Genomic DNA, 56,616 nt, shown 5'->3' on the forward strand with positions numbered 1-56,616 from the left:
AGCCCTCTGACTTAAAGGAAACCTCCGCGATTCCGGTTCCTTTCATAGTTATGGTAGTTTTCTTATATACTCCATTTTCATAGTCATTGCTCTTTCCATCGTCGTCGTAATAAACATAGGTTGAAGTATGCTCTCTTCCATCTGTGTAAGGAATAAAGGTAAGTCCCAGTGTGGTTACAGGGTCCTTTTCCGCATTCATAAGCTGATTCATAGCTGCAGGAAGGATAGCTCCCTCCCTTAAGAACCTTGGAATAGAGTTTATATTTACAGGGATAGAGATCATCTGTCCGCCTTCATGGCAGTTAAAGTTGTTCTCTACGTCGTACCACTTGGTTCCAGCTGGAAGATATACATCTTTTACAATCTGGCCCTTATCAAGTACATTGGAAACCAATAGGTCTTTTCCCAGCATGAACTCATAGTTCTCTTCATAGACATTAGGGTCGTTCTGGAACTCATAAACCAGAGGCCTCATAATCGGAGCTCCTGTCTCGTGAGCCAGAGCTTCAAGAGAATACAGATGAGGAAGCATGCGGTAACGAAGAAGTATCGCCTCACGGATCCTGTCAGTCTGTCTTGAGTACATCCAGGGCTCAGTTACAGTATTGTCGCTACTTGCTGAGTGTATTGAAAATCTTGGCATGAAGATTCCATGCTGAACCCAACGTACAAACAACTCTTCCTCAGGAGCAGGACCTGCAAAACCTCCAACATCGCAGCCGATATTAGGCTGTCCTGAAAGGCTCTCTCCCAGCATCGTAGGAATATTGTGCTTAAGACTGTTCCAGGAAGTGAAGTTGTCTCCAACCCAGTTCTGGGCGTATTTCTGAATACCTGAACTTCCACTTCTGCAGACCACATATGGTCTCGCCTTAGGATCATGCTCTTTTACCGCGTCGCAGGCAAGCTTACTCATGATGGTACACATAACTGGCTTAAACTCGCCAATTGTTCCGCCCTCTCCATCATAATCACAGATGCAGTCGTGATCTAAGAGACTGTCATACTCGCAGTTATCGTCCCAGATAGAATCGGTGCCAATATCAATGACGGCTTCTGTGAGATATTTTTTCCATAATTCTCTGCCCTTCTTACTGGTGAAATCCCAAAAAGACCCAGGACCGCCCCACCATGCACCTACAGCAGGCTCCTTATCATTCTCACTATCTTTTACAAAGACGCCATCTTCTTTGAATTTCTCATAATCAGGATGCACTAAAAGAACTCCAGGCTTAACGTTAGGTACATTCTGGGCTCCAAGCTCGTTCATCCTTGCAAAGTAGGCCTTAGGATCAGGGAATCTGTCCTTATTCCAGGTAAATACGCATCTCTTGTTGCCAACTGATGTATATCCTGATGATAAGTGGAAGCCATCAATTGGAAAGCCCTTTCTGCGCACTGTTTCAACGAATTCAATAAGGGCCTTGTCAGAATCCTTTTCAAGCTCTGAGTAGTACATGGATGATCCCTGATAGCCAAGAGCTCTTTTTGGAAGAAGGGCTGGACGGCCAGTCAGGCGTGTATAATCGTCAAGAATACTCTCAATTGAAGGGCCTGCGAAGATAAACAGGTCAAGATCTCCTCCATCAGCCTGGAAGTAGGTATATCTTGGCCAGTAGTTACTCTTCTCCTTACCCATGTTAAATACTGACTCAAAGAAGTTGTTGTAATAGAAACCTGCAGCCTTCTTGGTATCCCTGTCAAGTCTTAAATAGAAAGGCATGTGCTTATACATGGTATCGCACTTCTCTGGATCATAGGCCCAGGAATCTGTAGCTCTTTCTCTAAGGAACTCCTTATTCTTGTTAAGAGGCCCTGTCTTCTCACCAAAGCCGTAGAAAACATCGTCCTCCTTCATGCGAGAGTAGGAAGTGACGCGGCTGTTAGAGTCCTTAACAAAAGGATTCCCCGAAATCCCTTCATAAAGCACATCTCCATCGCCGTCCACCAGCTTGATATTAAGCGGATTCTTGGTAATAAAGAGCTTCTTATCTGCAGCAGAAAGAACTATCTCTTCTTCCCTTTCTTCGCACTTACAGTCAAGAGCCTTTACATGCTCTCTTTCACCTTCAAACAAAAAGTCCAGTCTGTCTTCCCAGGCCGTAAGCTGAAGGACATAGGATCCTTCCGGCTTTTGAAGGCTCTTTTCATCAAAGGACACCTTAAGCCTAATGATGCTGTCAGTTACAAAGCACACCTTCATATAGGCCTTGTCGAATTTAACAAGGAATCCTTCATTTATCTTTTCTATAGATTCAAATTTCTTGCAAATATCCATATCTGCTCTTCCCCCCTTTAGTTGGAATCAGCTATTTACAGGTAACATCCAGTCAAGAATAAGCTTAATCTCGCTATCCCAGAAATCCCAGTTGTGCATGTGACCAGGAACCTCTCTGTATACTGTGGATACACCCATTTCTTCCAATCTCTTGTGAACGTTCTGGTTAAGGACATACAGGAAATCCTCTGTTCCGCAGGACTGATAAAGCTCAGGGATAAGGCCATCTTTTTTATCCTTTTCAATAAGGGCGAAAAGATCTCTATCGCTTCCTCTAAGATTCTTGGCTGCTTCACCAAAGGCATCCTCCCAGGAGAATGGATTGTCAATGTTGCCCTTTTCAGCCTCATCGTGTAAAAGAGCTATATCAAGGGCTCCGGACATTGAAGCGGATTTACAGTACAGATCAGGCCTTGAAAGAGCCAGGAACCATGCGCCGTATCCACCCATAGAAAGACCAGCGATGTAAGTGTCCTCTCTTTTCTTAGAGGCTGGGAATATCCTTGTTATGTACTCCGGCAGCTCTTTTGTCATAAAGCTGTAGTACTGGCCGCCATGGGCCATATCCTGATAAAAGCTGTTCTCTACGCCAGCCATTACTGCTATGCAATTGTGATCCTGAGCATATCTCTCGATACGGGAAAATCTCATCCAGGAGCTGTTGTCGCCGTAGGCGCCGTGCAAAAGATATACCACTGGCAGTCCCTTTTCATAATCGTAGCGAAGGTTATTGCCACTGGCTGTTATCTGTTCGTTTCCTTCGGGAGTTGGCACGACCACGTTTATTTCAACGTTATGTGCAAGAGTTAGACTAAAATAATGACATGTGCAAAGCATATGTAGCCTCCTTAAGTAAGAAAATAAAACCCTAAATCTATTTTAAGCACTCATTAAAAACAACGTCTATTGTGAAATACTGATAATTTGCTCAGGTGATTTTTATGAAAATTTATTAACCACATCGTGCTATCATGTATTTATGCGGGTTTGCAAAATGGCCCAATTCATTTTTGTCATGATTTTAGTCACTATTTGCTAATAATTCGGGGGATTACGAAATGGAAAACTCATTAAAGAACAAAACATTGAGAGAGTTGATAGATTCTGGAGAATACGGCGTTTTCGCCGACTATTTCTGGTCCTATATAACAGAAGATCATTTGAATCGGCCCCTTGATTCCTACGGATTTGAAGCTACAGAAATGGAACTGGGTCTTAAGCGTTGTAAAGAGCTGGCACCTGATGGAAGCAAATACCTTAACTACATTTACAGCAAACAGGAAATCTATGCTTGTCACGAGCTTCAGGAAGCAAAGCTTTTCTTTTTCCCAAGAAAAGAGGAAACGGATATTACAAAGAAAACTGGGAAGGCATTTGCTCTTGTTATCCCTGGGGGAGGCTTTGCAAGACAGTGGACCTTGATAGAGGGCTTTTCTATTGCAGCAAAGCTTAACGAAATGGGCATCTCTGCCTTTGTTATGTTGTACAGAACTGCCCAGGAAGGCGTAGTTAATAAGGCGCTTAAGGATATGTACCGGGCTGTATCTTACATTTTTGATAATGCAGATCGTTTCGACGTAAGTGATAGTTCTTTTATCATGGGAGGATTCTCAGCCGGAGCTACCCTTGCAGGGGAAATGGCGTCAGACAATCTGGGCTGGAAGGCCATGGGACTTCCAAAGCCTGAGCTTATCTTCCTTGGTTACCCAGCCCACAAAATGGATATGTTCTATAAGATCTGGAGCGAAGCACCAGCTGGCTCACCAGTAAAAAGCGGCATTGGAGACTTCCTGCACCGCCTGGTGGAGGGTGAGATAACCATGGATAAGGTAATGCCTTATGTCTTAGAGGACCATCTGTCAAAAGAGATCTGCCCTCCCCTTTTCATTACCGCCAATGAGGACGATCCTACGGTTCCATTTATAAACAGTAAGTCCCTTTATGAGGCCTGTCTTAATAAAAAAATACCAGTACGGTCCAAATTGGGCCGTACTGGCGGTCATAGTTATGGTCTTGGCAAAAGTTTAGAAGTAGATGGTTGGCTTGATGAAGCAATCAGCTTCTGGCTCTCAATTACTTATTGAGCTTAAACTGACTTACGATTTCTCCAAGTGTTCCGGCAACATCCTTCTGTTTGCCGGACATTTCATTTACATTGTCCACAACGTCTGCAGCTGCCATTACAGAATCATTAACCCTGCTGGACAGATCTGCTGTATCCTGTGTAGACTCTGCGATGTTCTGGATAGCCTTTGATACTTCTTCCATGGATGCTCTGATATTTTCAACCATGGTAGCGATCTTCTCACTGGAATCACCAAATGCTCCAGCATCGTCACCGTACTGCTGTGCAAGTCCTACGAACTTGTCATAGTCAGGTGTAACTGTATCCTTGATGAAGTCAAGGAGCTCACCAGATGAGCTTGAAAGTGTTCCGAAGGCACCCTGTACGCCGTCGATGGTCTCTCTGATCTGTTCAACCGCTTCTGAAGTGCTGCTTGCAAGCTTATTGATCTCAGAAGCAACAACTGCGAAGCCCTTACCTGCATCGCCTGCTCTTGCAGCCTCGATAGATGCGTTAAGTGAAAGGAGGTTGATCTGATCAGCAATCTCAGCGATTGTATCTGCAAGAGTTCCAATCTGCTCAACAACCTTAGCCTTTTCATTGGCCTCAGCAAGATCCTGTTCTCTCTGCTCTGCGATAGAAATCGCATAGTCATGAGCTTCCTTGGACTGTCTCTCAATCTCTCTTGCTCTTTCCTTAATCTCTGCAGCATCTGAACTTGTCTTTTCTGTTTCCGCAGCAAGCTGATGAACAGATGCATTAACTTCCTCAACAGAAGCATTAACCTGCTCTGTAGCTGCTCCAGAAGACATCATAGCATCGTTCACGCCGGAGATATTGCCCTGAATATCTGTGAACTGGGTTGAAAGCTCGCTTGCCATATTTGCAAGTCCTGAAGATGTCTCACTAACAAGAACAGATCCATCAGAAATCTTGCTGATAACATCTCTGTTACTCTCATACATGTTATTGAGGGAATCGCTCATCTGTCCGAGCTCATCACCTCTCTTATTCTTGATCTTATCAACAGTAAAGTCTCCGCTTGCAAGAACTTTAGCGAATTCCTTAACGCTGTTGATACTCTTTGCGATACTCATTACGAATATCAGTATGATAACTGCACTTACTACTAATGCAATGATCATAACTGTAATAAGGGCTGTTGTAGCTTTCTTTACAGGTGCTTCCAGCTCTGCAATATCTTTTCTTACGATAATCTTCCAGTTAACATCTGGAACATTCATGTATGTAATAATGATTCTCTGGCCATTTTCCATGAATGCTGCCATTGAAGGAGAATCTCCTGCATTTGCCACGATATTTGCACCAAGGGCTGCAAGATCTGCATTCTCATCATCAACAATGTTTACGCCATCCTGAACCTTAGCCTCATCATCTGTGTAGATATAAACACCAGTTGATGATAAAAGCATAGCCCTTCCTGTTTCACCTGATTTAATCTCTGAAACAAGGGTTTCAACATTTGATAATTCCATATCTACGGTTACGCAACCGATATATTTATCACCATCATAGATAGGTGCTGAACATGTAGACATTACAAGTCCAGAAGTAGGATCATAATATGGATCTGTAATTGATGCCGTTCCCTTTGCAAGAGCTTTGGCATTTGTATAATACTCCTGGCTGAAATAATCATACTCAGCATTACTATAATCCCAAGTCTCAACGATGGTTCCATTGTCCTTATACCAATATGGACCCATGTACTTTTCAGCAGGGTCAAAGGCATTTGGCTCAAACCAAAGTCCAGCTCCCAAAATAGTATCACTATTAGTTACTATCTTAGTAAGGGTATCACCATAATTATTAATATCTACAAATTTGTAGGATGAAGATACCATGTCAGCAATATTGGTTGCTGTAGTCTCGATTACAGCAAGCTTGGAATCAACAGCCTCAGAACTTTCCTGACACTGCAGGAACATTGCTGAAGTATTGATGTCCTGAATGTTTGATGACAACTCCTTAGATGCTATATATGTAAGCAGAATCATGGCTGCTGCCATGATAGGAAGAATACATAAAAGCATCTTTGCCTTAAGACTCATTTTTTTCATTTTCGCACCCTCTCTACATTTTTAATTATTGCAGATACAATTGTTTGAATTGTATCGTGACCCTACAATAATTTTATTACATTTCGTAAATTTATAGTCTAAAAAAACTATTAATATACTTATAAAAAACATTAAACTTACGTTATTTCGATTATGAATATGTTAGAATCATTATGTGATTTTATATATTTTCATCCTGTTTTATTCAATGCACATTGTTGCAGAAAGGGTCTTTTATGAACGCTGAACAATATCGTCGTGCCAATAACAACAGCTTCTATGTAACTGTAGTTATCATCCTCTGTGGTATTATCCTAACGTTTATAAGCATTGCAAAAGGCGGTGGATCTTTAGGTAAGTATTGCATTCTTATTTCCTCTGCAATTGCCTTTGCCATGGTTTCTATAGGTAATTTCAAATTTACCACCGTCAAGCTTGGATCAGTACTTATTATGGGCGGATCTACGGTTTTCTACTTTGTTCTTCTTATCGCAGAGGACAACATGGTATACTTTGCCTTCGGTCTTCCAATACTTATCTGTAGTATCATTTACCTTAATGTAAAGCTTTGTAAGGCAGGTATTGGAGCCATTATTCTTTCCTATGTAATCACTTTGATAAAAGTCTATGTAACAAATGGATCCCTGGGTCTTGAATATCTTGTTGCAGCTATTACATTAGGTCTTGCCTTTATTGCTTGTCTTTGCACTGTTACTCTTCTTACCAACTTCAATACAGAGAACAACGCAGTTATTAAGGCTAACGCAGATAAAGCTCTGGAAACAGGAAACACCATGGCTGATATTGCCAACTCCATTACAGATCTGTTTAATTCCTCCCAGGAGAACATGGTGTCATTGCAGAACATCATTGAATCACAGCAGAGCGGCATGAGAGATATTGCAAGCAGCATGGAAAGCACAGCCCAGGCCATCACAGGTCAGGCTCAGAGAGTTCAGCAGATTCAGGAAAAGACATCTGAAACAGAGCAAAGCAGTAAAGATATGCAGGTTGCATCTGAAAATGCTCAGAACACAGTCTCAGAAGGCGTAAGAGTAATTGGCGAATTAAAGACTAAATCACAGGATGTTGCAAAGGCCAGCCAGGTAACAGTTGATGCTACTCAGGCGGTTATAAATAAAGTTGAAGAAGTTACCAAGATTGTTGGATCCATCATGTCTATCGCAAAGCAGACTAATCTTCTTGCTCTTAATGCCAGCATTGAGGCTGCAAGAGCCGGAGAAGCAGGTAAGGGCTTCGCAGTTGTTGCTAATGATGTACGAGAACTGGCTGAAGAGACCAATAACGCTTCAACTCAGATCACCAACATTATAAATGAGCTTAACGATGATGTTCAGAAGGCTATGGCCAGCATAGATGATACAGTTGCTTCTGTATCAGAGCAGAATGATATGATTGAGACTGTTGGTGATAACTTCAACAGTATCAATGAGAATGTTAACGAGATGCTTAATCGCTTCCAGGAAATTGGCGAGGGCATGAAGTATATTGCTGATTCCACAGTTGAGATCAACGATAGCATTTCTAATCTGTCCGCCACCAGTGAAGAGGTTGCTTCACTTTCCAACGAAGGAGCTACTGCTTCTGACAAGGCTGTTGAAGAATTCGATGGATTTAAGGAAATCCTGCTTCAGATTTTCCAGCAGGCCAACAAGCTTAAAGATATGCAAAGCTGATGACTATATGAGAAATGCCGGTGCATTAGCACCGGCATCTTTTTTATTGTTGATTATTGTTTGTGAAATTCTGAACTGGTGGCTGGCCCTGCACATATGGCTGATTCTGTACTGGTACCTGTCCCTGAACATATACTGGATTCTGCATTGGAGCTTGATACTGAACACCTGCTGGCATCTGACCCTGAATTGGCATCTGGTTCTGTACATATACTGGTATTGGCATGATTGGTTCATGTCCAGGAAGGTATGTGCCATCTGATGTCAAGATCACGCCATACTTAAGATCCTTGATAGTAAGCTTCTTAGCAAGTAAAAGAGCTGCCACACCACTTACCACGAGAAGGATTGCGCAGAATATCAAATATGGTGGCTCTTCTGGAAACAGGTTTGGAACAAATAATGACATTGTATTATCTATCATATGGATAATAATTCCTGGAATAACTGAGTCGTATTTATAGCATATATAACCAGCAATAGCTCCCATTGGAATTACATATATTCCCTGGATGATATTCAAATGCATTACGCCAAAAAGAATTCCGCTTATAAGTGCGCAGAACACAACTGTAAAGTGCTTTCTTGTCATCTTTAGACCAACGCCTCTGATGGCAAGATCTTCGCAGATAGGAGCAAGAATGGCTGCAGACATAACTCCAAAGAAGTTCAGTTCATTACCAAGAGCCAGCTCCATTGTTTCTGAAAACTTATCAGCTGCATCTGGGAAAAGAGCTATAGTTCCATATCCTAAAAGATTAGTGATTGAAAAAGTAAAGAACGCTACCAGTGCCAAAAGAACAACGCTTAATGGATTCATCTTCTTAGTTATTGGAATATATCTGTTAAACTTCTTGTCCTTATTAACAAAAGCAAGAACATACCAAAGCACAAATACAGCAACACAGACAATCTCTGCCACAAATGTGATCATGGTAAGCTTATCTTTAATGATAGCCATATACTCTTCCATGTATTTTTCTGTGTCACCACCATATTTCATTGCAGGTTCAATAGCATAATAAATCTGAAAAACCAGAGATACCACGAGCTGAACCCCTAATAAAGCTCCCATAGAAAGGGTCGCTAGTATAAGTGTTCCTATTTTATTTCCAATTCCAACTTTTTTCTGATTCATACAACTCTCCCCGATATTTAATTAGCTGATGTGCCTGAAACTGCATCGGAAGCTGCTCCTGTAGTTGCAGTCTCCTGGGCTGCCTCTGTTGCTGCAGCAGTGCCATCTTCATTATCTCTATACATTGTAACGTCTGATACAAGCCATTTTCCCTGAATGTCGTCCTTCTGAAGATCAAGACTGATTCTGTAGGTCTCACCCTGGCTTGAAGTAATTGCCTCTGTATATGAATCAATAAGAATGATAAGAACATCACTTAAAATCGCATTGGAAGCAGCTTCCTCACCCTGCTCCGCTATAAGAGCATTGATAGTCTCCGCATTCTGAGTATTGTACTCTTCTACAGCAGCTGAGATCTTATCCTGAACCGCTTGAGATTTCTGAATATCCACAGGGAATGTAGTAGTAATGGTTGCCTCAGCTGTGGCTGTCTTCTTGCCCTTATTGATAGTAACATCGGTAATCTCGTAGCTGTCTATCATGCCTCCAAGGAGTGCATAGAACTCATCCAGCTTAGTCTTTGCTTCGTCACTGATCTCTCCATCGCCTTTCTTGGCATTAAGGAGCTCCTCCATATAGGAAGAATCAAACAATCTTACAAACTCGCCTTCAGCCACACCCTTGGTGGAATACTGAGCAATCTGCTCAAGGTTGTTGTCCTTAAGTGAATCAAGAAATCCTGTTGCACTTTCCTTTATTGCTGCCTTATCTTTAGATGAGCAGCCTGTAAGAGCCATAACACACATCATTGTAGAAAGAGCTATGGCACAAATTCTCTTCATTGTCTTAGTCATTTTCGTAGCCTCTCAAAATATTACAAATTTATTACGCAACGCTAAGTATACCACAAATCCGCTATTTAGCCAAAATATATCGCAATTTAGCGTATAAAGTGATAAAATAAAGTATGTAGCTTGAACATCTATTAAAGGAGGTTTTTGCATGAGAGTTCTTTTTGGTGAAGGCATCGTAAAAGAGGTTAATGCCGTAGAAGTTAAACCGCTGGACTTTGGTGATGGACAGATAAGTGGAACACAGATCGACTTCATTCTCTCAACAGGTGATGAGGTGAAATATATTTACAGTCAGAATGTACCTATTGAGGAATCAGGACAAAGAGCTATCGACTTTGTAAAGAAGCTCTACACAGACGGTTTCAATGACTTTACTCATGAGCCAGTAGAAATGTTGTAAGTAATCTCAAAAATCAAATATAGATACATAAAAAGGACCTATGCCATCACGCACAGGTCCTTTAATATTGCTGCTCTTCCATGGTATTCTCCATTTTCTATAAAAGAATCATCTCTTTCCAAGACAACCCTGGTGTTTAAGTTCAATCAAAAGATCAAAAACTACCCCCAAAGGTAAGCCGGTAATATGAGCAACTTTTTCAGGGTCTGGATAATATTCATTTTCACAGTCCCTTCTAATGCAGTCCATTACTTCCATTTTGGCATCACATGTCGCTGTCATACACTTATTTCCTCCTTTCCAAAATATTCTAATAATTCGGTAGCAGATATTATCTGCTACCTATTATTATATCGGAAAAAGAGGCTAAAAGTTAACACTTTTGTGCCAATTATTTAGAAAATTTCTATAAACTGAGCCTTTTCTAAGGAAACTTAGTCTAAAACCTTAGATTCCATCTCTTTTACAAGGAATTCAATTGTTCCATCCTTGAATGGGCTCTTAAGTGAAACAGCCTCAAGCTCGTTCTCATAGAAGTCCTTAACAGACATCTTGCAGAGCTCAAGATAGTGATTCCATGCATCCTTGTAGTCTTTGTCCATCCAAACCTTAAACTGCATAGCAACTACGCTGGCAAGAACATAATCGATGTAGTAGAAAGGATTCCAGAAGATGTGACCCTGTTTCTGCCAGAAACCGCCCTCAGAGAAGAACTCATCTCCATCAAAGTCAAGCCAAGGTCTATAGGTCTTTTCAAGATCCTTCCAAACCTGCTTTCTCTCTGCTGGAGTCATCTCTGGTTTGTCATATACGATGTGCTGGAATTCATCAACCATACATCCGTAAGGGATAAATGTGATTGAATCCTGAAGGTGCATCTTAAGATAATCATCTGATCTGTCACCAAAGAACTTATCCATCCAGCCATAAGTAAAGTATTCCATAGACATGGAGTGGATCTCAGCTGTTTCCATGGTAAGGTCGTTGTGCTCCATGATCTCTTCATTTCTTGTCACATAGCCCTGGAAAGCGTGTCCACACTCATGAGTGATAACGTCAACATCACCACTTGTTCCATTGAAGTTAGCAAAGATAAATGGCGCTTTGTACTTAGGAAGGAAGTCCATATATCCACCCTGCTTCTTGGTCTTTCTGCCAAGAACGTCAAAGAGCTCTCTCTCCATCATGAAATCAAAGAACTCTGCTGTTTCTGGAGACAGTTCTTTATACATCTCAAGTCCAGACTTCATGATCTCTTCTGGTGTTCCGATAGGAGCTGGATTACCGTTCTTGAAGAATACGTCGTTATCGTAGTATTTAAGCTCATCTACGCCGATGTTAGCCTTACGCTGCTCCTGAATCTTAACAACGAAAGGAACAAAGCTCTCCTTAACCTGCTTTCTGAAATTCTCAACCTCAGCTCTTCTGTAAGAGTTACGCATCATACGGTTGTAGCCAAGCTCAACGTAGTTGTCATATCCAAGCTCTTTAGCCTGCTTGGTTCTGTTCTTAACAAGCTGATCGTAGATATCGTCAATCTCATCAGTTACTGACAGGAAATACTCGCTAAGAGCCTTCCATGCGCGCTTTCTGGTGTCACGATCCTGGCTTGTAAGGAACTTACGAAGAAGTGAGATATTGTACTCCTCTCCGTCGAATGGAATCTTGGCAGAAGCGATGAGCTTGTCGTACCTGCTGACAAGGGCATTCTCCTCCTGCATAAGAGGAAGGATCTTCTCATCGATTGCCTTGAAAGAAAGCTCCATGTTCTTAAAGGCAACCTTGCCGATCTTCTCCTCAAGATAGTCTCTGTATGGTGAATTGTAGATCACCTTGGTGTAATCATTGGAATACTGCTGAATCTGAGGCCAGATCTCATCGATGTACTCCTTTTCTTTTGCATAGAATTCTTCTGTTGTATCTACAGAATGGCGGAACTCAGCGATCTTGGCATTAGTCAAAAGATCTCCATAGAACTCGTAGTACTTCTTGTGAAGTGCAAACTGTTCTTCACCACTCTTAGCATTCTTGGAATCCTCGATAAGCTGGGAAAAGAACTGTCCCACCTTGTCCATATCAATTCTCTCGTAAGGAAATTCTGAAAACTTCATGTGCATTACCTCTCTAATTTAAAAATCTATTTGAGTATAACATATATTTATTTAGGAAAAATGGGCAATCGGAGGATTGTTAAAATATAAACATTATTTTATAATAGAATTAGTTACTAGTTAATGCCATCCGCATGGATTGGCTCTACGAAAGGAGAAGGTATGGGAAAAACAGCAATTATTACTGGTGGCTCAAGAGGTATCGGAGAAGCTATGAGCATGAAGCTGGGGGAACTTGGCTACAACGTTGTTATCAACTACAGAAGTGAGAGCTCTAAAGCTCTTTCTGACAATATTGCAGATAAGCTTGTTAAGGAGTACGGCGTAGAAGCTCTGGTAGTAAGAGCTGATGTAAGTAAATACGAGGACTGCGAAGCCCTGGTAAAGGCTGCTGTTGATAAGTTTGGCGACAATATCGATGTTCTTGTTAACAATGCCGGAATCACCAACAACAGCAATTGGATAGATATTAAGCGCGAGGATTATGAGCGGGTAATCAATACTAACCTTATGAGTTTCCTTCATATGACTCATCTCGTTTTGCCATATATGGTCAATCACAGTAGTAAGGATAATCAATGCAGTATTATTAATACATCCTCTATCGGTGGCCTCATTGGTGTTATCAACCAGGCTGACTACTGCGCTTCCAAGGCAGGTATTATCGGTCTTACAAGAGCTCTTGCCCTTGAATTTGCAGGTAGAGGAGTACGAGTAAATGCCATAGCTCCCGGAATGATCATGACCGATATGCTAAGAGGCGTTAATCAGGATGAACTTAAGGCTCTTGCCGGAACTATTCCTCAGGGTTATATTGGAGATGTATCTGATATTGCAGGCGCTCTTGAATATCTTCTTGGTGCTCCTTACGTTACAGGTCAGGTGCTATCCCCTAACGGAGGAATTGTTCAGCAGTAAAAATGAAACACGGCGGCGAAATATATTCACAGGAATTAAAAAATAAAATAAAGCAGGACTTTTCAGTCAATATAAATCCGTATCCATGCCCAGGATCTGTCTATACTGCGCTTAAGGATAGCTTTGATCATATCGCAGAATACCCAGATGCTGGGCAGACTGCGTTTAGGGAGTCTGTGGCTGAACGCATCTCCAATTCAATCAACGCTGATAATATAGTAGGAGGAAATGGCGCTTCTGAGCTGTTTTCAGCAATTGTATCTGCCATAAAGCCTCAAAGGGCATTACTTCTTGCACCCTCTTTTTACGGGTATACACATGCTCTTTTAAGGGAGCCAGATTGCAAGGTAACTACATATCCCCTTAGAGAGTACAACGACTTCAAGCTCGCTGAGGATTTCCTTGATGCTATCACTCCTGATACAGACATCATCTTCCTTGCTAATCCCAATAACCCTACAGGCCAGTCTGTTGATCCAGCCCTGATGCTTAGAATTGTCAAAAGAACTAACGACCTAGGCGCCACTTTAGTCGTAGACGAATGCTTTCTTAACTTGTCTTCAAAGGGAGAATCCGTAAAGGACCTTGTAAATGAATTTAAGAATCTCTTCGTAGTCGACGCCTATACTAAGCTCTTTTCCATTCCCGGAGTAAGAGTAGGCCTCTGCATTTCCTGCAAAGAGAATATAGATAGGCTTAAGACTGTTCTTCCTGAGTGGAACATGTCAGTCTTTGCCCAGAACGTAGGCGTAGCCTGTGCAAAAGAGCTAGCCCATTCTGATTTTAAGAAGAAGTCAGTGGAAATAATAGAAAGAGAACGTGCTTTCCTGATCAATAGCTTGTTAGAGCTATTCCCAGAAAAAGTCACTATCTACCCTTCCGACACTAATTTCATTCTGATAAGGTCTGACCTTGATCTCTATGAAATATGCCTATCCCAGGGAATCTTAATTAGAGACTGTAGCAATTTCGAAGGGCTGGGTAAAGGCTACTATCGAATTGCCATTAAAAGTCACGAAGATAATAAGCATCTGATTACCGCAATATCTCATCAATAGTAGACACAGTACTAAAACTTCCTGAATGGAAAGAAATAACGCCCTGTCCCTTTTTCATGTATTCACCCCTGTTTCTGTATTCTCAATAATTTCACGCAAGCAACTAATCTACTATCAATAGCTAATCAAGCTATAAACAATACCCCCACAATCAGTAACACCACAAGACAGATGGACTCCGCTCCATACATCAGTGTGCAGGCTCTTGCTATGTCTTTATTCTCAATAGGTCTTACCGCATCTCCTATAAAAGGCTTCTTAACAACCTTCCCAAAGTACACCGCATCTCCAGCAAGTCTAAGTCCAAGCGCACCAGCGCAGGCACTTTCGCACTGGGCAGAATTTGGGCTCTTGTGGTTGTAACGGTCCCTTATGAATATCTTGAAAGCTCGTCTGCCACTATAATCTCTTCCAAGAACAAAAGCTGCCAGTACAATCAAAAGACCGCTGATCCTGGCTGGAATAAAATTAAAAACATCATCAAGTCTTGCCGGCACCTTGCCCAAATACTCATACTTATCATTGTGGTAGCCAGTCATAGAATCCATGGTATTAATAGCCTTGTAGACAAAGCCTCCCACCGGACCAAAAAGAAATGTATAGATCATAGGCGCGATAACGCCATCAGAGGTATTCTCTGCCACAGTCTCCACCGCAGCCTTGATGATCCCCTCCTCGGTAAGGCAATCTGTGTCTCGACCAACAATCATGGACACTGCCCGTCTGGCCTCTTCCACATCGCCATTATTAAAGGCGTGGTACACCTTCATGCTCTCCACCTGAAGGCTTCTGGCCGCCATGATATAGCAAGTCATTACGGCTTCTACTATCACACCAAGGGCCACATGAACCCTGTAAGCCAACACCAGGATTCCCAGTGTAACGCCTCCTGTTAAAAGAACTGTCATAACACTCATGACAATGCCCCAAAGTAGCTCTTTTACCCTGCCCCTGGGCCTGTGTCTATCAAAAAAAGCTATTAAGCTTCCAATAAGTCTTATAGGATGAGGGAAACCATGAGGATCCCCTATAACAAGATCCAGAGCAATTCCCAAAACAAACGCAAGTAGATGATACAACATAAAAACACCCAAACAATCAACTATTAAGTAAATCAAGATATTAATTACATCCCCAGTATCTTAACCGCCACTGCGATAGCCACCAGCATAATCACTTCGCACATACAAACGTAGTAGCCTGCAGTATCTCCGGTAACTCCGCCAAAGTTCTTTTCACATAATCTCTGATAAAAAACAGTAAACAAAATCGCTGAAACAACAGCTATTCCGCCTATATAAGGGGTTAGATAGGCCATAAATACTGCTGCCCCGATTCCCATTATGGCAAGGATGATCACGTCAAGCTTTTTGGCCTTTCCTGCCTCCTTACTTAACATGCCTCCTTCTTTAGCTCTTTTTAAACAGATGCTGGTAATGCCGCAGAAGCACCTGGAAACAAAAAAGCTAATGGCAAAAACATAAATAGCCATGATTGAACCAGTTCCAATCATGGTCTCTAGTGACAAAAACCACACCATGCAATAGGTAAGGAGTCCGATCACCGCAAAGGCTCCAATGTGAGGATCCTTCATAATAGACAGCTTTTTATCCTTGTCGGCAAAAGAACTAAGGGCGTCCGTAACATCCATGAAACCGTCAAGGTGAAATCCTCCCGTCACCAGAACTGGCACAAGAGAAAGGGCTATAGCCCTGGAAACGCCCGAAAAATCAAACATTACAAGGAAATGATCCACAAGTAATACTAGTCCTCCAATAACCGTGCCAACAAAGGGAAGGAACACAAGAACATGCTCCATGTCCTCCTCTTCCCAGTTAAACTGTGGCATTGGAATTCTGGAATACAACGAAAAAGAAACAATTAGATTTCTTAAGAATTTCATTTATCAGTCTCCACAAAACTGCCGTCCTCGCTAAGCTCATAGACCTTGTCACAGCTATCTTTAAGAAGATCATTGACCTTGCCTATAAGCTCAATATACTTCCTGGTCTCAAGATCGTAGTCTTCCTTGATCTCATAGTTATTGGACACGATCACCAGGTTCTTAAAGACCTTGGTAAGGGCAGATACGTCACTGGCAATATACTCAGCTAGATCGTCCTTAAGAAGGCTCTCCCCAAATAACACATTGCTTGTAAGATTGGCAATACACTCCACAATAGCTGTAGAATCGGCATATTCATTACCGCTAAAGCGTCTTTGCAGATTACGTGGGCACTCGATAGTTTCGAACCCCTTGCCCTCACGCATCTTACGGTGTCTTTCGATTCTTTCCTGGCCTTCCTTCCCGTAGGGAATCATAGTGGCAATGTAGACCTTTCTGTTGCCACCAGAGAGCGAAACAGCCATGTCTTCTGCCATTCTGGACTTACCACTGTCAGGCTTACCAATTATCATTGAGACCATAATACCCCCAATCCTTGACAAACATTGTCAACAAAGAACATCACAACAGTTACAACAATATCTGCTAAACTCTAGCTATCTATATCACATCAGGAAAATCTGTGATAATCCTCAACTGCAATATCGGAAAAAGAGCTGCCACCCATATAATAATCATACACCATGTCAATTAGTGGCATCAGCATTATTGCGCCAGTTCCTTCTCCAAGAGCCATATTTCCAAGAATATATGGCTTAAGTCCTAAATAATTAAGAGCCTTTTCGTTGCCTGCTTCTCTTCCAAGGTGTGAGGCGATCATGTAGTCTCTACAGCCTGGGACAAGCTCCCCCGCTATAACCGCAGCGCTGGCGCTGATGACACCGTCTAAAACTGCCGGTACGTGGCAGATTGCACATCCGATAAACACTCCAACAAGGCCTGCAATATCAAGGCCTCCCACAGACTCAAGAACGGCTAGTGCCTTTTCCTTAGGCTCTGTTATCTTTTGAAAATCATACATGGAAAGGGCCTTTTTAATTACTTCCTTTTTCCTTGATAGTCCCTCATCTGAAAGGCCGGCACCTCTACCTGTAAGCTGATCGCTATCCTCTGTTAAAAGAGCTGACAAAACAGCTGCAGAGGTGGTGGTGTTCCCAATTCCCATCTCTCCGGTAATTATGATTCTATAGCCTTTTGAAGTAAGCTCATTTACCAGATTGATGCCAGTCTCTATAGCATCAAGAGCCTGTTGCCTTGTCATGGCCTTTTCCTTAAAAAAGTTCCTGGTGCCCTTGGAAATCTTGTGACCACGAAGCCCCGGGATTATCTCGTCTGAATCAATTCCGATGTCCACAGGTACAATATCCACACCGGCGCTTTTACCAAGGGTACTGGCAGAGCTGATGCCTGCAGAAAGGGCCTTGGCTACAGATAACGTAACCTCCTTGCCGCACTGGGATACGCCCTCTTCTATGATTCCGTTGTCTGCGCACATGATAACGGCGCATCGCTTGTCTATGGCAAATCTTTCATTTTCATAGATGGCACCCAGCCTGCAGATCAGGTCTTCGAAATCCCCCAGGCCGTCGATGGGCTTGGCGATGGAATCGAAGTTCTTTTTACAGGCGGTATAAACTTCCGTATTTGGCTTATCAATACTTATTCCTAGCAATTCATTGATAGTCATTTTATTTCTCCAATGATCCGATAGACCATATCCATATCAAGGCTCTGTCTTAGCACATCCGCCAGCTTATCCAGCTCTTTATTCTGAAGGGATAGAGAACTGTCTAGAGACTGCTTAGTGGGTTCAATCCCCCTATTAATACAAGCAATCTCATAAAGAGCACTGGTAAATTCAGGGCTGTCAAAGATTCCATGAACATAGGTGCCAAGGACATTGCCAGATGCAGCAAACACTGAGTCTGGTGATAGCCCAGTGGTCTTTCCCATGTGGATCTCGTAACCTCTAATAGATATGTCAGAAAGGCTCTTGAATGGCTCATCAAGACTTTCTATCTTCTTCTCAACCTGTTTAAGGGTCTTATCACTTTGGAAGCTTGTGGAAATTGGAAGTAAGTAAAGCCCTGCTTCTGTTCCGCCGCCCTCAAGGCATTCCGGATCACATATTTCTTTTCCCAGGATCTGCATTCCGCCGCAGATTCCCATAACTATCCTGCCCTTACGATGCGCATCAAGAACCCCCTTATCAAGGCCCTTTTTCCGGAGCCACTTAAGATCTCCCAAGGTGTTCTTGGTTCCTGGGATTATAACAAGGTCGGACGATGCCACAACCTCCGGGTCATCTGTATAGGTAAAAAGAACTTTTTCAAGGTTCTCCAAGTTGTCGAAATCAGTGTAGTTACTGATATATGGAAGGCGGATTACGCAGATGCGCAGTACATCACCGTTTGTGTGATCATCCATTCTAGTAGCAAGCTCTCCACTGGATAATCCATCTCTTCCAGCGCCTCCGCGAAGCCTCTTGGAGATGCTATCCTCTTCATCAATGTTTAGTGGCACATAGGGAACAATTCCAGCAAAGGGAATGTCACAGTGCTCTCCAAACATGGATAGTCCCGGCTCAAGGAGCTTAACATCGCCTCTGAATTTGTTGATGACAAGAGCTTTAATCCTGTCCACCTCATCTTCTGGCAGTAGCTTAACTGTTCCAAGGAGCTGAGCAAACACTCCGCCTGGGTCAATATCTCCCACCAAAAGAACTGGAGCATCCAGCATCTTTGCAAGCCCCATGTTTACTATGTCATTTTCTTTTAGATTAATCTCTGCCGGGCTTCCTGCCCCTTCAATAACCACCACGTCGTTTTCAGCTGAGAGTCTTTCAAAGGCTTTTTTTATGTCAGGAATCAGCTCTCTTTTCATCCTGAAATAGTCTGCTGCCTTCATGTTGCCGATGGATTTGCCATTTACTATTACCTGAGATGTGGAATCACCCAAAGGTTTAAGCAAGATGGGATTCATATCGCTTGAGGGCTCCTTGAAGGAGGCATAGGCCTGAACCACCTGGGCTCTTCCCATCTCCTTCCCATCCCTTGTAACAAAGGAATTAAGGGCCATATTCTGCGATTTAAAGGGTGCCACCCGGTATCCATCCTGAGCAAGCACCCTTAATAATCCTGCGGTTAATATACTCTTTCCAACTCCGGACATGGTGCCTTGAATCATAAGTTTCTTAGCAGCCATAGTTCTTTTCACCACATGTAAATATTGTTGTATCTATTCACATCACTCTACTGAGTTGATCAGGGCAAAGATCTCGTCCTTAACCTTCTTGTTGGTCTCAAGGGCATTCTCTCTGCTATCTCTATTTGAGTAGAAGTAGAACTTGATCTTAGGCTCTGTGCCTGAAGGTCTGATGGCAAACCAGGAGCCGTTATCAAGGAACAGTCTGATGGCGTTCTGAGGTGGAATATCCTCATAGCCGTTAATGTAGTCGATAACCTTCTCCACCCTAGCTCCAGCCACCTCTGTAGGGATATTCTCTCTAAACCACTTCATCATACGCTGGATTCTCTGAGCTCCAGGAATTCCCTCAAGAACGATGTTAGGTTCATCCTCAGCAAAGAAGCCATACTTAGCGTAGATTTCCTGAAGTACATCCCAAAGGGTCTTGCCCTGCTTACGATAGTAAGCTGCTGCCTCTGCAACCAGCATACCAGCTGAGATTCCGTCCTTATCACGGATATCCTCACAAACAGCGTATCCAACTGACTCTTCATAGCCAAAGAGATATGTGTATCCGTTTTCGTGAAGGTAAGGAATCTTACCACAAATGTTCTTAAAGCCTGTAAGTGTCTCAAACATCTCTACACCATAAGCCTTAGCCATGATTGTAGAAAGTGTTGAAGTAACGATGGACTTAACAATGGCTCCCTTAGCTGGAAGTGTGCCAGCGTCCTTTCTACCCTCAAGAACATAGTTAACAAGAAGATATCCTGTCTGGTTACCATTAAGTGGAATGTAATTGCCGTTGTCATCTCTGATCTCAATGGCAAATCTGTCAGAGTCAGGGTCTGTTGCCATAAGGAGCTCAGCGCCAAACTCTCTTCCGTACTGCTCAGAAAGCTTAAATGCCTTAGGATCCTCAGGGTTAGGGTAACCAACCGTAGTAAAGTCTGGGTCTGGATTCTCCTGCTCTGGAACTATCTTCCAGTTGTTAAAGCCTCTGTCTGTGAGCATCTGTCTAAATGGGATAGATCCACAGCCGTTAAGAGGTGTGTAAACAAGAGGAATAGAAAGATCCAGTTCATCCCCTTCATGAATAGCCATTCCCTCGATTTTATCAAGGTATTCTCTATCATATTCAGGTCCAAGAATAGTGATCATTCCACTCTTAACACCCTCGTCAAAATCTGATGTCTTAATGCCATTCCAGATATCAACAGCATTGATCTTGTCTGTCATGCCATCAGCAACCTCTGATGAAACCTGACATCCATCGTCCCAGTAAGCCTTGTAGCCGTTGTATTCTCTTGGATTGTGTGAAGCTGTGATATTGATACCAGAAACTGTTCCAAGACGTCTTATCATGAAGGCCAGCTCTGGTGTTGGTCTTAAATCTGGGAAGGTATAAACCTTGATTCCATTAGCTGCAAAGATACCTGCAGCAAGCTTTGAGAACTCTTTTGAAAAATGTCTTGGATCATGGGCAATTATAATACCCTTGTCGCAAGCCTCTTTACCCTTAGATACGATGTAATCAGCAACTCCCTGGGATGCCTTTCCAACTGTTAAGAAATTCATTCTATTAGTACCTGCGCCAACCTTACCGCGAAGACCAGCTGTACCAAATGAAAGATCCTGATAGAATCTGTCCTCGATCTCCTTATCATCATCCTTTATGTTTATAAGCTCAGCCTTAAGTGGGTCATTGTCTGAAAGATTGTTAAGCCACTCGTTGTATCTCTCCTTATAATCCATAAATTACCTCCATTTATAACAAATTTATGTCTACCGACATATACAGTTATTATAGCACATAGAAACTATCATCACTTGACCAGTTTTCAAAAGAGCTATCTTACTTATTTTTCTTTGATTTCTTGCTCTTACCCTTTGAGCCTTCATCGGAAGCGTTTTCATCAGAAGATTTTCTGAATCCGCTTCGGCCATCTAAAAAGCGCATATTGTCGGTTCTGTACTGATTGATGCCTGTTCCGATACTTGTAGCCGGTGCTGGGAAATAAACCGTTCCTACGGCTGTTCCCTCTATCTTAACGAAAGGATCCTTCATACACTTAGGAGAAACCTTTCTGGCCATGAGATTTCCATCAATCTTAAGTCCCTTAGGGTCTGAGATTCTGTCAAGCCAAAGGTCTGTACACTCGTGGAGCCAATAGCCTCCTCTTGTAAGAGACCCTGTAACTGTATAGCTTCCACCCTCAAGAACCTGCTCCTTAAGCGCCTTCATGATTCCTGCAAACAGGATCATCCCTGGAATGTAATCAAGTGGCACGCCGTTAAGGTTAACAGGATGCTTTAAAGAGCCATTTCGTACGCTAAGTCCTGTGATATCCTCAGCACATGGCGCCCAGCCTGGTCTTTCCTTCCAAACTGAATCTGAGAAGCACACCATGTTGGCATAGATAACGTTCTGATTGATTCTGTGAATATCCTCTTCTGATAATCCAAATTTATCCAGAGCTCCGTTCTGATAGGAGCAAACCACAACGTCCGCTTCCTTAATCAGCTCTTTTGCCCTCTCAAGCTGTTCTGGCACGTTGAAATCAAGCTGAATGCTGTTCTTACCAGCCCATCCATCAAGCTCAAGCATAGCCTGCTCCTGATGTACGAAATCTCCTCTTCTTACCATAAGAACATCGGCACCGCCCTCTGCAAGAAGTCTTGTGCAGGCAGGACCAGCGATGATGTGGGTAAGGTCAAGAACCTTAACGCCGGAAAGTGGGCCCTGTCTCTTATCGAACTTACCGAATTTCTTCTTAAGGCCGTCAGAAACCTTCTTAACGCGAACCAGTGGCATGTCGCACACTGCCTTACCAACTTCTGATGCCTCCCACTCTTCTCTTGTGCGAAGCATGCATCCGCAGGCGCCGTTCTTAAAGGTCTCCTCCTCCAGTGCAAGGGCATCCCACTTCTTAACTGCCTTCTTAGTGGTAATCTTATCGAATGGCAGAGATGTGAATACGAATTTATCTGGATCCTTGGTAATTCCAAGGGTATCCATCATTATCTTTTTCTGAGATTCATAGTAGACGTGGGCAGAGAACTTCCTGCCATCCTGGGTTTTATATTTGTAAAAAGAGCCGTTTAGCGCATTATCAACACGCATAGCGGAGGTATATCTTGACTTGATAAACTCCTTGTTACCCTCGTAGGCACTCATATAAAGGCGGATTACCTGAAGGCCCGCAAGGTCCACATCACAATAAAGAGTCTTCTCAGACTTCTTATTGCCTCTTAAATTTCCAAATTCATGAATAAGTGCTCCATCCAGAGCAAGGATCGCTGCCGCAGGCCCTGTCTGAAGGACTTTCTCATCCTTGTAGAGCTTTTTGACAGCTTTTTTACGAAGTGATAAAAGAACTGGCTTTAATAGGCCAGGAAATGGATTATGGCTTTGACATGCCTTTTTAAGCTGCTGCTTGCGATCTTCATCCATGCAAAAGCTCATTGCGACATCTGGATGAATATCCAGCCTGTTAGTCAGATCCTCGTAGCAGATTGCAGCCTGCAAGGCCTTTTTTTCCATAATTTTGTCCATAAAATCCCCCTGTGGTGTGATGTGTTTTAATGCAATCGGATAATTATATAAAAACTATATTTCGCAAATTGTGTAGCTAATATTCATTATACCATGAGACGTGGCTATATTTTTATTTATATTGTCCACTGTCCAAATTGTACTTTTTCTGGAGTATTACTGTGCTCGCCAAGCATCTTCTCCATCCAGATCATATCGTACCAGGTACCGAACTTAAAGCCGCTGTCATGGAAGGTTCCCACCAGCTTGTAACCTCTTTTATCGTGGAAATAGAAGCTGTCATCTGTAAGATGCTCATCTGTCTTTCCCTCCCCAAGGAAAGCTATGCAGGCGTTGGCATTAAGGATTCCCATGTTCTTAAGAGACTCCTCAAGAGCGTCATAAAGAGCCGTTCCCACACCCGTTTGCCTCTTGTCCTTAGCAACATAAACAGTCATCTCCACGGACCAGTCGTAGGCTGCTCTTCCCTTAAAGCTTGAAGCATAGGCATAGCCTAAGATAGTGCCGTTATCATCCACTGCTTTGATATATGGAAATTTGCTGGAAATATTGATGATCCTGCCTGTGAACTCTTCGAGACTTGGAACCTCGTACTCGAAAGTGATTGCGGTATCTGTAACGTAAGGAGCATAGATTGAAAGGAGCTCTTTGGCGTCGTTTGTAGTTACTTTTTCAATTCTCATAGTGTGCCTTCTTTCGCTTAGGTTAATCTATTTCAATACTGTATCATACTAAAGACGCAAGTTCTATGGGAATTGAATAAAAAAGAATGCCCATGCATAAGCACAGGCATTCCGATAATAGTTCTTTTATCATTTATTCTTCTTGCCAAAGGTCTTAACAAAGAATCCAAATACATTTCTCACAAGTGGGCCTGCGAAAAAGATCTGCCAGCAAAGGGCCATTGGGAAGTTAAATACTGTAGTCTGAAGCCACACTGCTACAAACTCTAATCCAGCATTCTTAAAAAGGATAGTAGCAACAAGGCTCATAAGTGGGCACATAAGGCATACTGACATAGCTGAGATTGCAAGGACTATCATGATCATAGGATCCTTACCTGGTGTGACAAATCTAAAAGCCAGCTTCTGTGCAAGCTTTCCAACAAACAAAAGCTCAAGCACGATGGCTATAGGCCACATGATCAGCATCTCCTTAAATGCAGCAACAAACACAAAGTTCTGCATTCCACCAACATTAAGTGAAATATTGTAGCAGATCATTGCATAGACCATGACAAATGCCATGAAAATAGTAAAAATAACATCCTGAAATTTATTCTGTGGTAACACGCTTTCTTCTCCTTTCATGATACCGGGGAAGATCCTAAGCGTGTTGTTCGTTATCACCAAATGGTGTGCGTTTCCAATGTTACCAGCTTTACATCTTCAATATAAATGTTTGCAACAAGGGATGATTATAGCAGAAAAAATATGAACGTGTAATACCTTTTTCAATTTATTTCGTTGAAGCTATACCAAGGAACAAGACATCCTTGAGTGTATTGAATTTAATCATTGCTGCCCTATCCCAAGGGCCCGGTATCCTCAATGGTTCCTGTCATCAATTTCCTTACAGATTCTCTTGTACTCTTCCTCGTCCAGAGTGTATTTCTTTTTATAAATAAAGTAGGAAACCGCCATTAAAATCAGTGATAAGATAACCATTACCAGCAATATTCCTGTAGACTTGCCTCCATCCACTGTTGCCAGGACTTTATCGATCTCCTCAAGCTTCTGATCCTCTGTTATTGCCCCCTTTGAAGCCAGGTTCTCAAAGTATGAGATCTTGTTGGTGAACTGAGTGATTCCAAAAAGCATGTAGGATCCTGATGTGATCATTACTATAAGAGCCGATGAAAGCTTGGTTAAAAAGGGCCTTAAGCTGGCAATTATTGCTTCATCTCTGGTTCCAAATTTGTATTCGTTGTACTCCACGGTATTGATAATGGAGATCATCATAATAAGGTAGTAGCCGTACTGGCCAAAGCTTGCACACATAAAGCCAATTACCAGAAGCCAGAATCCAATCTTAGGGGATACCAGCATCATGGCGTATCCTGCCACAGACAGGATCAGCAGCCATCCCATAAGCTTCTTTCTGCCGAGCTTACCTGCAATTACCGGGTAAAAGATCATGAGAAATGCCGTAGCTGACATGCCTACAAGAGTAAATGTAGAATAAAGGCCGCCTTTATATCCATAGGTAAAATAGATGTAAGTTGAGCCCAGGCCTCCGGCAATTATCATGCTGCCTGTCTCCTGAATAAGGAAGCATACGGATATCCACACCAGCTGGTCATTGCCGGTGATGGTCTTAAGAATTTTCTTAAGAGAAACCGGCGCCGGCTTAGTCTTCATGTCATCTCTGTTCTCTTTTACAAAAAGAACTGTAAATAAAAGGAACAACGGTGACAGTATGCCAATAATGATGGCCATTATGCCGTAGCTTGACTGGGTGTTGCCTCCAATTGCCATGGCTCCTGTGGTAAATACCGGTATAACCACGCTGGCAAGGCCGTTTCCTATTCCGGCAAACAGTGTAGCTCTTGATGTAATGGCATCCCTGGCTCCACTATCCCTTGAAAGAGCAGGGATCATGCCCCAATATGAAATGTCGTTCATGGTATAGGTTATGGAAAATGCAAAGTACGCAATTCCAAAAGCTGTTATAAAGGCCCATCCCTGAAGCTTTGTATTAAATAAAAATGCTATAACAAGGGATGTGGATATGGCACCTGCCACCAGCCAGGGCTTAAATTTACCCCACTTTGTTCTGGTGCACTCTATGATATTACCCATAATCGGGTCATTTAACGCATCAAATATTCTGGCAGCCACCATTATTGCTGTGATTGCTCCAAGCTGTCCATTAGTAAGCTCCCTTGTAAACATGATATACGTCAAAAGAAAGTTGGAAACAATGACATAAACCATGTCCCTTCCCACTGTACCCAGTGGAAAGCACCAGATATTGCGCCTGTCAGTACTACTTTTCCCCATTTGTAATTCCCCCCTTATGCTTAAACTTAGATGTAAGTCTTCACTACTATTGTACCTAACAAATGGGCAGAAAAAAAGCTCACGAAGTACGTGAGCTTTGGAAAAAATATATCAATTTTCTTTTGAAGATTCGTCTTCGAAGCTAGCTAAATAATCATCTATAGCGTCTCGAAAATCTTCTTTAAGTTCCTTTATTGTCTCCCCTTCATAAGAAACAATATCATTAGGATTCTTCAAGTTCTGCACATGGCCATATAAAATATCTGCTTCAGTATCAGCTTCAATACTCCCTATAAAACCTTTGTATTCAAGGACATTAGTAATCGTATTGCTCAAATCAGCCCCTCCTTTCTCAGAAAAGCAATTATATCTTTTACTGCATACTCCTGAAAGTAACGATAATTGTGAGGTTTATGAAATGCAAGTCTGTTCCCACTTGGTGCAATAAGCAAACATCTCGACCCATTGCCTTTCTGCGAAATAGTGCACTTACACTTTGATGCCAGTCCCCTTAATTCAAAATAGGTATAGCTTAACGCTAGTCTCTTTACTCTTCACTCATTTTGTTATTTTAAGACAGCTATCACAGGCAGGAAGCATATGCCTTCTTAGCGCCCTCTGTGCGGATAAGCTTAAGATCTTTTACCACCTTGTCAGTAAGGCCTTCGATCTTGTTAAGGTCCTGATCCCACATGTTCTCGTTGCCAAGAACAGCCTTTACTAGCTCCTCTTCAGAGTCAGCCTTGTGGTCATTGAAGAACTCAAGAGCCCATCTGTCATCGCTTACAGTATAGGTGTTGCCTGCTGGTCTCTTACATACAAGGCCTGCATCTGTAAGTTCCTGAATATCATTAGAATAGAAGGCGATGTAAGCAGCCAGAGACATTGTAAGGCATTCTGGAAGCCTGCCGTTCTTATCAATATACTGAAGGAAGGATGGCATATTTCTAGCCTTCCACTTACTTGTTGAGTTAAGTGAAATGGACATAAGCTCGTGGTTAACGAATGGGTTATTGAAACGGTCCTTAACTGCAGCTGCGAACTCGTTAAGGTCGTTCTCATCAAGGTGATCAACAAGAGTTGGGATAACCTCTTCGCTAAGCATCTTGTTCATGAAGCCAGCAACTGTCTCATCGTGCATGCAGTCGCGAACAATATCAAAGCCTGCAAGATATGCGCCAAGCACAAAGCCTGTGTGGGCGCCGTTAAGGATGCGGACCTTACGGTGTTTGTAAGGCATAACATCAGGAACAACGTGAACGTTAACACCAGCCTTCTTAAATGGAAGTCTGTCCTCCAGCTCCTTAGGTCCCTCAATGATCCAAACACCAAAGATCTCGCCTACGTCGATAAGCTCATCGTGGTATCCGTTCTCCTCTTCAAGCTTCTCAACTTCCTTGGCATCACGGATTCTACCAGGAACAATTCTATCTACAAGAGTAGAGCAAAAGATATTGTCGTTATTCACCCAAGTCTTGAAATCCTCTCCAAGATTCCACTGGTCGATGTACTGGTTGACACACTTAAGAAGCTCTTTTCCATTATTATCAATAAGCTCGCAGGAAAGAACTACAACGCCCTTCTTACCTGCCTTAAATCTTGTATAAAGAACCTGTGTAAGCTTACCAGGGAAGGAATTTGCTGGAACATCTTCAAACTTGCACTCTGGATCATAGGCAATTCCTGCCTCTGTGGTGTTAGATGCGATGATATCCAGATCGTCGCTTGCTGCAATCTCCATCATTCTGTCAAAGCCTGCCTTATCATATGGGTTAAGGCACTCGTTAACTGCAGAGATAACGCGCTTAGCATCTACCTTCTGTCCATTCTCGCTTCCGCGAAGATAAAGTGTATAGAGACCTTCCTGCTTGTTGATAAGCTCAGTAAGTCCCATGGAAATAGGCTGAACCAAAGCTACCTTGCCGTTAAAGCCAGCCTTTTCATTGCTGATATCAAAAAAGTAATCAACGAATGCACGAAGGAAATTACCCTCTCCAAACTGAAGAACCTTCACTGGCGCATCCTTAAGTATGTACCCCTCATACCCTGATTTCTCAAGTACTTCATAGTTTAATGCTTCCATTACCTTCCTCCTACTGAAACCGCTTACAAAAATAAACGGTATTATTTCCTTTAGATATTGTTATACCACAGAAATGTAAGCGTTTACAATACTTATTTTCAAAATACCTATAATTTTATTCTCATTCGGCTTCTGTAGTGGATTCCAGGTGTATGCCCTTTTGATCTTTCTGTGTTTGAAATAGCCAGGGATTTGTATTATGCTACTTACTATGAGTAAAAATGGAAATTCAAGAAACAAAGAAATTGATATTTTAAAGACCCTTGCAGTATTTATGGTGGTCTGGGGACACGTTCTGTACAACGTAGCCGGCATTACTTCCGGTTACATAAGCTATGTCCACATGCCAGTCTTCTACTTCGCAAGCGGCTTATTTATTGGAAAGGAGCTATCTAAGTACAACCTTGGCGAATTTGCTTGGAAAAAGACATTAAGACTATTTATCCCTTATGTTATATGGTCTGCCATCTCCTTTGCCGCCAATGCACTACTGATAATAGCTACATTTAAGACAATACCTAAAAGCCAGCTGATAAACGAAGCCTATAACATCTTCATCAATTCAAGAAGCGTCTGGTTTTTGATTCAGCTCTTTATTGCTGAGCTTTTGTTCGCGCTTATTTACATGTTGGGACGCTATAATGTATACCTTCTCATCGCGCTAAACACCGTAATCTGGGCCCTTCTTGTAATGTTCTGTCGCACAGAATACTTCATGATGTGGAAGATTAAATGGCTCTATCCATTCCTTGTGATCGGATATCTCTTTGGAAATGGCAATATTCCTAAGTTTAAGCTGGGCAAGTTCATTCCAAGTGCCATCTGTGCAGGCCTTTGGGGCTACATGACCTACCTCTACGCTGGTCTCTATACTAAGGACGGCCTTTTCTACGGTTTTGACCTTGGCTACCTTGATAAGAATATCCTAGTAAAAGAGCTATTTCTGGTAATCCTTGGATTTCTTGGAATAATGGCAATATATCTTTTGGCAAGGATCCTGGGACATACGCCACTTGCAAAGCCTTTGGCAGATATTGGCAATTACACACTAGACATCTACCTTATTCACATGATGCTGATATTTGTAATGAAGAAACTCCCTTACAAGCAGGAAGGTTTTGCATTTATATCTGCTGGCTACACTCTTGGCATTTGCCTTACAATCTATATCGTTGCTAAATATTTACTAAGAAAGATTAAACTGTATCGTATATCAATAGGAACTAAATAAGTTTTCCATTCATTTATATGTATACTCACGAGATGATTTCTGCATTTCTCCGGCTATATTGCTTGTGGATGCGAAGCATTTGCACGAGTCGATGAGTTTCAAAGTGAAATAGAAGAAAAAAGTCGAGTGTTCTGAATAAGCATGAAATGAGACTTTTTTCTTCTATGAGCTTATGAAAGTCACGACGAGGAAACGTGAGCATCCACAAGCAATATAGCCGGAGAAATCAGAAATCCCCTCCGAATAGCCACTACCTGAAAGGAAACACATCCAATGGCATTTGATGGAATCACAATTGCAAATTTAACAAAGGATTTTAGCGACTACCTTACTGGCGGCCGCATCTATAAGATTGCCCAGACTGAAAGCGACGAGCTCTTTATCACCGTTAAACTCTCCTATGAAGCAATCGATAAATATGGCATTAAGCAGATGAAGCTGGTTCTGTCTGCAGACGCTTCTCTTCCACTGGTTTATTTATCAGATGAGAGCAAGCAGTCTCCTATGACTGCCCCTAACTTCTGCATGCTTTTAAGAAAGCATATCCAGAACGGCCGCATCACATCTATCACTCAGCCAGGCGGCCTCGAGCGTATCATCAGATTTGAGATTGAACACCTTGATGAAATGGGTGATCTTCGTCACAAGGTCCTTCTCATCGAGATCATGGGTAAATACAGTAACATCATCTTCACCGATGAAGACAACATGATCATTGACTCCATCAAGCATATCCCAGCTTCTGTAAGCTCTGTAAGAGAGGTTCTTCCAGGAAGAGAATACTTCATTCCTTCCCAGGATAAGGCTAATCCTCTTACTACCACAGCAGATGAGTTTTCATCCTGCGTTCTTAGTAAGGGAATGCCTCTTTTCAAGGCTATCTACTCAAGCTATACAGGTCTTTCACCAATTATTGCTCAGGAAATCTGCTATAGAGCCGGTCTTGATTCAGATAAGTCTGCAATCGCCCTTGATACTGATGAATCCATCAAGATTTATCGCGCCTTTGATAACGTTATGAACCTGGTAAAAGAGGGATCTTTTTCACCGGTTATCATCTATGAAAGCGGCGCTCCTAAGGAATACTCCAGTATTCCACTTACTCTTTATGAAAACGGCGGAAATGACCTTGAGATCGCACCTCAGTCCACAATTTCTGAGCTTATTGTGAATTACTATTCTGAAAAGAACGTCTACACAAGAATCCGTCAGAAATCTGTAGACTTACGAAAGATTGTCCAGACAGCCCTTGAGAGGAATGTCCGTAAATACGACCTTCAGCTCAAACAGCTTAAAGACTCTGAGAAAAAAGATAAATACAAGACCTACGGCGAGCTCTTAACCGTCTATGGCTACGGCGCTGAGCCTGGGGCTGAGAAGATTACAGTTAACGACTACAACACAGGAAAAGATGTGACAATCACCATCGATCCTACTATCTCCATCAGCCAGAACGCCAAGAAATACTATGATAAATACACCAAGCTTAAAAGAACTGAAGAAGCACTTACAGAGCAGATGAAGGAAGTTTCCGAAGCTATTGAACAGCTTGAGTCAATCCAGAATGCCCTTGATATTGCCAAGGAAGAAGCAGACCTTGCACAGATAAGACAGGAGCTCCATCAGTCAGGCTATATCAAATCTGCTGGAACAGGTAAAAACGGCCGCAAAGAAAAGATAACAAGTAAGCCTATCCACTATCGCTCCAGCGACGGCTTTGATATCTATGTAGGAAAGAACAATATCCAGAACGACGAGCTGACCTTTAAGGTAGCTAATGGAGGCGACTGGTGGTTCCACGCCAAAAAGATCCCTGGCTCCCACGTAGTTCTTTTAACCAAAGGTCAGGAAGTCCCAGACAGAGCCTTCGAAGAAGCCGCTGCCCTGGCAGCCTACTACTCCAAAGGAAAGATGCAGGAAAAAGTCGAAATCGACTATTTAAAACGTAAGGATGTGAAAAAGCCAAACGGCTCAAAGCCTGGCTTCGTAGTCTACTACACCAACTACTCCATGGCCATCGCGCCTGACATCTCATCTCTTACACTTATTGATGAGTAATGAAGCGCTTCTTCTTGCTTAGCGCTTAAGAAGTATGTAGTGGCATAAAGTGGTCCCTTGGGGATGGTGCCTTGGCTTTATCAATACGAGACATTTGCACGAGTCGATGAGTTTTACAGCAAAATACCAGAAAAATGTCGAGTGTTCCGAATAACATGAGATGAGACATTTTTCTGGTATGAGCTGATAAAAGTCACGACGAGGAAACGCGAGTATTGGTAAAGCCAAGGTCCCATCCCCAAGGGACCACTTTATGTCGTTATTTAGAATTAAAGCGCGTAGGCAATGAGAAGTCTGAGTGTACTTTCTGCGCCGTCGCGGTGGCTTCTCTCGTAGCCATGGGAAGCGTAGACACCAGCGCCGATAAGTCCGTGCTTAAGATCATTACCGGAGCGAAGTGTTGCCTCAACATCACTTCCGTAGTGAGGATAGATATCCACTGCGTAATCTGCACCACTTTCCTTGGCAGCTGCCACAAGACCCTTAACGATCTCGTAGCTGTAAGGGCCACCAGAATCCTTAGCACAGATAGACACCTGCTTCTCAGTACATGTAAGGCCTTCGCCAACACATCCCATATCTACAGAAATTGCCTCAGTACAGCCCTCTGGTACACTTCCGCATCCGCCGTGGCCAACCTCCTCAAATACTGTAATATGAGCATAAAGAGCTCTCTTAGGAGTGATCTTATTATCCTTAATGTACTTACCAAGTCCAAGAAGAATTCCCACACTGAGCTTATCATCAAGGAATCTTGATTTGATATATCCGCTCTTAGTTACGCGAACATTAGGCTCGAAGCATACAATATCTCCAACTGAGATTCCAAGCTTTTCTGTGTCCTCTTTGGACTTAACATCCTCATCAAGAACCACCTCGCAGGTATCCCACTCTCTCTTTGTATCGTTATAATCGCCATTTACATGGATTGATGCATTATTAAGCTGGAATGTTCCCTCATAGATTCCATCAAACTTAGTAACAACGCGGACATTCTCTGTTTCTGCGTTGTTAGGATTCATTCCGCCAAGGTTAGTAAGCTGAAGACGACCATTAGACTTAATGGTAGCCACCATTCCGCCAAGGGTATCCACATGGGCTTCAAGAAGAAGTCCGTCCTTCTTGTTCTTTCCGCCAAAATCAACAACTACACCGCCCTTTGTGGTAAGAGTAGCCTTGAATCCAAGCTTTTCAAACTCCTTCTTAACCCAGGCTGCAGCCTCTTCTGTATAGCCTGTAGGTGAATCAATGTTTAAAAGATCTGTTGTCTCTTTTACAATAAAATCTGTGTACTTTTTAAGTGCAATCTTTTTCATGATATTCTCCCTTTATTTCAATATCTTAGTTTTCTTAAATAAACGAACCAGTGAAGCTCCCTTTGGGAATCTGCGAATATCTTCCTCAGTTGCTCCGCCAGATTTGATAAGTACTACAAAATAAACGATAGAGGCTATGATGACTGCAAACATGGTTGCAATCAGGTTAGGGAAATAGAAGCCTCCCATTGTATTTACAAGAAGCATGTTTATAAGCAAATGAACCAAATATGCAACAACTCCCATTACAACCGATGATATTCCAGGAAGTACATAGGTCTTCATAAGGTCAAATTCAAGTGTAAGCTTTTTTCTCATATCTGCATTATTAAGTAGGCACATAAGGAATGAGTACACTATAGCCACAATTGCAAGGGCATAGACTCCAAGATCAGTCCATTTAAGCAAGATCACAAGGACAGCAGCCTGGAAAACCAAAGCAATAGCCGCATTACGAACAGGTGCATAGATACTACCTATTCCCTGAAGTACAGCATTGGTCACTGTGGAAAGGGAATAAAAGATAACCGTTACAGCAAGGAGCATCAGCAAATTACCTGCAAGATCAATGGACTGCTTCTGTGGGAACAATATAGTAACCACAGGCTTAGCCAAGGCAAATAGTCCAACACAACAAGGAATAGAGATCATAAGAATAATCCTTATAACCCTTGATACAATGCTTCCTGTCTGCTTGGAATCGCCAGTAGCAAAGGATGTAGACACCTCCGGAATCATGGCACTAGCCACCGCACTGGCCATAGAGATAGGAAGTGTTGTAATAACGATAGACTTACTACTAAACACGCCATATAACTCAGACATGGCGGACTCTTCCATACTTTTAAGTCCCATCATCATTCGGCTAAAGATTCCGTAGTTAAATGTGGATGAGAAATTGTAGATAAAGGTACTGATGATGAATGGTGTAACCACTGTAAGGATCTCTCGGTAGATTTCACTATTCGTCAAAGGTGTAGACATATCTCTTTCTACATTTCTCTTAATGATATTCCTGTTCACATAGTATACGAACAGCATGAACAAAAGAGCTATCAAAACTCCGGAGCCTGTTCCCAAACTGCTACCAATAGCTCCGTACATAGCTCTTTGAGATTTAAGTTCCTCAGCCTCTCCCACCATTCTGGTAAGAATGAAAGCTCCTCCAACGCTGACAATAGCGTTTAATATCTGTTCTATAAGCTGTGAAATTGATGTAGGAATCATGGTCCTGTGGGCCTGGAAATAGCCTCTAAGGACACCAAGGAATCCAAATACAAAGATTGTAGGTGCAAAGAATCTAAGAACAACAGCACTTCGCCCTGTTACAAACAAATCAGCTCCCAAAAAGAGCACAAGGCTTCCTATTCCGCCTACAATTGAAACGTAGATAAGAGCCTTCTTAAAGATCAAATGCGCGTTCTTGTACTGCTTAAGAGCCAGCTTCTGAGAAATAATCTTGGACATAGCAGATGGAATGCTATATGAAGATATTAAAAGAACTATAGAATAAATATTGTAAGCCGCAGCATAGTAACCATTACCTTCATCTCCAATAATAGCTGCCAGTGGGCTTCTATATAATAAGCCAATTATTCTGCTGATGAAACCTGCCGCAGCAAGTATTCCAGCCTGGACTAATAATCCACTTTTTTTATTTTTGTTATCTTCGTTTATACCCATTAAATCAAAATCCTAAATAATGGAATAAGTTCTCCTAGGAAAACTTATTCCATCAAATCAATTACATAATTCAGTAACCTTATGGTCTTAACCAGTCGTACATCTCCTGATATTTCTCAGCAGAAACCTTCCAGGAAAAGTCTACTGCCATGGCACGGTCGATCATCTTGTTCCACTCGCGCTTCTGATCATAGTATACATGCTCAGCCTCTCGGATGGTTCCAAGCATCTCGTGGGCATTGTAATTAAGGAATCCAAAGCCTGTACCAGTGCTCTCAAACTTGTTGTAAGGTTCTACAGTATCGATAAGTCCGCCTGTCTGTCTTACGATAGGTATTGTACCATACCTAAGAGCCATGAGCTGTGAAAGTCCACAAGGCTCAAACAGTGAAGGCATCAGGAACACATCAGATGCTGCATAAATCTTATGTGACATAGGCTCTGAATAGTAAATATTGGCAGAAACCTTGTCATTATACTTCCAGTCAAAGTGACGGAAGGAATTCTCATATTGCTCAGAACCTGTACCAAGAACCACCAGCTGAACGGCGTCCTGACACAGCTCATCCAATACATAGTTAATAAGGTCGAAGCCCTTCTGGTCGGTAAGTCTTGATACAATACCGATCATCATGATCTTGTCATCTTCCTTAAGTCCCAGCTCTTTTTGAAGGGCTCTCTTATTCTTAACCTTCTCCTTACGGAAATTGATAGCATTGTACTGATAAGGAATGTACTTATCCGTCTCAGGGTTAAACTCATCGTAGTCTATACCATTTACAATACCTCTAAGATCGCCAGCTCTGGCTCTTAAAAGGCCATCAAGCTCTTCACCATAGAACTTGGTCTTAATCTCTTCAGCATATGCCCTACTTACAGTAGTAATGGCATCTGCATAAACGATTCCACCCTTTAACAGATTGGCATCCTTGAAAAGGCCCAATTTATCAGGTGTGAAATAGTAATCAGGAAGTCCTGTTATATCCTGAACCGCCTTGATATCCCACTTACCCTGGAACTTAAGGTTATGAATTGTCATAACAGCCTTAATTCCTCTGTAGAACTCGCTGCCCTGGAATCTCTCCTTGAGATAAACAGGAACAAGGCCTGTCTGCCAGTCGTGGCAGTGGATAATATCAGGTCTAAACTCTATAACGGGTAAGATAGAAAGAGCTGCCTTTGAAAAGAAAGCAAATCTCTCAATCTCAAATAAAACATCGTCACCATAAGGCTTCATTCCATTGAAATAGAACTCATTATCAATGAAATAGTACTTAATCCCATCTACCTCAGCCTTAAATATTCCAACGTACTCATTTTTCCAGTGGAAGTCCATGTAGAAGTTAGATACATACTCCATCTTGTCCTTCATCTGCTGGTTAATGCACTTGTACAAAGGTAGTACAACTCTTACATCAAAATATCTCTTATCAATTTCCTTAGGAAGAGAGCCGACAACGTCAGCAAGTCCGCCGGTCTTGATAAAAGGTACGCCTTCTGAAGCTACGAATAGGATGTTTTTCATTAGTTTAATGTCTCCTCATATTTTGCAGATTGCATACTAATCAGTTCTTTATCATCGAAATAATTGATCTTCATTGCATTCTTAACATCTGAAAGAGTATCAGCTGCCATTTCTCTGGCAACCTCAGTTCCCTTCTTGAGAACCTCGTAAACATATGGAATATCCTTCTGGAACTCTTTTCTTCTATTGCGGATAGGCTCAAGCTCAGTCTGAAGTACGTTGTTAAGGAATCTCTTAACCTTAACGTCTCCAAGGCCACCTCTTGAATAGTGGTCCTTCATCTCCTGAAGGTTCTTGTAATCTGGAGCAAACTCAGCAAAATGCTCATCCTTGGCAAAGGCATCAAGATAAATGAATACCGGATTACCCTCAACCTGGCCTGGATCCTCAACTCTAAGGTGGTTAGGATCTGTGAACATGCTCATAACCTTCTTCTGAATAGACTCTGGCTCCTCTGAAAGGTAAATGCAGTTGCCAAGAGACTTACTCATCTTAGCCTTTCCATCAATACCAGGAAGACGCAGACATGCTGCATTATCTGGTAAAAGAATCTGTGGCTCAACCAAAGCTTCACCATAGATTGAATTAAACTTTCTAACGATCTCTTTACACTGCTCGATCATAGGCTCCTGGTCCTCACCTGCAGGAACAGTTGTAGCCTTAAACGCAGTAATATCGGCAGCCTGACTGATTGGATATGTAAAGAATCCAACAGGAATGCTGCTCTCAAAATTTCTCATCTGAATTTCAGTCTTAACAGTAGGATTTCTCTGAAGTCTGGAAACAGTTACAAGATTCATATAGTAAAATGAGAGCTCAGTAAGCTCTGAAATCTGTGACTGTATAAAGAGATTAGACTTAGCTGGATCAAGGCCAACAGCCAAATAGTCCAGCGCAACTTCTATGATATTCTGCCTAACCTTCTCAGGATTATCAAAATTATCTGTAAGCGCCTGAGCATCGGCAATCATAATAAAGATCTTGTCGAATTCCCCCGAATTCTGAAGCTCAACTCTTCTTCTAAGAGAGCCTACGTAGTGTCCTACATGGAGCTTGCCCGTAGGACGATCTCCGGTCAAAATTATCTTACTCATTTCCCCAATTATCTCCTAAAACTTTTATATCTATAATATAGTACCTTATTTTACCTTATGTGACAATGCAAATTGGTCCTGTGAAACCTTTACAAGAACATTTCTTGTATCTATGGTCTGGCCAAGGAGACCAAACTCTTCTGAGAAAAGAGCTACTCCAAACCTGATCTTGCCATTACTACGCCTACGTACAGAATCGTGGATTGCAGTCATAATACTACTCATAACCCTATCCCTAAGTCCCCAGGCGTCTAAAAGAGCTAAAATTTCTTCACAGGTGGTACATTTCATAACAGTTCTGACCTGACTGGCTGTTCCGCCAACAAGGGCTGTATGGGAAGCAAAGATTTCCCTTCTGCCGTCAGAAGCGTAGGAATTAGTATTCATAATACCTGCGGCGAGCTTAACAAGCTTACCCACATTGCCCACAAGAAGAAGATTCTCAATGCCCTCTTCTGATGCCATATCTATGGCATAACCAGGGAAGTTGTAGCATCTGACTGCTGTTGTAAGAGGAACATGAATAGTCTCCCTGATCTTATCTGCACAGTAATTACCAGGAGCTACAAGAATACTCTTAACTCCATAACCAATCTGTCTCATGATCTGATTCCTGATTGAATGGGTAATATCTCTCTGGTGAACTCTTGGTGTCTTGCCATATTCTCCCATGATAGGGATTCCGCCAGTAAAAACAGCCTGCCCCATGGTGTTGCTGGCAGCTATCATCATACCCTGAGGACAGCTGATGGTGATAAGAAGAAGCTGTGCACCATCTGATGCATCGCATACATCCATAACAGCATCAAATATAAGCTTCCTTGCATCTTTCTCAATATGGGCTTCTCCAGCAATCATGCCATTTCCTGAAGCCTGAACTGTTCCGATGCCCTCTCCTCCAGTAAGGAAAAGATTACCATTTCTGGAATCAATTATCACTTTATCGTTAAGTATAGACAGATCGTGAATTCTTGAAACAGTGGCATGAATCTCAGCCTTTTCCCTGATATCAGGGGCTGTGCCACCCTCCATAACTGAATAGTATTCAGAACTGTCGTTATTACAGTTCTCACTCACTTTAGAAACAAGGATTGTTCTACTGCCGGAAGAATGGGTAATAGGAACATCCTCAAAATCAATTCTAAAAATCAAATTAGCCGCAGCGGCTCTGGCAGCAGCTGCAGCGCAATCTCCTGTTGTTAATCGACTAAGCACTACTCCATGATCTTTAGTGAATCTATCCATAGGAAGCTCCTTTATCCATGCTACATGTGCTATTTAACGCAATTAACGGTTCTTGACAAATATCTATTATAATTATATCATAGACAAAAATATTAACTATATATCGTCACAAGTTATTTTATATTTCGATTTAATTTATGCTTATTTTATAAACCGTCCATTTTTTGTCCATATTTTGTGAGTAAACTATAACATATCAGAAGTACAAAACTTCTGACTCCCCCAACAAAACTTTTTTCATACCGGGTCGATCGGCTCCCCACTGGTCGACCCCTCCTCCCAAAAATTAACACCTCAAAGAGGTGTTTTCTTTTTGCCTTTTATTAGGTTATGCTGGGATAGCCTGTCCGTCCTCTGTTTCAGAAACGGTCTCTTCAATAATCTGTGTATCCTCTGTGTCATCCATCATGGTAGATGCTGGTCTCATATCGCCAGATACCTGATCATTCTTCCTGATGCTGCGAACGCCAAAGCTTCCGGTATATCTCAGTGAAGAAAGAATCTTCTTAACCTTCTTGATCTCACCCTTGATGTCATCAGGATTCTTAACGATAACTGTTGGAACACCGCTTCCGTTAAATTCAACGGTATAGCCTGCCTCCTTAAGAGCCTTAAAGGCCTTAAGCTTGTCTGTTGTACTTATTTCATTAACTTCAATTTCTTTCTTAGCCATATATTGTGCCTTTCTATGTTTCTAAACACAATATAACACACTTTATGAAAAAGTTCAAACGTCTGTTCTGACTATGTTGCACAATAATGTTGACGATTTTTCGTACATTATTTCATGAAAAATATTCTCGGAATATAGTTAAGTTTTTCATAACCCCACCGATATATTTAGTGAGAATAAAATTCTCACTCCCCCAACAAAACTTTTTTCATACCTGGGCTGTTTAACTCCCCATTAAACAGCCCTCCTCCCAAAAAATCTTGTGAAACAAAAAAAGAGACGAACCCCTAATCGTCTCTTTTTTTGGTGTATGCTTTAAGGAAGAAATCCTTATCATCCTGTCTTATCAGTTCCTTTGCATCCTCTGAAATATAATAGCTACAGCCACTGGCCACATAATTGTTATAGACATTACCAGTAAGATTACTCCATTCATCGAAGTTGGCCTGGCTGGTATTGGTTGACGCTTTTTCGTAAACGAGTCGCCCTTTGGTTTCCGGATTAACAATTACCAGGAAGGTATCGTCCTTGGAAAGCTTTATTTCTTTTTCCAGCTGGAAGCTATGGTAACCTCCGCTTATTGCTGAGACCTTCTGGCAAAGTGCCGGCTCAGGCAGGGTGTTTAATACAATGGATCCGTCCTTAACCTCTGGATTGATATATATGCAGATCTTGTACTGCTGATAGGAATCCAATGCCATGAAGCCCACAGCGTCCAAATTCTCGTTGCCGCCTGCAGTATACAGAACTCCGTAAGGGTTGGCTGACTTGGTAAAGGCATATACGCTATTAAGTGAATCATCCAGAGAGCTCTCCACATTAGTGATAAAGCCAGCTACCTGATAGTTACAATCGTAGTAGTCCTCTGCCCCTTCACTTACTGCGTTATAATATGCAGCATTGCTGCCATTGGTGGTCTCATCATAATAGGAAAGATAGAAGTAACCATTCTCTCCGCTACTGGTTCCCCAGCTGTTCTTACAGATCCAGGCTCCATTTCCTGGAGGTGTTGCGGAAAAGTTAGAAGCAGCATAGTCATCATCCCATCCAACAATAAGTACTTCGTGGTTGGCAGTAGGGGCGTTCTCGCCTCCAAAGGATGAATAAAGGGTCTTACTGTGGCTCTTCCAGTACTTGTTATCTGCGTTAACTCCCACGGTTACTGCACCGTGTTCCATTACCATCTGCTTGATCAGTGCGTTGTTATCAAGGGAAGCTACAAATTCGCCCACATCCTGGATATGATAAACGCTGGCGTAGGCATCTGAGGGCACTTCTTTATTATCAGAAAACAGATAACTCTCACCATAAACACTTACAAACTTGTCCGTTCCAAGCTCAGGAACAGGTCCCTTCCAAGCTGTTAATATGCTCAGGCAAAAGTCCGTTACACCACCCATTGCGATGTATCCCGTGTCATTATCCACAACCCAGGCGTTCTCATAGCCGTCGGCATTTACAAGCTCTCTGTAATCATCATCAATGTAGGAATTGGCGGATCCCTCTGCCCTGTGCATGTTGTAGTAAGCAAGATGCTTCTCTGACAGATCAAGATCCTTATATGAAATATTTGGATTGTGAACCAGAATATCACTCTCTATGGCTCCCATGCAGGCAAAGCTCCAGCACAGATAGCTGTAGCCCTGATCCTCCACCGCAGTCACATAGCAGTTTCCGTCCACATTTCTAGAATCATATTTACTTGGAATATCAGTTTTATTAAAGGTTGCGGCATCAACAGGAACCACATCCTCAAAGTCAGCATTCCCATAAAAGGCCGCCACATCGCCATCAGCAATAGTCACCGCCTCAGGAAGGGTAATGGTCCTTACACTCTCAACATTCTCAGAAAGTGCCCTGGTGGCATCCGAAACTATCACTGATTCTGTCAGCATATTGGAGTCATCTGCCGGTGGCACATAAACCCTGCTCCTATCCTCTGAAGCAGAAAGGCTCCCGTCAAGTCCCTCTAAGTCCGCGTCTCCATCTACGCTCACCACTGCGCCGTCACGTCGTGAATTATTGACAGGTTCGTTTTTACCAAGAAGAAGTACCCCTGCAATAACGACGCACAATACTGCACATATTATTACGATTACTGTAGTTCTCTTTTTCACCGCTATTCCTCATTAAGATCAAACAATATGTGTGGTGTTGAAAGAGCCAAATATGGACTGGGAAATATCCTTGGCAAAGGCCTCGTAATCCACGTAATGGTAACCGCTCTTCCAGCCATCGATAACTCTAAGCATAGGATAGAGCTTGTCGCCAACCTTCCAGATGCTGTAGCCACAGACCACAATTGTGTGCTCCTTGTAATAGCCCCTTGCGATGTTCATGATAACCGGCCTTGAATTAGATATTTCTTTTACCACATCCTTCTCAAAGCTCCAGATATAAACACCTCTGCATCTGGCCTTTACGCCATAGTGCTTAAAAACTTCCCTGGTGATACCCGCGATAAAGATAGGGTAGGTGCCCCTTTCATCCTTGTAGCCATAGGCCTCTGCCACCTCTTCCACAAATTTGTAGAGTTCTTTGATGTCAGAGGGGATGCTCTCTATCCCGTTTCTCTTCCTGTAATAGTCCACCACTCTGGTAACTGCCACAACTGAACAGTTTCTAGTTACTCGCCCGCTTATTGTTGCCATTGACTGATGGTTCATAACAACCTGGCGTCCTCTCTTTACGAGAACCCCTTTTTCCCCATATTTCTCCATCAGATATTTTGAAACGTTAGTAATTCCGCCGTAAGCAATTTTGTTCATACCGATAATCCTCTACCTAATATTATATATTATAATTTTTCATCTTTACATTTAGAAAGATTAAAAAGATAATTAAAATATGGAACACAATATGCTGACCCTTAAAGAAACATCAGAAATACTAGGCGTTTCCACCGCCACCATCAGGAACTGGTACAGGCTTGGCAAGATTAAAGGCCACATGATCAGTTCTTGTCTTTGTTTCGATAAATCCCAGGTAAAAGAACTTAAGAATAACCTTAAAAGTCTTGGAATGCTTAAGAAAAGGCGCAACAAAAGCCTTCTGGATTCTAATTTTATTCCCAAATCCTATATATCAAACAGATCTCCAAATTTTAAGACTATATCGGCTCTTATCAAGGCTTTAGAGGACAGCACCATTCCAATGAATGCCATTTTAGGGCACTACTGCGCCCTTTTCCTTAAGGAGGCAGGAATTCCCTCTGATATTGCAAAAGAGCTATGTAAGGTCTTTGATGCTCCTGATAAGGAGGAAGCTCTTTTTCTCTCAAAATACAGCCTTGTGCTCACAGACCTTGAGGATACTCTTGGCTTTTTATATCTGTCCCTTCGTGCCATGACCGACAAGAAGGCCACTGGGGCCTATTATACCCCATTCTATGTGGTGGACAAGATGATAACCAGCACCTTTGGTAAAGATAAAAAGAGCTATGAAAGCCTTTCTATCTGCGACCCAGCCTGCGGAACCGGCAATTTCCTACTTAGACTTCCGGAAGGCATCAAGCTTGAAAATATAAACGGCTTTGACATCGACGAAACCGCCATAGCCATCGCAAGAATCAACATATCCATCAGAAAACGCATATCTTACATGGATCAGCTATCCATAATTCAGAGCAATATCGTAAGAGCTGACTATCTGCACCTTTCTGATTCCGCGCCAAAATTTGATGTGATAATCGGAAATCCTCCCTGGGGCTATAGCTATACCAAGAAAGAAGCGGAAGAATTTAAAAAGAGCTATGACTGTTTCTATGGATCTTCAAGGCCAGAATCCTTCTCTTTATTTATTGAACGTGCAATTAAGGGCTTAACATCATCTGGTAAGCTCATATTTCTTTTGCCGGAAACCATTTTGGAAACTAAAGCCCATCAGGGAATTCGGGACATCATCCTTAAATCCGGATCCATAGCATCTCTTTTCTACCTTGGAGAGGTCTTTTCCAAGGTTCAGTGTCCATGCGTAATTTTAGAGATAGGTCCAAAGAACTCTAAATCCGGTATCCACGTTGAGTTCCTAAAGCGCCACGGGGATAAGCTTAAGCTAATTAGAGGCTTTGATGTGTCCTCTTCAAGGGATTTATCCCAGTCTTTCCATATTCTGGCTGATGATACAGAACAGCAGATCCTTGATAGAATGGACAACTGCAGCCATTTTACATTAAAAGATAACTCTAAATTTGCTCTGGGAATCGTCACAGGCTCTAATGAAGGGGTTCTTGTTAAAAAAGATACTCCTGGAAGCGAAGAAGTCATAAAGGGAATAGACGTTGAGAGATTCTGCGTTCTGTCCCCTTCTACTTATATTGTCTATGACAGAAACAAGCTTCAGCAGGTGGCTCCTGATGAACTTTACAGGGCTCCTTATAAGCTCTTTTACCGATTTATCAGCGATAAGCCTGTGTTTGCCCTGGATACCAAGGGAAGACTCTCCCTTAATAGTGCTAATATTCTCATTCCTGAGGTGAAGGGATACGATATTTATTATATTCTCGGAATTCTCAACTCCTCCATGATGGAATTCTACTACTCTCATAAATTCAGAAGTGTAAAGGTTCTGCGCTCAGCCATAGAATCTTTGCCTATTCCTGCCTGCTCTAAAGTTCAGATGGAGGAAATATCCGCCATAAGCAAAAAGCTCGTGGCGTCATATGACAACCACGAGCTTTATAAGCTTCTTAATGATCGTGTATCCGATCTGTATTCAGATTAAATTAAAGATCGATAACAACTTCTCTTTCTCCGAAGTAGTAATGTAACTCATCGTCGATGATGTAGTAGAAGTCATAGTTAACATATCCGACTCCATTCATTGAATCACCGATTACATCAGTGTCACCACCACGGTCAAGTTCGATTACTCCATCATAAGAATCAAAGTAGATATTACCTGTCTCTTCGCAATAACCGAAGCTATAAACTGAAATGTAGTAGTAATCATCGGATGGATTATAGAACTCATCTGAGTGGAAATCCTCAAGTGAGTAGATAACGCTATCCTCTACGAAATAGATCTCACTAAGATCTTCATTACCAACAAGAACCTGGATCTCATCATCACCTGAGTAAACGTTAGTCTTATCAGCATCACCATTGATCATGATGTATCTGTCAATATCCTCTCCGTCTACTGATACTACATTGAACTCGTCATCAACGAGACCGAAGATTACCATGTCAAAATTCTTAGAAACAAGAACGCCCTGCTTACCATCATCTGTGATAGCATATACTTTCTCATGAGATGGAGCAAAAAGTGATGTCTTAAGTGTATCTGCGCAAATGATTCTTCCGTAGTTACCTGTCTCGCAAATTGGTGCACGTGAAAGTACGTAATCTGGATCGTTATCAAAGAGCTCTGCTGCAGAATCCATTCCTACTGCATAGTACTCAGTATCTCCTGAATCAGTACCAAATACGATCTCTGTGTGATCATAGTTAACATAGAATCTGTTAAAGTAGCTGCTTCCGTTGTTGATCTTGATCTTCTTGTTGTTGTGAACGTAGTATGTATTGTTATCCTTCTTAGTGTAGGATGTGTATACATAGCTTGAAGTATCATTAGAAATAGCGTAGAAGTTCTCGTAGTACTCTGCCTTCTTGTTGATTACCTTCTCGTGTCCGAGCTGGTCCGCAAAGCATGATACATACTTTCTCTTACCTTCTTTTCTGCTATAAGCTACTCTCTTACCGTTTGGAGAAACGGCAACAGATCCTGAGTAAACGTTCTTAGCAATTACTGTCTCTTTAGCCTTCTCTGTATCGTAAACATAAAGAGTATCATCACCCTTGTCATTTACTGATACATAGTAAACAAAACCACCATCAGCGCAGAGCTGTACGAACTTAACGCCCTTTGCGATCTTGGTTACGTTAAGGTCAGCGTCAACATAGTAAACTGTCTTGTCATCCTTAACGATTCCGCTTGAATTAAATCTATCTGTGTAGAAGTAGTAATCAAGCATATATCCGTCTTCAAACTGATCGTTGGTTCTTCCATCACTATTGATAAGGTATCCATTAACATGTGAAATTGTTGGTCCATCATAAGTTGTTCTATCCTTACCAGTTGAAGCAAGACTTCCGCTTGCACCCTTAATAAGGAGAATAATTACGATAAGAGCTACTAAAGCAGCAGCTGCTCCACCGATGATCATAAAGAGTGTCTTCTTATTAAGAGGCTTCTTACCAGGCTGTCCCTGATACATTCCACCCTGGTTCATGCCACCCTGGAAGCCACCCTGGTTCATACCGCCCTGGAAGCCGCCCTGGTTCATACCGCCCTGGAAGCCGCCCTGATTCATGTTACCCTGGAAGCCGTTCTGGTTCATGCCACCCTGGAAGCCGCCCTGGTTCATATTGCCCTGGAAGCCACCCTGATTCATGTTATCCTGGAAGCCACCCTGGTTCATATTACCCTGGAAGCCACCATTCTGGTTCATGCCACCCTGGAAACCACCGTTCTGGTTCATACTATTCTGGAAGCCACCCTGGTTCATTCCCCCAAATGAATTAACCGGATTAGCTCCTGCTACAGGCTGTGCCTGCTCGTTAGCTGGAGTCTCGACAGTCTGCTCTACTGTCTCGTCAGATGAAGAATTGTTCTCTTCAGCTGCTGGTACTGCCTCAGCGTTGTCAGATGCTACTTCTTCTGCTGGCGCACTAACTTCTTCAGTTGCATCTACAACAGGCTCTTCTGCTACTGTCTCTACAACTGGCTCTTCTGCTGCAAATACATCAGCACCGCAGTTGCCGCAAAAGCGCTGTCCTTCAGCAACTTCGCTACCGCATTTTTTACAAATCATTGCTATTACCTCTCTTTTCCATATTTCCTCACAACCTTAACGATTATACAATAAAAATTCATAAATTCCTAGCATATATTGAAGATTCATTCCTATAAAAATATATTTATTTACAGAGTGAAAATATCTTGCTATATTTGAATAAAAATTCACCTTCGGAGGATCACCATATGTCTTTTGAATATATACAAAAACTCCCTACTCCAGACGAGATAAGGGCTGAATTCCCACTAAGTAAAGAGCTTTCCAGCTTAAAAGCTTCACGAGATGCCATGATTGCTGATGTCTTCACAGGTAAGAGTGACAAATTCCTTGTTATTGTAGGACCATGTTCTGCTGACAACGAAGATGCCGTATGTGACTACGTTTCAAGACTTGGTAAGCTCAATGACAAGGTCAAGGATAAGCTCATCATTATCCCAAGAATTTATACCAACAAGCCTCGAACCACAGGTGAAGGCTATAAGGGAATGACCTCTCAGCCTGATCCAGAGGGTAAGACTGATTTCAGAGCAGGAATCATCGCCATGAGACATATGCAGATCAGAGCCATTGAGGAATCAGGCTTAACCTCCGCAGATGAAATGCTCTATCCTGAGAACTGGGGATACGTTTCTGATATTTTATCCTATGTGGCCATCGGTGCCCGTTCTGTAGAGGATCAGGAGCACAGAATGACAGCCAGCGGCTTTGATATGCCCGCCGGAATGAAGAATCCTACAAGTGGAACTCTTTCAGTTATGCTTAACTCAGTATATGCTGCTCAGCAGTCCCACTCCTTTGTATATAGAGGCTATGAAGTTAAGACCAACGGCAATCCCCTTGCGCACTGCGTTCTTAGAGGTTCCAGCAACAAGCACGGACAGTCAATTCCTAACTACCACTACGAGGACCTTAGCCTTCTTCTTGATCTGTATGCCCAGAGAGATATCGTTAATCCGGCAGCCATCATCGATGCCAACCACAACAATTCCGGCAAACAGTTCAAGGAACAGATAAGAATCGTCAAGGAGGTTCTCCACTCCCGCCGCCTCAATCCTGAGATTGGCAATCTTGTAAAGGGTGTCATGATCGAGAGCTACATTGAGGAAGGTAACCAGAAGATCGGAAATGGCGTATACGGTAAATCCATCACCGATCCTTGCCTTGGCTGGGAAGATACAGAGAGACTTCTCTTAGAGATTGCAGATCTTACATGATCTCACAATTTCTGAATTTATTATTTTCATAAATCCACATTATTTCAAGCAATAATTAACCCCGCTACCTAAGTAGCGGGGATTTTTGTTAAAAGATCTATTTCTTTAATTTCTTATACGAGCCCACTCAAATGGGTCCTCAGTTTTCTTTTGCTTAGTTATGTATCTGGAAATGGTATTGCTGTCTGCATATCCCATCATTTCCTGCACTGAAGCCACATCTGCTCCGTTATCCACAAGGTGTACTGCAAATGAGTGTCTAAGAGTAAATGGTGTAATATCGGATTTAACTCCAGCTTTTTTAACATAGGTCTTGATCAGCTTCCACAATCCCTGCCTTGACATATGTCTGCCATTGCAGTTAAGGAAAACTGTCTCGTCGTCATTATTTCCAGATAAAAGAACACTTCTTGAAGTAAGAAGATAGTCGTTAAGGGCATCCTTAGCTTTTTTACCATAAGGTATAAGTCTGTCTCTCTTGGAGGCTGAATTGCGCTTAAGACGCAGGCAGCCAAGGCTTAAATCAATGTTGGACATCTTAAGGTCCACAAGCTCAGAAGCCTTAAGTCCTGTGGCATATAAAAGCTCCATAATGGCTCTGTCGCGCTTACCCTTTGGGCTGTCAGCATAATCCTGAGATAAAAGATATTCCACCTCCACGGTAGAAAGAACTCTTGGCACAGTCTTCTCTACCTTGGGTGCAGACAGAATCAGAGCCGGGTTATCACTAATATTGCCGTTCTCAACCATATAGCGGAAGAATGCCTTGATAGAAGTATAATGTCTGATAATTGAGGACGTAGCAAAATGCTCATCGTAAAGAGATGCTGAATAGGATGACAAAGCATCCTCCGTAATCCCTGTTACATCAGTAATTCCGCGCTTCTCCATAAATAAGGCCATTCTCTCCAAGTCTCTTTTATAAGAAACGGCGGTATTCTGTGATGATTTTTTTACATTGATCAAATAGTCCACAAATTCATTAATCTGCTTCTTCATTCTGCACTCCTCCCCACTGACTAATAGTTATATCAATTAGTTGTCCAGAATTCGATTGATCTTGGCTGAGTAGTCAAGAACATCGAAAGTAGCAAAATAATCCTTAGGTGTCTCTGCTCGTCTTATAAGTTTTACTGTCCCATCTTCCCTAAGAAGAAGTTCTGCGCATTTAAGCTTACCGTTGTAGTTGTATCCCATAGCATAGCCATGAGCTCCTGTATCGTGGATAAAAAGATAATCACCCTTATCTATCTTTGGAAGCTTTCTTCCAATAGCGAATTTATCGTTGTTCTCACAAAGTGATCCTGTTACGTCGTACTCGTAGTCGCAAGGGTCATTCTCTTTTCCAAGAACAGTGATGTGATGGTAAGCGCCATACATTGCTGGTCTCATAAGGTTAACTGCACAGGCATCAACTCCGATGTACTCCTTGTAGATGTGCTTCTCATGAATTGCCTTGGTAACAAGAGCTCCGTAAGGGCCCATCATGAATCTTCCCATTTCTGTGAAGATAGCTACATCTCCCATTCCTGCTGGAACAAGAATTTTGTCATACTGCTCGTGTACACCCTGACCGATCTTGGCGATGTCATTAGGCTCCTGATCTGGTGTGTAAGGGATTCCTACGCCGCCAGAAAGGTTGATAAATGCCACATCAGCACCAGTTTCCTTTTCAAGCTCTACAGCCAGTTCAAAAAGCTGACCAGCAAGCTGAGGATAGTAATCGTTAGTAACAGTATTGCTGGCAAGGAATGCGTGGATTCCGAACTTCTTGGCACCCTTTGCCTTAAGGATCTTGAAGGCTTCGAAAAGCTGATCCTTAGTCATTCCGTACTTGGAATCTCCAGGATTATCCATGATCTGGTTACTCATGGTGAATACTCCGCCAGGATTATATCTGCAGGAGATGGTCTCTGGAATCTTGCCAATTGTCTTTTCAAGAAAGTCGATATGTGTGAAATCATCAAGGTTGATGATGGCTCCAAGTTTATCAGCAAGGACGTACTCCCTAGCAGGAGTGTCGTTTGATGAAAACATGATATCCTGTCCGCTGGCTCCTACTGCACTTGTAAGGATAAGCTCAGTCTCAGAAGAACAGTCAAAACCGCAGCCCTGCTTAGCAAGAATATCCATAAGCACTGGGTTAGGTGTAGCCTTAACAGCAAAGTACTCTTTGAATCCCTTATTCCAGGAAAAGGCCTCGTAAACAGCCTTGGCATTCTCTATAATTCCCTTTTCATCGTAAAGGTAGAAAGGTGTAGGGAAATTCTTAACTATTTCCTCCACCTGCGCTTTTGTAACAAATGGTTTTTTCATAATTTTCTCCTTGATACTACTTCCGTAATACAGAAAACACTTTAGCACAGTAATGCATTACTTTGCAAGAGTTATTTAAATATTTTCTATCTGCCAGTCAATTGGCTCCAGGCCATTGGCCTTTAAGAATTCGTTGCACTTACTGAAATGCTTGCAGCCAAAGAAGCCTCTGTAGGCTGAAAGTGGACTTGGATGAGGAGCCTCCAGAATAAGATGCTTAGGATTGTTAAGCATAGCTTTTTTCATCTGGGCTGGCTTACCCCACAGCATGTACACAACCGGGCTGTCCTTTTCATTAACTGCCCTTATAATGGCATCTGTGAACTGTTCCCAGCCTCTTCCCTTGTGAGAATTAGCCTGATGAGCCCTGACCGTAAGAACAGTATTAAGTAAAAGAACTCCCTGGTCCGCCCACTTCTTAAGATAGCCGTTATTTGGAACGTAAAGACCCAGGTCATCATTAAGCTCTTTATAAATGTTGACCAATGAAGGCGGTGTATCTGCCATTCCGGGCTTAACAGAGAAAGAAAGCCCATGGGCCTGTCCAGGCTCGTGATATGGGTCCTGTCCAAGGATAAGGACCTTCACATCCTTAAGTGGTGTTAAATGAAGTGCATTAAATATATCTTCTGATGGAGGATATATCACATTCTTGGAATACTCCTCCTTTACAAACTTGTACAAATCTACATAATATGGCTTTTTGAATTCATCTCCAATTGCATCAAGCCAGTCTCCAGTTATCATTCCCATTGTCTGTCACCTTAATAATCTAACTGGCACATCACGCTCTGCCAGGTATTTTTTGAGATCATTTATCTCCATTTCCTTGTAATGGAAAAGAGATGCCGCAAGAACTGCATCAGCTCCTGCCACCGTAAGAGCATCATAGAAATGCTCCATAGTGCCTGCTCCGCCAGAGGCTATAACCGGAACAGAAACCACATCTGAAATACACTTAGTAAGCTCCAGATCATATCCAGCCTTGGTTCCATCGCAGTCCATACTTGTAAGAAGAATCTCGCCTGCGCCGAGATCTGTAACCTTCTTGGCCCATTCTACGGCATCGATTCCCATATCGATTCTTCCACCATGCTTATACACATTCCAGCCACTGCCGTCAGCTCTTTTCTTGGCATCAATAGCAACTACTATACACTGAGAGCCAAACTTCTCTGCCCCTTCAGCCACCAGCTGCGGCCTTTCAATGGCAGATGAATTGATGGCCACCTTATCAGCGCCTTCTCTAAGGATATTCTTGATATCATCAACAGTTCTGATACCGCCGCCCACGGTAAATGGGATGAATACCTTTTTGGCAACCTCTCTTACCATGTCAGTCACAGTATCTCTGCGCTCATTAGAAGCTGTAATATCAAGAAAAACCAGTTCATCTGCTCCAGCCTTGGAATAGGCTTCTCCAACAGCAACCGGATCTCCAGCGTCCTTAAGATTAACAAAGTTGATACCCTTTACTACCCTTCCCTTGTTAACATCAAGGCAGGGGATAATTCTTTTTGTCAGCATCCTTACACCTCCAGGAAGTTCTTTAATATCTGCATTCCAACATCAGCACTCTTTTCTGGATGGAACTGACAGGCAAATACATTTCCTTTTTCCACCGATGCATCTACTGTAACGGAATAATCGCAGGTTGCAGTTACGATGTCTCTCTCCTGGGCCTTTAAATAATAGGAATGAACAAAATATACAAAGCTATTTTCTTCAATCCCCTTAAACAGTCTTCCCTTATTGGGATATGAAAGACTATTCCAGCCAATCTGAGGTATTTTGTAGGCATTTCCATTTGAATCTGTCGTAGGCATTTTCAGGATTTTACCACGCAAAATGCCTAGGCCAGGAACTCCTTCTGATTCCTCACTGAATTCAAAAAGCAGTTGCTGTCCTAGGCAAATTCCTAAAAATGGAACATCCTTCGCAGTTATTTCTTTAATAACCGGAACAAGTCCATATTCATTTAATTTGTTCATAGCATCGCCAAAAGAACCAACACCTGGCAATACTACCCGATCAGCCTTCAATAGCTGATCTCTGTCTCTTGTAACAATACAGGGCGCCCCGAGATATTCAAAGGCCTTCTCGACGCTCTTGATGTTACCTGCATCATAATCGATAACTGCTACCATGTGGCATCTCTCCTTGCTTAATGATGTCGATGCTCACATGATGAGATGGCAAAAGAACTTACGATTCAATAACTCCAATTACTTCCAGAATTCTGATAGTATAGTCTCTATCCTTCTTAATAGCGTTAATCTCTGCCGCATCCTCTTCCGAAAGACCATATTTATCTCTAAGCACCGATTCTATACTATCGTACACGGTCTGCACCTGAATTTCAACATTGAACTTAGAGGCTTCTTCCATGAGGTCTGCCTTGTTCTTCATAGCCATCAAAAGCATATCCACAGCCTCTTCTTCCATGTTCATGGCCATGTAATTATCATATCCGGAAATGTATCTTTCTGCCCACGCAAGAACCCTTGCCTGCTCGTATACAAGTGTCTGGTTCTCATCCATTTCTTTCCCATAAAGCATTTCGTAGGTAGTTGTATACTCTCTTCTCTTATATGCGTTATTAGCCCTTGTGCTGGCAATTCTGTCTGGAAGTACCATAGCTGGTATAGCCACCAGTATTCCAAGGCTGATAGCAAATATAAATGAAAGTGAAACCTTCTTTGGAGAAATAGCTTTTTCCGGAGCCTCTGGATCCTTAGGAGGCTTTGGCTTCTTCTCCTTCTTTGGCTTTGGGGGTTTCTTCTCCTTTGGTTTCTTTTCCTTTGGAGGTTTCTTCTCCTTTGGCTTCTTTTCTTTCTTCTCTTTCTTTTTCTTGCCCTTGTCTCCTTCTTCACCAAGCTCGTTAAGAACCTGCTGATTCTCATCAGTAAGACTTGCCAGTTCACCATTTCCGGCAGCCTCTTCTTCGTCCTCAGCAACAAGAGCCTTTAACAGTCTTGCAAAGAAACCTTCCTTCTTCTCTTTCTTTCCTTTGCCCTTCTTAGCTTTTTTACCCTTGGTTTCTGGTTCCTCTTCGTCGCCTCCAACGTCGGAGCCTGCCAAAGCAGCCAAATCATCAAGGGATGGTTCTCCGGCAGCGCCTTCAAAGCCGTCCTCAGTAAGAGCCTCCAGGATATCTTCCTTAGGGATTTCAGATTCCTCTGAATCTCCCTCCATCTTAGCAGCGTTTTCAATATCCTCTATGTCATCACTGGCAAGGCTGTTCATAAGCGCGTCAAGATCAGGCATATCCTCGCCGCCATCATCGCTTCCAAAATCATCAGAAGAATCAGCCACGGCTGCAACCTCTCCCTCTGTAGATTCTCCTTCGTCAGCACTTAGAAGGTCATCTAAGCTGGCCTCCATGTTCTCAAGATCAAATTCATCTTCTGCGTCAGCGTCCGCACCACCATCCGCGGGTGCTTCCTCTGGAGCGGCTTCTGCCGGTTCTTCCGCAGCAGCTTCTGCTTCTTCAGGCTGTGCCTCTGCGCCTTCGTCTGCACTCATCAAATCTTCTAAAGCTATTTCGCCTGTATCAATATCGCCTTCTACATCAGAATCCGCAACCCCAAGTTCTTCCATGGCTTGCTCCAAGTCGCTAAGATCCATATCATCGATGTTATCTGCATCACCTTCAGGGCTTGCTTCTGCTGGAGCTTCCTCCGGCGCTGCTTCTGGCTCTTCTAATGCGATATCTGCCATTGCTTCCTCTAATGCAAGGTCTGGTATTGCTTCCTCTGCACCGGCTTCCGGTACAGGTTCCTCTAACGCAAGATCTGGCATTGCCTCTTCTGCACCTGATTCTGGCGCAGGCTCTGAGCCGGCGTCATCAGCACCACCTGCTGCAGGTTCTTCTAACACAAGGTCCTCAATCTGAGACTCTTCGATAGAAGTCTCAGAAGAAAGATCTGGTGCAGGTTCCTCTAATGCAGGCTCTTCCAATGCCATATCATTCATGGCATTATCAAGGTCATTTATAGTAAGGTCGTCAACATTACTGTCATCAACCTCTGTTCCTTTATCTAAGTCAGAAATATTGAAGGAATCCTCATCTTGAATATTGTCCAGAACATCGCTAAGGCTATCCTGATTAGCCTCCTCTCCGGAATCTACAAGACTATTTCCAGGCATGTCATCAAGGAGATCCGTAAGAATCTCCTCTGGTGTCTGGTCCATGTCAGAACTATTTTCTTTTCCTAAAGAAACTTCATTATCCTCCGGCATAATAACTTCCGGAGCCATCTCTAAAGAGAAATCATCACCCTCTTGAACGTCAACTAGCGGGGCCTGTGGCACAGGCTCAGGTTCTACAGGCTCTGGCTCTGCTGGTTCTGACTCTGCAGGCTCTACTGGAGTATCGAACTTGCCGCTTTGTATCTCGGCATCCATTCTCTCTGCATCTGCAATAGCTTCATCCAAAGCCACCTCCTCAGGATCTCTTGTATCCTGAGTTGTTGGAGCATTACCAACAGTAAATGTTGGAACCGAAGAATCTGTAGGCTTTTCAATATCCTCTAATAAATCAGAATAACTATCATCAAGTAATTCGCCCTTATCAAGACTGTCCAAAATGTTTCCAATATCAGCAATATCAGCATTTCCGTTGGAATTTTGCACAAGCTCATCCATGCCATCTAAGTTTGTGGCTTCCTGACGGCTTGCACTAGCATTACTTGTACTACCATGGCCTCCGGAAGACATTCTACTTAGGGCAGATTTGGGGTTATTATTATTCGATTGTGCGGAATTTAGCAAGCTGTCCAGATACTCTTCGTTGTTCGAATTCATAGCCCTTTGCACTCCTGCAAAATAAAGTTAACGGAATTCATCTGTATAGAATCTGTCTTATCTTCTATTTCCTTAGTATGTTGATACAACCTCTCATGCACCCTTATGAAATGGGCTTTATTATTTATAAAGGCCACCTTTTCAAATGGCCACCTAACCACTGTTGGATATTCCAGTCCTACACCAAGCTCTAGAACAAGAAGCTTGAAATTCAGGGTGGATGAAAGATATCTCATATAGTCATCCCATTTTCCCTTGTACGCTATTTCGTTATACTTAATATTCCTGTATTCCTGCCTCTTCTGATTAAGGTATAGCTCTTTTCCATTTAAAAATGGTCTTACAAAGCTCTCACCCTCATCAAAGTTGCCATCATTTGAAACGATGATCTCATGAATCCTATCAATAATTGCCTGAAACTCAGGACATTTCTCAGATAGGATAAGCTCATCTTCAAGATCCGGTGTCTGCAGATACATATAATTTCCGCAAGGGTAAACACAGTTCTCCGGTTCAAACCCATGCATTAATGCATCCTGTAAAAAGAGATCACTCACAAGGAAATATCTCTTTTTGCCCAGTAACTTGCGAAGGCCTTCATATGCACTGTCAATTCTATTATCCGTATGGTAAAATGCGTATTCATATTCTACGAGTGGTAGAAGCCATTGAAAACCCTCTTTGTCACAATACTTTAACAGCTTTGAATATCTTTCATCGCTGTGAATCCCCATGGTTACCCAATCCCATTCATGACCTACCCCTACGATACACAGGTCACAATTGTCAATTTGGGTCTTTAAATTCTCAGTCATTAAAAAACTCCACGTAAAAATATTAAAATACTCCCTTTATTGAGACAGTCATTGAAAACGCGTTTCATAACTGAGCCAACAAAGGGAGTTAAAGTCACAGTTAAATATCATCCAGCATCAGATGAAGCATTTACAAGTTCATCGATCACAGATACCAGGTTACCAATTTCAGGCTTTGATAACTGTCTGTCAGCTCCTAAGGATTCACCCTTTCTTCTCATCTCTTCGTTAACCAGTGATGAGAAAATGATAAGAGGAATGTCTTTAGTTGCATCATCGCTCTTAACAAGCTTAGTCAATCTGTGACCGTCCATGATAGGCATCTCGATATCAGTAATAATGCACTTAATCTTATCAAGATCGCCTCTATCCCTGCAAGCCTTGATATAATCATATGCCAGTTTACCGTTCTCAAAGTGTCTAACATTATTATAACCCGCTTTATTCAAGGAATCTACAATCAGCTTGTTAAGAAGCTGTGAATCCTCAGCAAGAACAATAGGCACTTCATTTCTAGGACGAGCACCGATATCTCCAAGAGCATCCATATTAAGACCAGTATTAGGATTGATATCAGATACGATCTTCTCGAAGTCGAGAATGATAATCAGCTGATTCTCAAATTTGATAATACCAGTTGAGATACTCTCCTCAGCCTTTGAAATTGTAGCATTAGGCTTGATAATATCAGCCCATGATACTCTGTGGATACCAATTACAGAATCAACATGGAATGCGATATCCAGCTTATTAAAATTAGTAATAATGAATAAGCCGCCTGCCTTAGAAGCACCGCGCTGTAAGCAGTTTCTAAGATCAATAGCTGTGATCATAGTATCACGGGGCATAAATATACCTTCGATACTAGGATGTGCATTAGGTACTGGAGTAACTTCCTGGTACACAATAATTTCTTTAATCTTTGCTACGTTGATGCCATAGCAATGGTCATCAATCTTAAATTCAAGGACTTCTAATTCATTGTTACCACTTTCAAGCAGGATTTTTGATTCCATTCTCTCACCTCGCGTAAAAAAAAATGATTTTAAAGTGATGACTGATTACCAAAAACTAACTAAAAACCGATTGTTAATTAATTGAATATCCTCATTTAGTATAGCATAGATTTTTGAAAATAAATATAAAAAACAAAAAAAGACGGGCATTTGACCGTCTTTTAAGAATTCATTTATATCAATTTTATAATTACAAATTTCGTTTAATAATTGTACCTTCAAAACCGAACACTGAATATCTAAATCCTATTTCTATACACCTATCTTTTGGATAAGCCCTCGACCTATTAGTACACATCAGCTGAACACGTTACCGTGCTTACACCTTGTGCCTATCTAACCTCATACTCTCTAAGGGGTCTTACTGCTTGCGCATGGGATATCTCATCTTGAGGGGGGCTTCACGCTTAGATGCCTTCAGCGTTTATCCCTTCCGGACGTGGCTACCCAGCCTTATGCATCTGGCGATGCAGCTGATACACCAGCGGTCCGTCCATCCCGGTCCTCTCGTACTAAGGACAGCTCCTCTCAGATATCCTACGCCCGCGCCGG

General features: G+C 42.3%; 45 protein-coding genes and 1 rRNA gene (1 of these 46 only partly in view). 9 read left to right on the top strand and 37 right to left on the bottom strand.

Annotated features, from left to right (window positions below):
• Positions 1-2,278 carry the 5' portion of a TIM-barrel domain-containing protein gene (locus T541_RS0108150; RefSeq protein WP_026652249.1) on the bottom strand. Its footprint begins 242 nt before the window's first position, so 2,278 of the gene's 2,520 nt are visible here — the first part of the coding sequence; the start codon lies at positions 2,276-2,278; its stop codon lies beyond the left edge, outside the window.
• 27 nt (positions 2,279-2,305) lie between these two features.
• Positions 2,306-3,115, bottom strand: a complete 810-nt coding sequence (locus T541_RS0108155) for an alpha/beta hydrolase (protein WP_026652250.1) — start codon at positions 3,113-3,115, stop codon at positions 2,306-2,308.
• Positions 3,116-3,336: 221 nt separating this feature from the next.
• On the opposite strand from T541_RS0108155, the gene T541_RS20670 reads away from it, so the two are divergent.
• Entirely contained in the window at positions 3,337-4,362 is a 1,026-nt protein-coding gene (locus T541_RS20670; protein WP_026652251.1) for an alpha/beta hydrolase, read from the top strand.
• Here T541_RS20670 and T541_RS0108165 read toward each other — a convergent pair.
• Entirely contained in the window at positions 4,352-6,424 is a 2,073-nt protein-coding gene (locus T541_RS0108165) for a methyl-accepting chemotaxis protein (RefSeq protein ID WP_026652253.1), read from the bottom strand. The two genes, T541_RS20670 and T541_RS0108165, sit on opposite strands and share 11 nt — an antisense overlap.
• Before the next feature lie 236 nt (positions 6,425-6,660).
• On the opposite strand from T541_RS0108165, the gene T541_RS0108170 reads away from it, so the two are divergent.
• Positions 6,661-8,121 carry a methyl-accepting chemotaxis protein gene (locus T541_RS0108170; RefSeq protein WP_026652254.1) on the top strand — a complete coding sequence of 487 codons (1,461 nt, stop codon included), beginning with the start codon at positions 6,661-6,663 and terminating at the stop codon, positions 8,119-8,121.
• A gap of 43 nt (positions 8,122-8,164) precedes the next feature.
• Here the strand turns inward: T541_RS0108170 and T541_RS0108175 are convergent, their stop codons facing one another.
• Complete coding sequence (locus T541_RS0108175) at positions 8,165-9,259, bottom strand: type II CAAX prenyl endopeptidase Rce1 family protein (RefSeq protein ID WP_026652255.1); 1,095 nt, start codon at positions 9,257-9,259, stop codon at positions 8,165-8,167.
• A gap of 17 nt (positions 9,260-9,276) precedes the next feature.
• Entirely contained in the window at positions 9,277-10,053 is a 777-nt protein-coding gene (locus T541_RS0108180; protein WP_026652256.1) for a hypothetical protein, read from the bottom strand.
• Between the two features lie 148 nt (positions 10,054-10,201).
• Here T541_RS0108180 and T541_RS0108185 point away from each other — a divergent pair, with 148 nt between their 5' ends.
• Positions 10,202-10,453 (top strand): hypothetical protein, encoded by a 252-nt coding sequence (locus T541_RS0108185; RefSeq protein ID WP_026652257.1) that lies wholly within the window; start codon positions 10,202-10,204, stop codon positions 10,451-10,453.
• Between the two features lie 108 nt (positions 10,454-10,561).
• On the opposite strand, the gene T541_RS21375 is transcribed toward T541_RS0108185, so the two are convergent.
• Both T541_RS21375 and T541_RS0108195 read right to left on the bottom strand, forming a co-directional pair.
• On the bottom strand, positions 10,562-10,735 hold the full coding sequence (locus T541_RS21375; protein ID WP_155839482.1) for a hypothetical protein: 174 nt from the start codon (positions 10,733-10,735) through the stop codon (positions 10,562-10,564).
• A 152-nt stretch (positions 10,736-10,887) separates the two neighbouring features.
• Positions 10,888-12,564, bottom strand: a complete 1,677-nt coding sequence (locus tag T541_RS0108195; protein ID WP_026652258.1) for a M3 family oligoendopeptidase — start codon at positions 12,562-12,564, stop codon at positions 10,888-10,890.
• A gap of 162 nt (positions 12,565-12,726) precedes the next feature.
• On the opposite strand from T541_RS0108195, the gene T541_RS0108200 reads away from it, so the two are divergent.
• Positions 12,727-13,482: an SDR family NAD(P)-dependent oxidoreductase gene (locus T541_RS0108200; protein ID WP_026652259.1), complete on the top strand. Its 756-nt coding sequence runs from the start codon at positions 12,727-12,729 to the stop codon at positions 13,480-13,482.
• A gap of 2 nt (positions 13,483-13,484) precedes the next feature.
• Entirely contained in the window at positions 13,485-14,540 is a 1,056-nt protein-coding gene (locus tag T541_RS0108205; RefSeq protein ID WP_026652260.1) for a pyridoxal phosphate-dependent aminotransferase, read from the top strand.
• A gap of 125 nt (positions 14,541-14,665) precedes the next feature.
• Here T541_RS0108205 and cbiB read toward each other — a convergent pair whose 3' ends face one another.
• The 12 genes from cbiB to T541_RS0108265 all read right to left on the bottom strand — a co-directional run bounded on the left by cbiB (position 14,666) and on the right by T541_RS0108265 (position 28,273).
• Positions 14,666-15,622 (bottom strand): adenosylcobinamide-phosphate synthase CbiB, encoded by a 957-nt coding sequence (gene cbiB / locus T541_RS0108210; RefSeq protein ID WP_026652261.1) that lies wholly within the window; start codon positions 15,620-15,622, stop codon positions 14,666-14,668.
• 44 nt (positions 15,623-15,666) lie between these two features.
• Positions 15,667-16,443 (bottom strand): adenosylcobinamide-GDP ribazoletransferase, encoded by a 777-nt coding sequence (gene cobS / locus T541_RS0108215; RefSeq protein ID WP_026652262.1) that lies wholly within the window; start codon positions 16,441-16,443, stop codon positions 15,667-15,669.
• Positions 16,440-16,967 carry a bifunctional adenosylcobinamide kinase/adenosylcobinamide-phosphate guanylyltransferase gene (locus T541_RS0108220; protein ID WP_026652263.1) on the bottom strand — a complete coding sequence of 176 codons (528 nt, stop codon included), beginning with the start codon at positions 16,965-16,967 and terminating at the stop codon, positions 16,440-16,442. The genes cobS and T541_RS0108220 overlap by 4 nt, the downstream gene beginning before the upstream one ends.
• An 89-nt stretch (positions 16,968-17,056) precedes the next feature.
• Positions 17,057-18,133, bottom strand: a complete 1,077-nt coding sequence (gene cobT / locus T541_RS0108225; RefSeq protein ID WP_026652265.1) for a nicotinate-nucleotide--dimethylbenzimidazole phosphoribosyltransferase — start codon at positions 18,131-18,133, stop codon at positions 17,057-17,059.
• Positions 18,130-19,650 (bottom strand): cobyric acid synthase, encoded by a 1,521-nt coding sequence (locus tag T541_RS0108230; RefSeq protein ID WP_026652266.1) that lies wholly within the window; start codon positions 19,648-19,650, stop codon positions 18,130-18,132. The genes cobT and T541_RS0108230 overlap by 4 nt, the downstream gene beginning before the upstream one ends.
• Positions 19,651-19,692: 42 nt before the next feature.
• On the bottom strand, positions 19,693-21,387 hold the full coding sequence (locus T541_RS0108235; RefSeq protein ID WP_026652267.1) for a phospho-sugar mutase: 1,695 nt from the start codon (positions 21,385-21,387) through the stop codon (positions 19,693-19,695).
• A gap of 100 nt (positions 21,388-21,487) precedes the next feature.
• Positions 21,488-23,188, bottom strand: a complete 1,701-nt coding sequence (locus T541_RS0108240; RefSeq protein WP_026652268.1) for a CoA transferase — start codon at positions 23,186-23,188, stop codon at positions 21,488-21,490.
• Between the two features lie 116 nt (positions 23,189-23,304).
• A complete protein-coding gene (locus T541_RS0108245) occupies positions 23,305-23,871 on the bottom strand; it encodes a GNAT family N-acetyltransferase (RefSeq protein WP_026652269.1) in 567 nt (188 codons plus the stop codon).
• A 129-nt stretch (positions 23,872-24,000) separates the two neighbouring features.
• Positions 24,001-24,498, bottom strand: a complete 498-nt coding sequence (locus T541_RS0108250) for a DUF2798 domain-containing protein (RefSeq protein ID WP_034466494.1) — start codon at positions 24,496-24,498, stop codon at positions 24,001-24,003.
• 237 nt (positions 24,499-24,735) lie between these two features.
• Complete coding sequence (locus tag T541_RS0108255) at positions 24,736-26,190, bottom strand: MFS transporter (protein ID WP_026652271.1); 1,455 nt, start codon at positions 26,188-26,190, stop codon at positions 24,736-24,738.
• A 111-nt stretch (positions 26,191-26,301) separates the two neighbouring features.
• The gene (locus T541_RS19190; RefSeq protein WP_197025156.1) at positions 26,302-26,526 is read right to left on the bottom strand and encodes an antitoxin HicB; all 225 of its coding nucleotides are present in this window, start codon (positions 26,524-26,526) and stop codon (positions 26,302-26,304) included.
• Positions 26,527-26,773: 247 nt separating this feature from the next.
• Positions 26,774-28,273, bottom strand: coding sequence for a tagaturonate reductase (locus tag T541_RS0108265; RefSeq protein WP_026652272.1), 1,500 nt, complete (start codon positions 28,271-28,273; stop codon positions 26,774-26,776).
• Between the two features lie 199 nt (positions 28,274-28,472).
• Between T541_RS0108265 and T541_RS0108270 the strand changes: the two genes are divergently transcribed.
• Together T541_RS0108270 and T541_RS0108275 are read left to right on the top strand one after the other, a co-directional pair.
• A complete protein-coding gene (locus tag T541_RS0108270) occupies positions 28,473-29,504 on the top strand; it encodes an acyltransferase family protein (RefSeq protein WP_026652273.1) in 1,032 nt (343 codons plus the stop codon).
• Positions 29,505-29,777: 273 nt separating this feature from the next.
• Entirely contained in the window at positions 29,778-31,562 is a 1,785-nt protein-coding gene (locus T541_RS0108275) for an Rqc2 family fibronectin-binding protein (RefSeq protein WP_026652274.1), read from the top strand.
• Positions 31,563-31,831: 269 nt separating this feature from the next.
• Here T541_RS0108275 and T541_RS0108280 read toward each other — a convergent pair whose 3' ends face one another.
• The 8 genes from T541_RS0108280 to T541_RS20675 all read right to left on the bottom strand — a co-directional run bounded on the left by T541_RS0108280 (position 31,832) and on the right by T541_RS20675 (position 41,866).
• Positions 31,832-32,878, bottom strand: a complete 1,047-nt coding sequence (locus tag T541_RS0108280; RefSeq protein ID WP_034466498.1) for a M42 family metallopeptidase — start codon at positions 32,876-32,878, stop codon at positions 31,832-31,834.
• A 12-nt stretch (positions 32,879-32,890) separates the two neighbouring features.
• Positions 32,891-34,561 carry a putative polysaccharide biosynthesis protein gene (locus T541_RS0108285; RefSeq protein ID WP_026652277.1) on the bottom strand — a complete coding sequence of 557 codons (1,671 nt, stop codon included), beginning with the start codon at positions 34,559-34,561 and terminating at the stop codon, positions 32,891-32,893.
• Positions 34,562-34,640: 79 nt separating this feature from the next.
• On the bottom strand, positions 34,641-36,086 hold the full coding sequence (glgA, locus tag T541_RS0108290; RefSeq protein WP_026652278.1) for a glycogen synthase GlgA: 1,446 nt from the start codon (positions 36,084-36,086) through the stop codon (positions 34,641-34,643).
• Positions 36,086-37,180, bottom strand: coding sequence for a tryptophan--tRNA ligase (gene trpS / locus T541_RS0108295; RefSeq protein WP_026652279.1), 1,095 nt, complete (start codon positions 37,178-37,180; stop codon positions 36,086-36,088). Before trpS ends, glgA begins: the two co-directional genes overlap by 1 nt.
• A gap of 45 nt (positions 37,181-37,225) precedes the next feature.
• Positions 37,226-38,425 carry a cobalt-precorrin-5B (C(1))-methyltransferase CbiD gene (gene cbiD, locus T541_RS0108300; protein ID WP_026652280.1) on the bottom strand — a complete coding sequence of 400 codons (1,200 nt, stop codon included), beginning with the start codon at positions 38,423-38,425 and terminating at the stop codon, positions 37,226-37,228.
• Positions 38,426-38,753: 328 nt separating this feature from the next.
• Positions 38,754-39,098, bottom strand: a complete 345-nt coding sequence (locus T541_RS0108305) for a hypothetical protein (protein ID WP_026652281.1) — start codon at positions 39,096-39,098, stop codon at positions 38,754-38,756.
• 287 nt (positions 39,099-39,385) lie between these two features.
• The gene (locus T541_RS0108310; protein ID WP_026652282.1) at positions 39,386-41,215 is read right to left on the bottom strand and encodes a C1 family peptidase; all 1,830 of its coding nucleotides are present in this window, start codon (positions 41,213-41,215) and stop codon (positions 39,386-39,388) included.
• An 18-nt stretch (positions 41,216-41,233) separates the two neighbouring features.
• Positions 41,234-41,866, bottom strand: a complete 633-nt coding sequence (locus T541_RS20675; protein ID WP_051538161.1) for a C39 family peptidase — start codon at positions 41,864-41,866, stop codon at positions 41,234-41,236.
• Positions 41,867-41,945: 79 nt separating this feature from the next.
• Here T541_RS20675 and T541_RS0108320 point away from each other — a divergent pair, with 79 nt between their 5' ends.
• Complete coding sequence (locus T541_RS0108320; protein ID WP_081779910.1) at positions 41,946-43,820, top strand: TaqI-like C-terminal specificity domain-containing protein; 1,875 nt, start codon at positions 41,946-41,948, stop codon at positions 43,818-43,820.
• A 1-nt stretch (position 43,821) separates the two neighbouring features.
• On the opposite strand, the gene T541_RS20680 is transcribed toward T541_RS0108320, so the two are convergent.
• Positions 43,822-45,912: a zinc-ribbon domain-containing protein gene (locus tag T541_RS20680; protein WP_026652284.1), complete on the bottom strand. Its 2,091-nt coding sequence runs from the start codon at positions 45,910-45,912 to the stop codon at positions 43,822-43,824.
• Positions 45,913-46,082: 170 nt separating this feature from the next.
• Between T541_RS20680 and T541_RS0108330 the strand changes: the two genes are divergently transcribed.
• On the top strand, positions 46,083-47,111 hold the full coding sequence (locus tag T541_RS0108330) for a 3-deoxy-7-phosphoheptulonate synthase (protein WP_026652285.1): 1,029 nt from the start codon (positions 46,083-46,085) through the stop codon (positions 47,109-47,111).
• Positions 47,112-47,216: 105 nt separating this feature from the next.
• Here T541_RS0108330 and T541_RS19205 read toward each other — a convergent pair whose 3' ends face one another.
• The 9 genes from T541_RS19205 to T541_RS0108375 form a co-directional block, all read right to left on the bottom strand.
• Entirely contained in the window at positions 47,217-48,110 is an 894-nt protein-coding gene (locus tag T541_RS19205; RefSeq protein WP_051538162.1) for a tyrosine-type recombinase/integrase, read from the bottom strand.
• Positions 48,111-48,146: 36 nt separating this feature from the next.
• Positions 48,147-49,430: a diaminopimelate decarboxylase gene (locus T541_RS0108340; protein WP_034466555.1), complete on the bottom strand. Its 1,284-nt coding sequence runs from the start codon at positions 49,428-49,430 to the stop codon at positions 48,147-48,149.
• 72 nt (positions 49,431-49,502) lie between these two features.
• Entirely contained in the window at positions 49,503-50,180 is a 678-nt protein-coding gene (gene ung / locus T541_RS0108345; RefSeq protein ID WP_026652288.1) for a uracil-DNA glycosylase, read from the bottom strand.
• A gap of 6 nt (positions 50,181-50,186) precedes the next feature.
• Positions 50,187-50,954, bottom strand: coding sequence for an imidazole glycerol phosphate synthase subunit HisF (hisF, locus tag T541_RS0108350; protein ID WP_026652289.1), 768 nt, complete (start codon positions 50,952-50,954; stop codon positions 50,187-50,189).
• 2 nt (positions 50,955-50,956) lie between these two features.
• The gene (gene hisH / locus T541_RS0108355; RefSeq protein ID WP_026652290.1) at positions 50,957-51,574 is read right to left on the bottom strand and encodes an imidazole glycerol phosphate synthase subunit HisH; all 618 of its coding nucleotides are present in this window, start codon (positions 51,572-51,574) and stop codon (positions 50,957-50,959) included.
• Between the two features lie 58 nt (positions 51,575-51,632).
• Positions 51,633-54,233 (bottom strand): hypothetical protein, encoded by a 2,601-nt coding sequence (locus tag T541_RS0108360; RefSeq protein WP_155839484.1) that lies wholly within the window; start codon positions 54,231-54,233, stop codon positions 51,633-51,635.
• The gene (locus T541_RS20685) at positions 54,230-55,048 is read right to left on the bottom strand and encodes a hypothetical protein (protein WP_026652292.1); all 819 of its coding nucleotides are present in this window, start codon (positions 55,046-55,048) and stop codon (positions 54,230-54,232) included. Before T541_RS20685 ends, T541_RS0108360 begins: the two co-directional genes overlap by 4 nt.
• Positions 55,049-55,155: 107 nt before the next feature.
• Positions 55,156-56,064 (bottom strand): chemotaxis protein, encoded by a 909-nt coding sequence (locus tag T541_RS0108370; protein ID WP_026652293.1) that lies wholly within the window; start codon positions 56,062-56,064, stop codon positions 55,156-55,158.
• Between the two features lie 267 nt (positions 56,065-56,331).
• A 23S ribosomal RNA gene (locus T541_RS0108375) occupies positions 56,332-56,616 on the bottom strand; the annotation flags it as partial.

It is taken from the genome of Butyrivibrio proteoclasticus P6B7, from assembly GCF_000622085.1.
GTDB lineage: Bacteria > Bacillota > Clostridia > Lachnospirales > Lachnospiraceae > Butyrivibrio > Butyrivibrio proteoclasticus_A.

Bases quoted from the DNA above. Each gene is read 5' to 3' on its own strand.
- T541_RS0108155 (WP_026652250.1), bottom strand. From the start codon at position 3,115: ATGCTTTGCACATGTCATTATTTTAGTCTAACTCTTGCACATAACGTT.
- T541_RS20670 (WP_026652251.1), top strand. From the start codon at position 3,337: ATGGAAAACTCATTAAAGAACAAAACATTGAGAGAGTTGATAGATTCT.
- T541_RS0108165 (WP_026652253.1), bottom strand. From the start codon at position 6,424: ATGAAAAAAATGAGTCTTAAGGCAAAGATGCTTTTATGTATTCTTCCT.
- T541_RS0108170 (WP_026652254.1), top strand. From the start codon at position 6,661: ATGAACGCTGAACAATATCGTCGTGCCAATAACAACAGCTTCTATGTA.
- T541_RS0108175 (WP_026652255.1), bottom strand. From the start codon at position 9,259: ATGAATCAGAAAAAAGTTGGAATTGGAAATAAAATAGGAACACTTATA.
- T541_RS0108180 (WP_026652256.1), bottom strand. From the start codon at position 10,053: ATGACTAAGACAATGAAGAGAATTTGTGCCATAGCTCTTTCTACAATG.
- T541_RS0108185 (WP_026652257.1), top strand. From the start codon at position 10,202: ATGAGAGTTCTTTTTGGTGAAGGCATCGTAAAAGAGGTTAATGCCGTA.
- T541_RS21375 (WP_155839482.1), bottom strand. From the start codon at position 10,735: ATGACAGCGACATGTGATGCCAAAATGGAAGTAATGGACTGCATTAGA.
- T541_RS0108195 (WP_026652258.1), bottom strand. From the start codon at position 12,564: ATGAAGTTTTCAGAATTTCCTTACGAGAGAATTGATATGGACAAGGTG.
- T541_RS0108200 (WP_026652259.1), top strand. From the start codon at position 12,727: ATGGGAAAAACAGCAATTATTACTGGTGGCTCAAGAGGTATCGGAGAA.
- T541_RS0108205 (WP_026652260.1), top strand. From the start codon at position 13,485: ATGAAACACGGCGGCGAAATATATTCACAGGAATTAAAAAATAAAATA.
- cbiB (WP_026652261.1), bottom strand. From the start codon at position 15,622: ATGTTGTATCATCTACTTGCGTTTGTTTTGGGAATTGCTCTGGATCTT.
- cobS (WP_026652262.1), bottom strand. From the start codon at position 16,443: ATGAAATTCTTAAGAAATCTAATTGTTTCTTTTTCGTTGTATTCCAGA.
- T541_RS0108220 (WP_026652263.1), bottom strand. From the start codon at position 16,967: ATGGTCTCAATGATAATTGGTAAGCCTGACAGTGGTAAGTCCAGAATG.
- cobT (WP_026652265.1), bottom strand. From the start codon at position 18,133: ATGACTATCAATGAATTGCTAGGAATAAGTATTGATAAGCCAAATACG.
- T541_RS0108230 (WP_026652266.1), bottom strand. From the start codon at position 19,650: ATGGCTGCTAAGAAACTTATGATTCAAGGCACCATGTCCGGAGTTGGA.
- T541_RS0108235 (WP_026652267.1), bottom strand. From the start codon at position 21,387: ATGGATTATAAGGAGAGATACAACGAGTGGCTTAACAATCTTTCAGAC.
- T541_RS0108240 (WP_026652268.1), bottom strand. From the start codon at position 23,188: ATGGACAAAATTATGGAAAAAAAGGCCTTGCAGGCTGCAATCTGCTAC.
- T541_RS0108245 (WP_026652269.1), bottom strand. From the start codon at position 23,871: ATGAGAATTGAAAAAGTAACTACAAACGACGCCAAAGAGCTCCTTTCA.
- T541_RS0108250 (WP_034466494.1), bottom strand. From the start codon at position 24,498: ATGAAAGGAGAAGAAAGCGTGTTACCACAGAATAAATTTCAGGATGTT.
- T541_RS0108255 (WP_026652271.1), bottom strand. From the start codon at position 26,190: ATGGGGAAAAGTAGTACTGACAGGCGCAATATCTGGTGCTTTCCACTG.
- T541_RS0108265 (WP_026652272.1), bottom strand. From the start codon at position 28,273: ATGGAAGCATTAAACTATGAAGTACTTGAGAAATCAGGGTATGAGGGG.
- T541_RS0108270 (WP_026652273.1), top strand. From the start codon at position 28,473: ATGCTACTTACTATGAGTAAAAATGGAAATTCAAGAAACAAAGAAATT.
- T541_RS0108275 (WP_026652274.1), top strand. From the start codon at position 29,778: ATGGCATTTGATGGAATCACAATTGCAAATTTAACAAAGGATTTTAGC.
- T541_RS0108280 (WP_034466498.1), bottom strand. From the start codon at position 32,878: ATGAAAAAGATTGCACTTAAAAAGTACACAGATTTTATTGTAAAAGAG.
- T541_RS0108285 (WP_026652277.1), bottom strand. From the start codon at position 34,561: ATGGGTATAAACGAAGATAACAAAAATAAAAAAAGTGGATTATTAGTC.
- glgA (WP_026652278.1), bottom strand. From the start codon at position 36,086: ATGAAAAACATCCTATTCGTAGCTTCAGAAGGCGTACCTTTTATCAAG.
- trpS (WP_026652279.1), bottom strand. From the start codon at position 37,180: ATGAGTAAGATAATTTTGACCGGAGATCGTCCTACGGGCAAGCTCCAT.
- cbiD (WP_026652280.1), bottom strand. From the start codon at position 38,425: ATGGATAGATTCACTAAAGATCATGGAGTAGTGCTTAGTCGATTAACA.
- T541_RS0108305 (WP_026652281.1), bottom strand. From the start codon at position 39,098: ATGGCTAAGAAAGAAATTGAAGTTAATGAAATAAGTACAACAGACAAG.
- T541_RS20675 (WP_051538161.1), bottom strand. From the start codon at position 41,866: ATGAACAAAATTGCTTACGGCGGAATTACTAACGTTTCAAAATATCTG.
- T541_RS0108320 (WP_081779910.1), top strand. From the start codon at position 41,946: ATGGAACACAATATGCTGACCCTTAAAGAAACATCAGAAATACTAGGC.
- T541_RS20680 (WP_026652284.1), bottom strand. From the start codon at position 45,912: ATGATTTGTAAAAAATGCGGTAGCGAAGTTGCTGAAGGACAGCGCTTT.
- T541_RS0108330 (WP_026652285.1), top strand. From the start codon at position 46,083: ATGTCTTTTGAATATATACAAAAACTCCCTACTCCAGACGAGATAAGG.
- T541_RS19205 (WP_051538162.1), bottom strand. From the start codon at position 48,110: ATGAAGAAGCAGATTAATGAATTTGTGGACTATTTGATCAATGTAAAA.
- ung (WP_026652288.1), bottom strand. From the start codon at position 50,180: ATGGGAATGATAACTGGAGACTGGCTTGATGCAATTGGAGATGAATTC.
- hisF (WP_026652289.1), bottom strand. From the start codon at position 50,954: ATGCTGACAAAAAGAATTATCCCCTGCCTTGATGTTAACAAGGGAAGG.
- hisH (WP_026652290.1), bottom strand. From the start codon at position 51,574: ATGGTAGCAGTTATCGATTATGATGCAGGTAACATCAAGAGCGTCGAG.
- T541_RS0108360 (WP_155839484.1), bottom strand. From the start codon at position 54,233: ATGAATTCGAACAACGAAGAGTATCTGGACAGCTTGCTAAATTCCGCA.
- T541_RS20685 (WP_026652292.1), bottom strand. From the start codon at position 55,048: ATGACTGAGAATTTAAAGACCCAAATTGACAATTGTGACCTGTGTATC.
- T541_RS0108370 (WP_026652293.1), bottom strand. From the start codon at position 56,064: ATGGAATCAAAAATCCTGCTTGAAAGTGGTAACAATGAATTAGAAGTC.